The sequence below is a fragment of the Kribbella deserti genome, assembly GCF_042434725.1.
GTDB lineage: Bacteria > Actinomycetota > Actinomycetes > Propionibacteriales > Kribbellaceae > Kribbella > Kribbella deserti.
Genome location: NZ_JBHLTC010000018.1, coordinates 343,929 through 401,599, shown reverse-complemented (window position 1 = coordinate 401,599; position 57,671 = coordinate 343,929). Strand labels below are relative to the sequence as shown.

51 protein-coding genes (2 of these 51 cut by a window edge) are annotated in these 57,671 nt (G+C 68.0%); 22 read left to right on the top strand and 29 right to left on the bottom strand.

Translation table 11 applies throughout. From position 1 onward, the window contains the following. Together ACFFGN_RS15170 and ACFFGN_RS15165 are read left to right on the top strand one after the other, a co-directional pair. Positions 1–89: the final stretch of a 3-hydroxyacyl-CoA dehydrogenase NAD-binding domain-containing protein gene (locus ACFFGN_RS15170; RefSeq protein WP_446685194.1), read on the top strand. Its footprint begins 2,038 nt before the window's first position; only the last 89 of its 2,127 coding nucleotides appear in the window; its start codon lies beyond the left edge, outside the window; it ends in the stop codon at positions 87–89. 289 nt (positions 90–378) lie between these two features. Then, positions 379–798 carry a hypothetical protein gene (locus ACFFGN_RS15165; protein ID WP_380047813.1) on the top strand — a complete coding sequence of 140 codons (420 nt, stop codon included), beginning with the start codon at positions 379–381 and terminating at the stop codon, positions 796–798. Between the two features lie 117 nt (positions 799–915). On the opposite strand, the gene ACFFGN_RS15160 is transcribed toward ACFFGN_RS15165, so the two are convergent. The 4 genes from ACFFGN_RS15160 to dxs all read right to left on the bottom strand — a co-directional run bounded on the left by ACFFGN_RS15160 (position 916) and on the right by dxs (position 7,247). Beyond that, positions 916–2,397, bottom strand: a complete 1,482-nt coding sequence (locus tag ACFFGN_RS15160) for an amino acid permease (protein ID WP_380047811.1) — start codon at positions 2,395–2,397, stop codon at positions 916–918. A 79-nt stretch (positions 2,398–2,476) separates the two neighbouring features. Further along, a complete protein-coding gene (locus ACFFGN_RS15155) occupies positions 2,477–3,841 on the bottom strand; it encodes a hypothetical protein (protein WP_380047809.1) in 1,365 nt (454 codons plus the stop codon). 78 nt (positions 3,842–3,919) lie between these two features. Continuing rightward, positions 3,920–5,173: a hypothetical protein gene (locus ACFFGN_RS15150; RefSeq protein ID WP_380047807.1), complete on the bottom strand. Its 1,254-nt coding sequence runs from the start codon at positions 5,171–5,173 to the stop codon at positions 3,920–3,922. A gap of 145 nt (positions 5,174–5,318) precedes the next feature. Next, positions 5,319–7,247, bottom strand: coding sequence for a 1-deoxy-D-xylulose-5-phosphate synthase (gene dxs, locus ACFFGN_RS15145; RefSeq protein WP_380047805.1), 1,929 nt, complete (start codon positions 7,245–7,247; stop codon positions 5,319–5,321). Positions 7,248–7,749: 502 nt separating this feature from the next. Between dxs and ACFFGN_RS15140 the strand changes: the two genes are divergently transcribed. From ACFFGN_RS15140 to ACFFGN_RS15125, 4 genes are all read left to right on the top strand, one after another. Next, entirely contained in the window at positions 7,750–8,265 is a 516-nt protein-coding gene (locus ACFFGN_RS15140) for a DUF402 domain-containing protein (RefSeq protein WP_380047803.1), read from the top strand. Between the two features lie 9 nt (positions 8,266–8,274). Continuing rightward, positions 8,275–8,892 carry a DUF4291 domain-containing protein gene (locus ACFFGN_RS15135; RefSeq protein ID WP_380047801.1) on the top strand — a complete coding sequence of 206 codons (618 nt, stop codon included), beginning with the start codon at positions 8,275–8,277 and terminating at the stop codon, positions 8,890–8,892. Positions 8,893–9,085: 193 nt separating this feature from the next. Next, complete coding sequence (locus ACFFGN_RS15130; RefSeq protein WP_380047799.1) at positions 9,086–9,595, top strand: DUF402 domain-containing protein; 510 nt, start codon at positions 9,086–9,088, stop codon at positions 9,593–9,595. A gap of 107 nt (positions 9,596–9,702) precedes the next feature. Next, a complete protein-coding gene (locus ACFFGN_RS15125) occupies positions 9,703–11,745 on the top strand; it encodes a S9 family peptidase (protein WP_380047797.1) in 2,043 nt (680 codons plus the stop codon). Here the strand turns inward: ACFFGN_RS15125 and ACFFGN_RS15120 are convergent. After that, positions 11,735–13,285 (bottom strand): alpha/beta fold hydrolase, encoded by a 1,551-nt coding sequence (locus tag ACFFGN_RS15120; protein ID WP_380047795.1) that lies wholly within the window; start codon positions 13,283–13,285, stop codon positions 11,735–11,737. The two genes, ACFFGN_RS15125 and ACFFGN_RS15120, sit on opposite strands and share 11 nt — an antisense overlap. Before the next feature lie 118 nt (positions 13,286–13,403). Here ACFFGN_RS15120 and ACFFGN_RS15115 point away from each other — a divergent pair, with 118 nt between their 5' ends. Together ACFFGN_RS15115 and ACFFGN_RS15110 are read left to right on the top strand one after the other, a co-directional pair. Then, positions 13,404–15,293 (top strand): Na+/H+ antiporter, encoded by a 1,890-nt coding sequence (locus ACFFGN_RS15115; RefSeq protein WP_380047793.1) that lies wholly within the window; start codon positions 13,404–13,406, stop codon positions 15,291–15,293. After that, positions 15,290–15,709, top strand: coding sequence for an HIT family protein (locus ACFFGN_RS15110; RefSeq protein WP_380047791.1), 420 nt, complete (start codon positions 15,290–15,292; stop codon positions 15,707–15,709). The genes ACFFGN_RS15115 and ACFFGN_RS15110 overlap by 4 nt, the downstream gene beginning before the upstream one ends. Positions 15,710–15,791: 82 nt before the next feature. Here ACFFGN_RS15110 and ACFFGN_RS15105 read toward each other — a convergent pair whose 3' ends face one another. From ACFFGN_RS15105 to ACFFGN_RS15085, 5 genes are all read right to left on the bottom strand, one after another. After that, the gene (locus ACFFGN_RS15105) at positions 15,792–17,696 is read right to left on the bottom strand and encodes an RICIN domain-containing protein (RefSeq protein WP_380047788.1); all 1,905 of its coding nucleotides are present in this window, start codon (positions 17,694–17,696) and stop codon (positions 15,792–15,794) included. 1,442 nt (positions 17,697–19,138) lie between these two features. After that, positions 19,139–19,882: an SDR family oxidoreductase gene (locus ACFFGN_RS15100; RefSeq protein ID WP_380047786.1), complete on the bottom strand. Its 744-nt coding sequence runs from the start codon at positions 19,880–19,882 to the stop codon at positions 19,139–19,141. A gap of 131 nt (positions 19,883–20,013) precedes the next feature. After that, complete coding sequence (locus ACFFGN_RS15095) at positions 20,014–20,679, bottom strand: response regulator transcription factor (RefSeq protein ID WP_380047784.1); 666 nt, start codon at positions 20,677–20,679, stop codon at positions 20,014–20,016. Further along, complete coding sequence (locus tag ACFFGN_RS15090) at positions 20,655–21,776, bottom strand: hypothetical protein (RefSeq protein WP_380047782.1); 1,122 nt, start codon at positions 21,774–21,776, stop codon at positions 20,655–20,657. Before ACFFGN_RS15090 ends, ACFFGN_RS15095 begins: the two co-directional genes overlap by 25 nt. After that, the gene (locus ACFFGN_RS15085) at positions 21,773–22,978 is read right to left on the bottom strand and encodes a sensor histidine kinase (protein ID WP_380047780.1); all 1,206 of its coding nucleotides are present in this window, start codon (positions 22,976–22,978) and stop codon (positions 21,773–21,775) included. The genes ACFFGN_RS15090 and ACFFGN_RS15085 overlap by 4 nt, the downstream gene beginning before the upstream one ends. A 260-nt stretch (positions 22,979–23,238) precedes the next feature. On the opposite strand from ACFFGN_RS15085, the gene ACFFGN_RS15080 reads away from it, so the two are divergent. The 4 genes from ACFFGN_RS15080 to ACFFGN_RS15065 all read left to right on the top strand — a co-directional run bounded on the left by ACFFGN_RS15080 (position 23,239) and on the right by ACFFGN_RS15065 (position 26,691). Then, positions 23,239–23,730, top strand: coding sequence for a hypothetical protein (locus ACFFGN_RS15080; protein WP_380047778.1), 492 nt, complete (start codon positions 23,239–23,241; stop codon positions 23,728–23,730). 124 nt (positions 23,731–23,854) lie between these two features. Then, on the top strand, positions 23,855–24,862 hold the full coding sequence (locus tag ACFFGN_RS15075; protein WP_380047776.1) for a hypothetical protein: 1,008 nt from the start codon (positions 23,855–23,857) through the stop codon (positions 24,860–24,862). Further along, the gene (locus ACFFGN_RS15070; protein WP_380047774.1) at positions 24,846–26,006 is read left to right on the top strand and encodes a hypothetical protein; all 1,161 of its coding nucleotides are present in this window, start codon (positions 24,846–24,848) and stop codon (positions 26,004–26,006) included. The genes ACFFGN_RS15075 and ACFFGN_RS15070 overlap by 17 nt, the downstream gene beginning before the upstream one ends. Continuing rightward, a complete protein-coding gene (locus ACFFGN_RS15065; RefSeq protein WP_380047772.1) occupies positions 25,999–26,691 on the top strand; it encodes an ATP-binding cassette domain-containing protein in 693 nt (230 codons plus the stop codon). Before ACFFGN_RS15070 ends, ACFFGN_RS15065 begins: the two co-directional genes overlap by 8 nt. Before the next feature lie 12 nt (positions 26,692–26,703). On the opposite strand, the gene ACFFGN_RS15060 is transcribed toward ACFFGN_RS15065, so the two are convergent. Then, positions 26,704–28,302: an alkaline phosphatase D family protein gene (locus tag ACFFGN_RS15060; protein ID WP_380047770.1), complete on the bottom strand. Its 1,599-nt coding sequence runs from the start codon at positions 28,300–28,302 to the stop codon at positions 26,704–26,706. Between ACFFGN_RS15060 and ACFFGN_RS15055 the strand changes: the two genes are divergently transcribed. Further along, complete coding sequence (locus ACFFGN_RS15055) at positions 28,301–28,543, top strand: hypothetical protein (protein ID WP_380047768.1); 243 nt, start codon at positions 28,301–28,303, stop codon at positions 28,541–28,543. The genes ACFFGN_RS15060 and ACFFGN_RS15055 overlap by 2 nt on opposite strands. Then, a complete protein-coding gene (locus tag ACFFGN_RS15050) occupies positions 28,540–29,346 on the top strand; it encodes a zinc metalloprotease (RefSeq protein ID WP_380047766.1) in 807 nt (268 codons plus the stop codon). Before ACFFGN_RS15055 ends, ACFFGN_RS15050 begins: the two co-directional genes overlap by 4 nt. A gap of 367 nt (positions 29,347–29,713) precedes the next feature. Here the strand turns inward: ACFFGN_RS15050 and ACFFGN_RS15045 are convergent, their stop codons facing one another. From ACFFGN_RS15045 to ACFFGN_RS15015, 7 genes are all read right to left on the bottom strand, one after another. Further along, positions 29,714–30,256 (bottom strand): HEAT repeat domain-containing protein, encoded by a 543-nt coding sequence (locus ACFFGN_RS15045; protein ID WP_380047764.1) that lies wholly within the window; start codon positions 30,254–30,256, stop codon positions 29,714–29,716. Positions 30,257–30,323: 67 nt separating this feature from the next. Next, positions 30,324–31,040, bottom strand: coding sequence for a sulfite exporter TauE/SafE family protein (locus ACFFGN_RS15040; RefSeq protein ID WP_380047762.1), 717 nt, complete (start codon positions 31,038–31,040; stop codon positions 30,324–30,326). 85 nt (positions 31,041–31,125) lie between these two features. Then, the gene (acnA, locus tag ACFFGN_RS15035; RefSeq protein ID WP_380047760.1) at positions 31,126–33,909 is read right to left on the bottom strand and encodes an aconitate hydratase AcnA; all 2,784 of its coding nucleotides are present in this window, start codon (positions 33,907–33,909) and stop codon (positions 31,126–31,128) included. 247 nt (positions 33,910–34,156) lie between these two features. Further along, the gene (locus ACFFGN_RS15030; RefSeq protein WP_380047758.1) at positions 34,157–35,092 is read right to left on the bottom strand and encodes an LLM class F420-dependent oxidoreductase; all 936 of its coding nucleotides are present in this window, start codon (positions 35,090–35,092) and stop codon (positions 34,157–34,159) included. Between the two features lie 52 nt (positions 35,093–35,144). After that, the gene (locus ACFFGN_RS15025) at positions 35,145–37,694 is read right to left on the bottom strand and encodes a hypothetical protein (RefSeq protein ID WP_380047755.1); all 2,550 of its coding nucleotides are present in this window, start codon (positions 37,692–37,694) and stop codon (positions 35,145–35,147) included. A 9-nt stretch (positions 37,695–37,703) separates the two neighbouring features. After that, entirely contained in the window at positions 37,704–38,885 is a 1,182-nt protein-coding gene (locus ACFFGN_RS15020; RefSeq protein WP_380047753.1) for a class I SAM-dependent RNA methyltransferase, read from the bottom strand. Positions 38,886–38,894: 9 nt separating this feature from the next. Continuing rightward, entirely contained in the window at positions 38,895–40,922 is a 2,028-nt protein-coding gene (locus ACFFGN_RS15015) for an APC family permease (RefSeq protein ID WP_380047751.1), read from the bottom strand. Between the two features lie 107 nt (positions 40,923–41,029). Here ACFFGN_RS15015 and ACFFGN_RS15010 point away from each other — a divergent pair, with 107 nt between their 5' ends. Beyond that, on the top strand, positions 41,030–41,692 hold the full coding sequence (locus ACFFGN_RS15010; protein ID WP_380047749.1) for a potassium channel family protein: 663 nt from the start codon (positions 41,030–41,032) through the stop codon (positions 41,690–41,692). After that, positions 41,692–42,372: a potassium channel family protein gene (locus tag ACFFGN_RS15005; protein ID WP_380047747.1), complete on the top strand. Its 681-nt coding sequence runs from the start codon at positions 41,692–41,694 to the stop codon at positions 42,370–42,372. Before ACFFGN_RS15010 ends, ACFFGN_RS15005 begins: the two co-directional genes overlap by 1 nt. Before the next feature lie 412 nt (positions 42,373–42,784). Here the strand turns inward: ACFFGN_RS15005 and ACFFGN_RS15000 are convergent, their stop codons facing one another. The 5 genes from ACFFGN_RS15000 to ACFFGN_RS14980 all read right to left on the bottom strand — a co-directional run bounded on the left by ACFFGN_RS15000 (position 42,785) and on the right by ACFFGN_RS14980 (position 45,824). Further along, entirely contained in the window at positions 42,785–43,591 is an 807-nt protein-coding gene (locus ACFFGN_RS15000; protein ID WP_380047745.1) for a DUF3159 domain-containing protein, read from the bottom strand. Beyond that, positions 43,584–43,976 carry an OB-fold nucleic acid binding domain-containing protein gene (locus ACFFGN_RS14995; protein WP_380047743.1) on the bottom strand — a complete coding sequence of 131 codons (393 nt, stop codon included), beginning with the start codon at positions 43,974–43,976 and terminating at the stop codon, positions 43,584–43,586. Before ACFFGN_RS14995 ends, ACFFGN_RS15000 begins: the two co-directional genes overlap by 8 nt. A 55-nt stretch (positions 43,977–44,031) precedes the next feature. Next, positions 44,032–44,733, bottom strand: coding sequence for a DUF3710 domain-containing protein (locus ACFFGN_RS14990; protein ID WP_380047741.1), 702 nt, complete (start codon positions 44,731–44,733; stop codon positions 44,032–44,034). An 84-nt stretch (positions 44,734–44,817) separates the two neighbouring features. Next, the gene (dut, locus tag ACFFGN_RS14985; RefSeq protein WP_380047739.1) at positions 44,818–45,270 is read right to left on the bottom strand and encodes a dUTP diphosphatase; all 453 of its coding nucleotides are present in this window, start codon (positions 45,268–45,270) and stop codon (positions 44,818–44,820) included. Continuing rightward, positions 45,267–45,824, bottom strand: coding sequence for a PaaI family thioesterase (locus ACFFGN_RS14980; RefSeq protein ID WP_380047737.1), 558 nt, complete (start codon positions 45,822–45,824; stop codon positions 45,267–45,269). Before ACFFGN_RS14980 ends, dut begins: the two co-directional genes overlap by 4 nt. Positions 45,825–45,876: 52 nt before the next feature. On the opposite strand from ACFFGN_RS14980, the gene ACFFGN_RS14975 reads away from it, so the two are divergent. Continuing rightward, positions 45,877–46,344 carry a DUF3093 domain-containing protein gene (locus ACFFGN_RS14975; RefSeq protein WP_380047735.1) on the top strand — a complete coding sequence of 156 codons (468 nt, stop codon included), beginning with the start codon at positions 45,877–45,879 and terminating at the stop codon, positions 46,342–46,344. Positions 46,345–46,487: 143 nt separating this feature from the next. On the opposite strand, the gene ACFFGN_RS14970 is transcribed toward ACFFGN_RS14975, so the two are convergent. The 3 genes from ACFFGN_RS14970 to ACFFGN_RS14960 form a co-directional block, all read right to left on the bottom strand. Continuing rightward, a complete protein-coding gene (locus ACFFGN_RS14970; protein WP_328994547.1) occupies positions 46,488–46,787 on the bottom strand; it encodes a DUF4193 domain-containing protein in 300 nt (99 codons plus the stop codon). Positions 46,788–47,085: 298 nt separating this feature from the next. Then, entirely contained in the window at positions 47,086–47,883 is a 798-nt protein-coding gene (locus tag ACFFGN_RS14965) for an inositol monophosphatase family protein (protein WP_380047732.1), read from the bottom strand. Continuing rightward, positions 47,880–49,001, bottom strand: a complete 1,122-nt coding sequence (locus ACFFGN_RS14960) for a ferrochelatase (protein WP_380047729.1) — start codon at positions 48,999–49,001, stop codon at positions 47,880–47,882. Before ACFFGN_RS14960 ends, ACFFGN_RS14965 begins: the two co-directional genes overlap by 4 nt. 70 nt (positions 49,002–49,071) lie before the next feature. Here ACFFGN_RS14960 and ACFFGN_RS14955 point away from each other — a divergent pair, with 70 nt between their 5' ends. Then, positions 49,072–50,247 carry an MFS transporter gene (locus ACFFGN_RS14955; protein ID WP_380047727.1) on the top strand — a complete coding sequence of 392 codons (1,176 nt, stop codon included), beginning with the start codon at positions 49,072–49,074 and terminating at the stop codon, positions 50,245–50,247. A 385-nt stretch (positions 50,248–50,632) separates the two neighbouring features. Here the strand turns inward: ACFFGN_RS14955 and ACFFGN_RS14950 are convergent, their stop codons facing one another. After that, positions 50,633–51,241, bottom strand: coding sequence for a trimeric intracellular cation channel family protein (locus tag ACFFGN_RS14950; RefSeq protein WP_380047725.1), 609 nt, complete (start codon positions 51,239–51,241; stop codon positions 50,633–50,635). 113 nt (positions 51,242–51,354) lie between these two features. On the opposite strand from ACFFGN_RS14950, the gene ACFFGN_RS14945 reads away from it, so the two are divergent. From ACFFGN_RS14945 to ACFFGN_RS14930, 4 genes are read left to right on the top strand one after another with little or no spacing between them, the layout of a single operon-like run. Further along, positions 51,355–52,341, top strand: coding sequence for a phosphotransferase family protein (locus tag ACFFGN_RS14945; protein WP_380047722.1), 987 nt, complete (start codon positions 51,355–51,357; stop codon positions 52,339–52,341). Between the two features lie 17 nt (positions 52,342–52,358). After that, positions 52,359–53,177, top strand: coding sequence for a formate dehydrogenase accessory sulfurtransferase FdhD (gene fdhD, locus ACFFGN_RS14940; RefSeq protein WP_380047720.1), 819 nt, complete (start codon positions 52,359–52,361; stop codon positions 53,175–53,177). Between the two features lie 40 nt (positions 53,178–53,217). Continuing rightward, entirely contained in the window at positions 53,218–53,850 is a 633-nt protein-coding gene (locus tag ACFFGN_RS14935) for a sigma-70 family RNA polymerase sigma factor (RefSeq protein WP_380047718.1), read from the top strand. 5 nt (positions 53,851–53,855) lie between these two features. Beyond that, a complete protein-coding gene (locus ACFFGN_RS14930) occupies positions 53,856–54,611 on the top strand; it encodes an anti-sigma factor (protein ID WP_380047715.1) in 756 nt (251 codons plus the stop codon). Positions 54,612–54,714: 103 nt separating this feature from the next. On the opposite strand, the gene ACFFGN_RS14925 is transcribed toward ACFFGN_RS14930, so the two are convergent. Beyond that, positions 54,715–57,519: an AAA family ATPase gene (locus ACFFGN_RS14925; RefSeq protein ID WP_380047713.1), complete on the bottom strand. Its 2,805-nt coding sequence runs from the start codon at positions 57,517–57,519 to the stop codon at positions 54,715–54,717. Further along, positions 57,516–57,671: the 3' end of a metallophosphoesterase family protein gene (locus ACFFGN_RS14920; RefSeq protein WP_380047711.1), read on the bottom strand. Its footprint extends 975 nt past the window's final position; only the last 156 of its 1,131 coding nucleotides appear in the window; the start codon falls outside the window, past its right edge; its stop codon occupies positions 57,516–57,518. Before ACFFGN_RS14920 ends, ACFFGN_RS14925 begins: the two co-directional genes overlap by 4 nt.

Sequence of the window (57,671 nt, the reverse complement as noted above, 5' to 3'; positions counted from 1 at the left end):
GCATCACGCCGTACCTGGACCGCTCCGGCATCTCCGAAAAGGTGACCGGCCAACGCTTCCTCCCGAAGGGCGTGGCCAGCCCCGCATAGTTCCACCTACTGCCGGCTCTCTAGCGGGGGCCGGCAGTTCCCTCGAACCGCTGGGGGTCGGTGCGGCGCCGGAAGCCCGCTCCGACCCCCAGCGTCATTCCCCCACAGGGGTGAACACCAAGCCCGATCAGCACTGGCCCCGAAGCTCCACCGGCGCGGACGGTATTCGCGGCGAAGGCAGACCGTATCTCTTGCTGGGGCTGCAAGTTCCTGCAGTTCGCTGGCCAGGCCAGGGCGGGAACCTCAGACTTGGCTGCGACCTTGACGGCCTGTTGGAGGAGATTCGGCGATGGGAAATAGCGTTCGTAGAGCTGTGGCAACCGCTGCCACCGCAGTAGTCGTCGCCGTGACAGGCGGACAGTCGCCTGCCTCGGCCACAGCACAGTGGGACTTCGACTGGTTCAGGGTCTGCGTCGACCAGGCGGCCAGCATGTGCGTGGCCGGACACATCGAATGGGGCAACCGGACCTCCAAGGTGGCCGCTGACATCACCAACAACGTTGCCGGCGGCATCGCGACGGTCCGCTGGGATGCTTTCGCCAATTCGACGAAGATCGACTCCGCGACAAGCACCGTGCCCGCACGTACCGCCGAGGTCAACTTCACCCTCGGTGATCCCGACTTGCCTGGCGGCGTCAACCGAATCCGAATCCAGATCTGCAGCTCCCCCACCCGATGCAGCATCCAGTGGAACGAGATCAGGGATTGATCGCGCCGGTCCTCGACTTCGCGAGCAGCGACAGGACGGACTGCGGCGACTGAACGCCAACGACCCTCCCGCGAGTGGACGCGTCCGCTCGCGGGAGGGTCGTGCACAGGTCGCCCGTTAGGCGGGGATGTTGCGGTGTTCGGATTCTTCGCGGCCTACGCGGCTTCGTTTGTAGCCGTAGATGAAGTAGGCGACGAATCCGAGCAGCATCCAGACGCCGAAGCGGAGCCAGGTCTCGATCGACAGGTTCAGCATCAGGTAGACGCAGATCAGCGCCGAGATGATCGGCAGCACCGGGTTCAGCGGGACCTTGAACGCGCGCTGGATGTCCGGCCGCTTGCGCCGCAGCAGCGGTACCGCGATCGACACCACCGTGAACGCGGCAAGCGTGCCGATGTTGACCATTTCCTCAAGCTTGCCGATCGGGGTCAATCCGGCGACCAGCGCCACCAGAACGCCGATGCCGATCGTCAGGCGGTACGGCGTACCCCAGACCGGGTGGGTCTTGCCAAGTGACGGCGGCACCAGGTGGTCCCGGCTCATCGCGAACACGACCCGGGCGGCACCGATCATCAGCGTCAGCACCACCGTGGTCAGACCCGCCACCGCGCCGGCGGCGATCAGCGTGGCGAAGCCCGGGCGGCCGACGTTCTCGAATGCCGTCGCCAGGGCGGCGTTCGCGGAGATGTCGGTGTAGTTCTGCATACCGGTGATGACGATGCAGACCAGCACGTACAGCACGGTGCAGATCGCGAGCGAACCAAGAATGCCGCGGGGCAGATCGCGCTGCGGGTTCTTCGCCTCCTCGGCCGTCGTCGCGACAACGTCGAATCCGATGAACGCGAAGAACACCAGCGAAGCGCCCGCGATCAGACCGCTGACGCCGAACGTCGACGGAGCCACGCCGAACAACGCCTGGAACAACGGCGTGGTGATCTCGACCTCACCCGACTCGGCCGGTACACCCGGCGGGATGAACGGCGTCAGGTTCGAGCCCTTGACATAGAAGAAGCCCGCGACGATCACGAACAGCACGATGAACAGCTTGATCGCGACCAGCACCAGGTTGACCCGCATCGACTCCTTGATACCGGCCGTCGCGAGCGCCGTCAGCACGAGCACGAGCAACATCGCCAGCACATTGACGCTGCTCTCCGAGCCGATCGACTCCGGCCAGCCGAGACCGATCTGCTGCAGGAACAACTCCGCGTAGGCGGACCAGCCCTGGGCCACAACGCTTGCCCCGAGCATCAATTCCAGCAGCAGGTCCCAGCCGATGATCCACGCGAAGATCTCGCCCAGGGAGAAGTACGAGAACGTGTACGCCGAACCGGACACCGGCACGGTCGAGGAGAACTCGGCATAACAAAGGGCCGCCAGTCCACAGCAAATGGCGGCCAGCACGAACGAGATCGCGATGGACGGGCCGGCGAACTCCTTCGCGGCCCGGCCGGTCAGGGTGAAGATGCCGGCCCCGATGATGACGCCGATTCCGAAGACGGTCAGGTCGAGGGCGGTGAGGCGTTTCTTGAGCTGGTACTCCGGCTCGTCGGTATCCGCGATCGATTGCTCGATCGTCTTGGTTCGCAGCAGACTCATCTACGCCTCCTCGGTCGGACGGAAACCTCCTCCGACTCTGAACCGTGCGACCGAGGAGGTCAAACGGCCGCGCGGATCCTCAACGTTCTGGTTGGTACTTCTTCAGCGCGAGCCAGAGGCTGGCTTCGGTGTACCCCGTCTGCGCCGTGAGGATGCGGTCCCGCGAGATCTGGTTGATGCCGTCGCGGGCGATCTCGGTGTAGAGCTGGGCCACCTTCTCGATACCGACCTCCTTGATCAGGAAGCGGACCGCCAGCCAGCTCACGCCGTACACGTCGCCGGACTTGTCGTAGAAACCGGCGTCGGTCGGCAACGACTGCAGCGCGGGCATCGCGTCGCGGATCACGTCGGCCTCCCACTCGAGCACCTCGTTGGGACCGCTGACCGCCTCGACGCCGCTCCACGAGACGTACTCCGCGGCACCTTCGGCCAGCCAGAGCGGCTCGTATCCGCCGAGGCGGGCCGTCGCGACGTGGGTGAACTCATGCGACAGCAGGATCTCGTCGACCCGGTCGCGTTCGGCCGGGTTCACTACGACGTACGCGCCGCCGATCTTGCCTTCGGCGGTGACCTCACCCGGCATCTCCGCGAAGGTGGAGGTGGCACTCGCGGCCGACTCGATGTCCTCGTCGGCGAACCGCGCGTCGCGGACCTCGGTCTCGTCCAGCGCGACCACCAGCACGGTTCCGGTCCACGGCAGCGGCCAGTACTTGCCGACCTCGGCCAGAGCCTCCTTGGCCTCGGCCACGATCAGGCGGGCGCGTTTCGTATCGCCCTTCTCGACCACGACGCGGACGCGCGGACCGCGGTGCACCTCGATCCTGCCGAGGTCCCACGGCTCGCGATGGGCGGACGGGCCGAGGTCCAGGTCGAGATCGTTGTCGTCCACCAGGTACCAGCGGTTGGCCCGCCGGGCGAAGGTGTACCCCAACTCGGTCGAGACCGGTACGGCGTCCACGTCGGCGATCTGGTAGCGCATCACGATCCGGACCAGGTACGCCGACGGGCCGTGATTCTTGATCACGACCTGGTCGAAACGTTCCTCGGCCTGCAGGTATTCGAGCCGCCGGAAACCGAGCTCGACCAGGTTCGCGAACAGGGTCTGCTGGGCCCGGCGCAGGCCGACCTCGCTCGGGTCGATGTCCTGCAGGAAGGCCTTCTCGTCGCCTCGCTGAACCGCCGCCGCACGACGGGCCAGGATCGCGTCGATGGCGGTACGGCGAGCGGTCTCGGCCAACTGGGCCGCGCTGGGAGCCTGCGTACGACGCTGGGTGGCGGTGGTCGTGGGCGGCGCGTCGCCACGATCGTGCACGGCGTAGACGACGCCACCACCGGCAAGGGCAACCGCGGCCACGAGCCCGATCCAGCGGCGCGGCCCATGGGCTGCCGTGGTGGTCTTCGATGGTCCGCCGGAGGTGTCGGCCATGGGGGGTTTGACGCTCACTTCGGGTCGATGTCCTCCGGTCCGCCCGTCAACTGCCCGGCCACCCTACTGGACAGCCGGGTTCCTGTGGAGCGGGTACTACGTGTTGGGCTGATTCCGAAGTGCCCGGAACAGGCCCACCTCGGTCACGCCGACGTGTTCGAGCATGATCCGGTCGCGCGCGTTCTGGCTGAAACCGAGCGCCGCGAGCTCCTGGTAGAGCGTGGCCACCTCGGTCGGTCCGTGCTTGCTGAACAGGTAATCGGCGGCCAGCCAGCTGAGCGGATACGAGCTACTGGAGCGGGCGAAGAACGTCGAATCCGCCGGAAGCGCCTTGGCCTTCGCGAGGTACTTCGTCCGGACCATCGCGCGATACGCGTCCAGAGCGAGGTCCCGCTCCCCCGCCATCGGCAGGTACTCGACGTACGTCGCGACACCCTCGACCAGCCAGCGCGGCGCGTGGGCGCCGTACCGGGCGGCGGCCACATGGATGAACTCGTGCGCGAGGCTGCGGGTGTCGAGGCGGCCCCGGTTGCGCGGGTTGACCACGACGTACGAGTCGGCGCGTTCGCCCTCGGTGGTGACCTCGCCGGGCAGCGTGCGGTAGACCCAGGTCGCCATCGCTAGCGCGTCCTCGGCGTTGCGCTCCACGCTGTAGTCGGCGCCACGGACTATCGGGTCATCTACGGCGATGACTACGCCCGCCCCGATCCAGCCGCCCGGCCAGCGTTTTGTGACCGTCCTGACCGCACTGGAGGCCTCTGTGAGCAGGTTGGCGGCCAGCTCGGTCTGCCCGCGCTCGACCACGATGAGAACTCGCGGCGCACGCTGGACCAGGACGGGCCCGACGTCCCAGGCCTCGTGGTGGGAGCCGCGCGGCAAGGCGCGGTCGAGATCGTCGTCATCGGTGATCACCCATTTGCCGTCGGGCCGCTGCACGAAGACGTAACCGACCAGGGTCCGCACGGGCAGCCGGTTGATGCCCTTGATCTGGTAGATCATCACCACCTGGACGGCGTACGTCGTGGGGCCGTGCCGCTCGATCAGGGTCTGGTCGAACTGCTCGCGCTTCTGGTGATAGCTCAGCCGGCTGAAGCCGAACTGCACCAGGTTGTCGAAGAGGATCCGCTGCTCGGCCAGCAACTCCTTGTCGGCCGGATCGATATCCGCCACGAAGGCGGTGGAGTCCTTCGCCAGTACGGCCTTGGCCCGGCGGATCAGCACCCGGTCCACCTCGGCGGAGCGCAGCTGCACGTCCGGGCCGGGAGCGGCCGGCTTGTTCTCAGAGGCCTGCGCCGTCGGTTCCTGCAGCTCCCGCCAGACCAGGCCGCCCGCGGCCAGGATCGCCACCACGAGCAGCAGCAGGACCGGCAGGGCCCTCGTACGGCGGCGTGGCGGGCGTGACCGCCGACGGCCCGCGGACGTGTGTCGCCCACGGACCGGAGGCGGTGTCGACGCTGAGGTCGACCGGTCAGGCGTCACCGGCGGGACCTCGAGATCAGGCCCCGGAGGCGCCGCGGGACGGCGTACCCGGTTGGGTGGCTTGCTCGGGACCGTCCTCGCCGTGGCTGGCGATCAGCTCGATGATGTCGCGGGCCAGCGCCTGCCCGGTGAGGCCGATTTCGGCCAGCACGGTCGGGCGTGGCGCGTGATCGAGGAAGCGCTGCGGAATACCGAAGTCGCGGATCGGTGTCGAAACGCCCGCGTCGCGCAACACCTGGGCGATCGCGGCACCGCAACCACCCACGCGGCCGTTGTCCTCGATGGTGACCACGAACCGGTGCTCCGCCGCGAGATCGATCAACGCGGGGTCGACCGGCTTCACCCAGCGCGGATCCACCACGGTCACGCCGAAGCCCTGCGCGCCGAGGCGCTCGGCCACGTCCACCGCGGTGGCGGCCATCGACCCGACGCCGATCAGCAGCACGTCCTTGCCGGTCGCGGCCAGGATGTCGCAGTCCCCGGCCCGGTCGATCGCCTCGATGTCGGCAAAAACCGCGCCCTTGGCGAACCGCAGCACGGTCGGGGCGTCGTCGACGTCGACGGCCTCGTTCAGCAACTCGACCAGGCGCGCGCCGTCGCGAGGCGCGGCGAGCCGCAGGCCGGGCACCAGCTGCAGGATCGACATGTCCCACATGCCGTTGTGGCTCGGGCCGTCGCTACCGGTCACGCCCGAACGGTCGAGCACGAAGGTCACGCCGCACTTGTGCAGGGCGACGTCCATCAGGACCTGGTCGAAGGCCCGGTTCAGGAACGTGGCGTAGAGGCCGACCACCGGATGCAGCCCGCCCATCGCGAGGCCCGCGGCACTGGTGACCGCGTGCTGCTCGGCGATGCCGACGTCGAAGGTCCGGTCGGGAAAGGCGTCCGCGAACTTGTTCAGCCCGGTCGGATAGAGCATCGCGGCGGTGATCGCGACCACGTCCGGCCGGCGATGACCGATCGCGACAAGTTCCTCGGCGAACACGTCGGTCCACTCGCGGCCCTTGACCTTGGTCGGCCGGCCGGTCAGCGGATCGAAGGCGGCCGGCGAGTGGAAGTTGTCCTCGTCGTCCTGCTCGGCGGCGCCGTATCCGAAGCCCTTCTGGGTCACCGCGTGCACGATCACCGGGCCACCGAAGGCCTTCGCGTTCGTGAGCGCCGTCTCCATCGCCTTGCGGTCGTGCCCGTCGATCGGCCCGACGTATTTCAGGCCGAGATCCTCGAACATGCCCTGGGGCGCGACCATGTCCTTCAGGCCCTTCTTCACGCCGTGCAGCACCTCGTACATCGGGGCGCCGACCAGCGGTGTGCGGCCGAGGTTGGTCTTGACGACGTCCAGGATCTTCTCGTAGCGCGGGTTGGTGCGCAGGCCCGCCAGGTGCGTCGCGAGACCGCCGACGGTGGGGCTGTACGACCGGCCGTTGTCGTTCACGATGATGACGAGCTTGAGGTCCTTGGCGTCGGCGATGTTGTTCAGCGCCTCCCAGGCCATGCCACCGGTCAGGCCACCGTCGCCGATCAGCGCGACCACGTGCCGGTCTTCGCCGCGCAGCCGGTACGCCTTGGCGAGGCCGTCGGCGTACGACAAGGCGGTGGAGGCGTGCGAGTTCTCCACGATGTCGTGCTCGGACTCGGCCTGGCTCGGATAGCCCGAGAGCCCACCGGCCTGCTTGAGGTGGTCGAAGCCCTTGGCCCGGCCCGTGACGATCTTGTGCACATATGCCTGGTGACCGGTGTCGTAGATCAACCGGTCCCGCGGCGAGTCGAAGACCCGGTGCATCGCGAGCGTGATCTCGACCATGCCGAGGTTCGGCCCGAGGTGACCGCCGGTCTTGGAGACCTTCTCGACCATGAAGTCGCGGATCTCCAGGGCCAGGTCGTCGAGTTGCCGATCCGTCAGGCCCCGCAGGTCCCGTGGTTCGCCGATCGACTCCAGCACGCCCATCCAGCTCCTCCGCCTCGCTCGCATTCACGACGATCTGGACCCGTCGTGACCCTGCCAGCACCGCCCATCGCGGCAGTGCCCTGAACGGTCGAGTCTATGTCCGTGGCCGTGCCTTTCCCGAACGAATCCCCCGTCGACGGCCTCGCCGGCGGGAGATCTCACACTTTCGGACGATCGATCCTGTCCGTTCGGACGACCCCCACGCAACCCCAAGCGCGCCGCACCACCACCACCTCAACGCCCCACCCCCTGCCCACCCCAGGTTTCCGACGGTCGGACGCAAAATGCGATGCCACCAGCGCGCGAGCGGTCAGACCCACCCGAGGTTTCCGACGGTCGGACGCAAAATGCGATGCCACCAGCGCGCGAGCGGTCAGGCCCGCGGCGGGGTTTCCGACGGTCGGACGTGAAATGCGGTGGCGGCGGCGGGTCGCTCCGGTATCCGGACGAGTCGCCGTGTCCCGGTCGCTTGGTGAGATGCCGGTCACCTAAAGTCATCGGCATGGAGAAGGTCCGGACGCTCTTCTGCAAGTACGACGGCAGGCCACATCGCCAGATGGACGCGGTCGTGCTCGGCCACGACGTACACGGCCTCTGGGTCGGTTCGCTGCCCGGCGACAAGGCCCGTCGCGGCGATGGCCAATGGGTTTCGGTCGACCACACCCGGGTGCGGCTTTTCCCGCGCGACCAGTGGTGGAGCGCCCTGTTCAACGACCATCCGCACGAGACCGAGATCTACTGCGACATCGCCACCCCGGCCACCTTCGCCGACAACACGGTCACCTCGGTGGACCTGGACCTCGACATCCGCCGGATGCGCGACGGCTCGGTGCACGTGCTGGACGAACACGAGTTCGAGGCGCATCAAGTCAAGTACAACTACCCCTCGCACATCGTCGCGACAGCCCGCCAGACCTGTGCCTGGGTGAGCACCAACATCACCACCGCCGAACCTTTCGCCTCGGCCTACAAGCCCTACCTCGCAAAAGCCCGAGCCCTGTCCGCCGCCACCGCATAAGCTCCACCAATGGACACAGCCGTGCCGCCCGCGCGGCAGATCCGGGCGAACTTCGACGACACCACCGTCACCGTCTACCAGGCCTATTCCGCAGCGATCGCCGTACCGGCGGCAGCCAGCGGCACCTTCGCGGCCACGCCGTTCAAACTCGAACGGATGACCTGGATCAAGCCGTCATTCCTCTGGATGATGTATCGGTCCGGATGGGCCAGCAAGCCCGACCAGGAACGCGTGCTGGCCATTCGCATCACCCGGCCCGGATTCGAAGAAGCGCTCTCCCTCGCGTGCCTGAGCCATTTCGATGCCGAGATCTATCCGGACCACGCGACCTGGGCTGCTCGCAAGGAGGTCAGCCCGGTCCGCGTTCAGTGGGATCCGGAACGCGACCTTACGCTCGAGCCGCTTCCGTGGCGTTCGCTGCAGGTGGGTCTCAGTGGGCCGGCGGCTCGTGAGTACACCAGCAGCTGGCTCGTTCACATCGACGACGTGACCGAGCGCGTGCAGGAGATCCACCGGCTGATCGCAGTGGGCCAGCACGATGTCGCGCGGTCAAAGCTGCCGGCGGAGTCGCCGTATCCGCTGCCGGCCGCCATCGCCGCGACAATCGGCGCAAGCCAAGCGCAGTAGCCGCGGTTGCCACCAGTCGCCGCCGTCGTGGTCGCTGCTGTAGTCGCAGTGGCCGCCGTCGTTGCCGCAGTGGCCGCCGCCGCTGTTGCCGTGGTTGCCGTGGTTGCCGTGGTTGCCGCCGCTGTTGCTGCGGTCTCGGCGCGGCCGATCCGTCGCGTCCTGGGTGAGCTGGGGTTGGGGGTAGGTTTCGGGGGTGCGCAGAGTGAGATCGGTTTACCGGAAGTTCGATGGGGCGTTGCACTGGCATGAGTGGATGGCCTGGCTCGGCGAGGACGAGCACGGGCTTTGGCTGGGAGCGCCCGAGGGCAACGAATGCCAGCGCGGTGACGAACCCGCAGTGGTGATGGACCAGGCGCACGTGGTGTTGTTCCCGCGCGATCAGTGGTGGACGGCGAGCTTCAACGCGCGGCCGGCCAAGACCGAGATCTACTGTGACATCACCTCACCGGTGGAGTTCGTCTCCGACGAGCTGGTCACGATGGTCGACCTCGATCTCGACGTACTGCGGCGCAGGAACGGCGACGTGCTGATCGACGACGAGGACGAGTTCGCTGAGCATCAGGTGAAGTACGGCTATCCGCCCGAGGTCATCGCGTCCGCCCAGGCCTCATGCGACTGGCTGGTGGCGAATGTGGTCACCACCGAGCCGTTCCTCTCGGCCTACAAGCCGTACCTCGACACGGCTCGGCTGATCGAGTGGTAAACTAGAAGTGGAGACGTAGGTTCTCCATTTCTCTTTCCCGGCTCCCGTCTCTCAGGTTGAGCCCACTCCCACCGGATCGCGCTGCTACGCCGCCAAGGATCTCGGTTATGAACATGATTCAGGCATTTCCCCGTCAGCTCGCGCGGTCCCGCCGTTTCACCCTCGGCGTTCCGCGCACCTTCACGATCTCCCCCGACGGCCGGCGCGTGTTGTTCCTCCGCACCCATGACGGCGAGAACCCGACCACCTGCCTCTGGCTCCAGGAAGGCGGCACCGAACGGTTGCTCGTGGATCCCTCGGACGCGGGCGACGTACCCGAGGCCGAGAGGGTACGACGCGAGCGGGCGCGCGAACGGGCCACTGGCATCGTCGGTTACAGCTGCGACCAGGACATGCGAGTGGTCGCGTATGCCCTCAATGGCCGTCTCGAAGTCCTTCAAGACGGCGTACGGCGTGAGGTGGTAACGCCCGGGCCGGTAGTCGACCCGCAGGTGGATCCGTCCGGTAGTCGGGTCGCCTACGTCAGCGACGGCGCCTTACGCGTAGTCGAACTAGCCGACGGTAAGGACGCGGCGTACGCCGAACCCGACGGGCCCGAGGTGACCTGGGGTCTGGCGGAACACGTCGCCTCGGAGTCCATGGACCGCCATCGCGGCTACTGGTGGTCTCCCGACGGCACGCGTCTCTTGGCGGCTCGGGTGGACACGAGCCCGGTGCAGCGCTGGTGGATCGCAGACCCGGCCAATCCCGCCAAGCCGCCCCGGGAGATCGCGTACCCGGCGGCGGGAACTCCTAACGCCTTGGTCTCCCTGTACGTACTTGACGCGGGCCAACCGCCAGTAGAGGTCGAATGGGACCACGAGGCCTTCGAGTACCTGGCGACGGCTTCGTGGGATCAGTTCGGGTTGTTGCTCAGTGTGCAGAGCCGGGACCAGAAGACCGTGCGGGTCCTCGAAGGCGATCCCGCTAGCGGTCGGACCCGGTTGCTGCACGAGCAGACCGATCCGGCGTGGGTTGAACTCATCCCGGGCACTCCTGCTCGCACGGACTCCGGGAAGCTCGTGCACACGATTGACCAGCCGGAGACGCGACGGCTGGTCATTGACGGCGAAGTCGTAACGCCCGTGGGTCTGCAGGTGCGGAACGTTCTCGACGTTCAAGGCGAGTCGGTCTTGTTCCAGGCGAGCGACGAGCCGACCGAGACCCACCTCTGGCAGTACGACGGCGGCGAGCTACGCCAGTTGACCGAGGCGCCGGGAATTCATACCGGCGTACGTGCGGGTGGCACGTTGGTCATCACCTCGCGGACCGAGCGCGACGGCAACACCTCCACGGTGGTCCGCGGCAGCGCGCGAACCACGATCGCGTCGTACCGCGAACAACCGGTGGTCCTCCCCCGGATCACCTGGCTTCGCGCGGGCGCAACCGAAATCCGCACGGCCCTCCTGCTGCCCTCGTGGTACCAACCTGGCACGGCTTTACCCGTCTTGATGGCGCCGTACGGCGGGGCCGGGCTGCAACTCGCGACACGGGCGGGCCAGCTGTACGAGGCCCAGTGGTTCGCCGAGAACGGGTACGCGGTCATCGTGGCCGACGGGCGCGGTACGCCGGGACGCGGTCCGGCCTGGGAGAAAACCGTTCACGGCGACGTGGTCAGCGCTCCGCTCGAGGACCAGATCATCGCGCTCGAGGCCGCGGCGAACCACTGCGCGGACCTGGATCTCGGCCGGGTGGCGATCCGCGGCTGGAGCTACGGCGGCACGCTGGCGATGACCGCCGTACTGCGGCGGCCTGACGTCTTTCACGCGGCGATCTCCGGCGCGGGCGTGGCCGACCAGCGGCTGTACGACACGCACTGGAAGGAGCGATACCTAGGCCATCCGGACCAGCAGCCCGGGGCCTACGACCGCACCTCCCCCATCCACGAGGCCGCGAACCTCACTCGCCCGCTGCTGCTGATTCACGGCCTGGCGGACGACAACGTGATCGCGGCCCACGTGTTGCGGATGTCCGCCGCCTTGCTGGCCGCGGGCAAACCGCACGAGGTGCTACCGCTGGCAGGCGCCACCCACATGCCGACGGACCCGGCCACGGTGGAAGGCCTGCTGAACCATCAACTCGAATTCCTCCAGCGGCATCTCACCGCCTGACCTGGTGAATCGCGACGGACAGGTGATCGAGCTTGAGCAGGCTCGGCACCCGTCCGCTCTGGCCGGCGAACATGTCGGCGACGGGTGACACGGTGAGGTAGAGCGTTTTGCCCGCCGGCACGTCGACGGCGATACCGGGCAGATCCATCACCCGGTAGGCCTTCCGGACCGGCGCCTTCTCGCGCAGTGGCAACGTGTTGTTCTGGATCACCTTGGCATCGAGCGGGGTGGTTCCGACGCTCAGCGCGAGGAAGGCGCCGCCGTCCGGAAGGTATGTACTGACCCGGGCCGACAGACGCGGGATGCCCGCCACGGTGATCGGCCCGCGCGCCACCGGCACGTTGAGCGGAACACCCGCAGTCGTGGTCGTAACCACCTTGCGTACGCCGTACCGCTTGTTGGGCGCGAGGCTGGACTGGGTGACGCAGCGGCCGTCAACGGTCGCGAGGTGGTACTTGCCGAAGCCGGTCAGGCCCGTCTGAATCTTCTGCAGGTTCTGCGTCATGAACCGGTGCGCCAGGGTGGCGAAGTTCGGGCTGCCGAGGGCGATCGAACACGGGTCACCGGGGACCGCGTACCCCGGTGGGAGCACGCTCGGCAGGGTGTGGCCTGCGTTGTACCCGACGAAGATGCTCTTCGAGCGGGCTCGTGCGGTGAGGGCCCGATCGAAGTTGGCGACGCCTTCGTTGAGGTTGAAGAGGTTGTCGGACAGGCCTTGCCCGAGCAGCACCGGGATATCGAGCTTGCGGCCTTGCCGGACGTGCCACGCGGGCCCGTTCTTGGCGAAGAACGCGTCGAGGTCGCGACCGGCCTGCCCGGTCGGCCACTTACCGGTGGCGAGCACGGTCACCCAGGCAGCCGATACCGCTGGCGGGAGGTTCTTGCCGCCGCTGGCGAACAGCAGCGTCATCCACGCCACCCGCGCGGTCTCGTCGGGGGCGAGACTTGTCTTGAGGTCGTTCCAGGTGATCTCCGGCGCAAGCGCGTCGAACCTGGTCCGGCCGCGGTCGCGCAGTTCGGTGAAGGCGCCCGCGAACTGGAAACCGCCACCATACGAACCGCCGATCGCGCCCAGCACGGGATCACCTGGTCGTTGCTTCGTCACCCAATCCAGGCCCGCGACGAGATCGATCAGCTTGATCACGTCCTGGCCTTCGAAGTCCGGGTTCATCACGTGGGCGACGCCGGTGCTCTGGCCGAAACTGCGTTGATCGAAGCTCAGCACGCCGAAGCCCGCGTCGAGATACGGCTTGAAGGTGGCCGGGTCCGTGGTCCGGCTGCCACCCCAGCCGTGGCTGTGCAGGATCAGCGGCACGGTTGCGGCGGCGCTCGCCCCCGCGGGTTTGAAGAGCGAATAGCAGATCTTGACCGGCGTGGTCGTGCCGGGCTCGGGAACGCTGTCCACACAGCCGGTCGACGTCTCGACCGCCAACGACGGAGCCGACGCGGCGGGCACCGCGAGTGGCCCCGCGAGCAGTGCCAGCGCCATGGCGGCGCTGATCGTCGTACCGGTGATTGAGCGGCGGAACGGTGCGCGCATGGGCGGTCTCCCAGGGTGAGCGATCGTGCTTGACCGGAGGTTAACCCACCACGCAAATCCGCAACAGACAACGGCAATCCGCAAAAAACCTGTCGGAGCCAACTGTCAGACTGTGCGCGTGCATATCGCCATCGAGATCGTTGCCCTCGTCTCCGTGGTGGTGGCGTGCGCCGCCTTGGCCAGGCGGCTCGGGATCTCCGCGCCACTACTGCTGGTCGTCGTGGGCGTAGGCGCCTCCTACCTGCCGTTCGTGCCGCGCGTTCACCTCGAGCCCGAGGTGGTGCTGGTCGGTTTCCTGCCGCCGCTGCTGTACGCGGCCGCGATCCGGACCAGCCTGATCGATTTCAGCGCGCATCGCCGCTCGATCAGTACGTTGTCGGTGGGCCTGGTCGCGTTCACCACGGTGGGCGTCGGGCTGGTGGCCTGGTGGTTGCTGCCGATCCCGCTATGGGCCGCGCTGGCGATCGGCGCGGTCGTCGCGCCCCCGGACGCCGTCGCGGCAACCTCGATCGCGCGCAAGGTCGGCATGCCCCGGCGGGTGGTCACGATCCTCGAGGGCGAGAGCCTGGTGAACGACGCGACCGCCCTGGTCGCGCTGCGTACCGCGATCGCCGCCGGCGCCGGGACCGCGATGGCCTGGCAGGAGCGCGCGCTGCATATCAGCATCGACTTCCTCTGGGCGGCCGGTGGCGGCGTGCTGATCGGCCTGGTCATCGCGTTCGTGCTGGCCAAGATCCGGCGCATGATCACCGATCCGGTGCTCGACACCACGCTCAGTCTGGCCGCGCCGTTCATCGCCTACATCCCGGCCGAGGAGCTGCACGCCTCCGGAGTGCTGGCCGTGGTGGTGACCGGTCTGTTGCTCGGGCACAAGTCGCCCGTGCTGCAATCGGCCGCGTCGCGAATCTCCGAGCGCACGAACTGGCGTACCTTCCAGTTCCTGCTGGAGAACATGGTCTTCCTGCTGATCGGCCTGCAGACCCGGTGGATCCTCGACGACCTGGCCGAAAGCCCCTTGCCGACCGGGCAGATCGTCGCCGCCACGATCGGGGTCTTCCTGGCGGTGGTGCTGTTGCGTCCGATCTGGACGTTCCCCGTCACCTATCTCAGCCGGGCGCTGCTCGGCCCCTCTCGCTCCGGCCCGGCGAGCTGGCAGGCCATCCTGCTCGTCTCCTGGGCCGGGATGCGCGGTGTGGTCACACTCGCAGCGGTGTTCGTGCTGCCCGCGAGCACGCCACACCGTGAGGTGCTGGTCTTCATCGCACTCGTCGTCACCGCCGGCACGTTGCTGCTGCAGGGCTCGACGCTGCCCTGGCTCGTGCGACGCATGCGCCTGCCGGGGCCGGATCCAGCCGAGGACGCACTGCAGGAGGCCGCCGTACTGCAGGGTGCTCACCGGGATGCCCTGGTCGCGCTCGACGAGGTGGTCACGCCCAACGATCCGCCCGGCGTGGTCGAGCTGCTGAAACAGCGCGGCGAGGCCCGCACACTCGCGGCCTGGGAGCGCCTGGGCCGTCCGGAGACCGAGGCGGAGACTCCTAGCGAGACCTTCCGGCGGTTGCGCATGGCCATGCTGCAAGCCGAACGAAGGCACATCCTGAAAGTCCGGGACAAAGGCCTGGTGGCCGACGAAGTCCTTCAACGCGCGCAGTTCGCGCTCGATATCGAGGAGTCCATGTTGGATCGCGCCGAAGCCGATGACGTGGGCGGCCGCTCGGACGACCTGAGCGCGCCCGTTCACCCCGGCAAGAACCTGTGTGAGGACCTGAACGCGGCTCCGGCCGTCACCACGCCGACGACGCCCGACGGTTGCGAGGAGTGCCTGCGCGACAACACGAGCTGGGTGCACCTGCGGCTGTGTCTCGAATGCGGGCACGTCGGTTGCTGCGACTCGTCGCCCGAGCGGCACGCGAGCCGCCACTTCGCCGAGGACGCGCACCCGGTGATGCGCAGCTTCGAGCCAGGCGAGTCGTGGCGCTGGTGCTTCCGGCACGAGAAACTCGGGTGACCGCCCGCAAGGACGGCTGTCTGTTCTGCGCGATCGTGGCCGGCGAGACCCCTGCCGCGATCGTGCTGGACACGCCGGAGCTGCTCGGGTTCCTCGACATCCGCCCGGTGTTCAAGGGCCATGTGCTGATCGTGCCGAAGGATCACGTAGACACCCTGCTGGATCTGCCCTCGGAACTGATGACGCCGTTGCTCACCGCCGGACAGGACACCGCCACGGCGCTGGCGGCCGCGGTCGAATGCCAGGGCACGTTTGTCGCGATGAACAACGTCGTGTCCCAGTCGGTACCACACCTGCATCTGCACGTCGTACCGCGAACCAAGGGTGACGGCCTGCGCGGCTTCTTCTGGCCGCGAACGAAGTACGCCGAAGGTGAGATCGAGCAGTACGCCGCCCGAATCCGCGCGGCCTACTAGCCATCGGGCGGGCGTCGGCTGAGGCCTTGGGCCGTCTCTCTTCGCCAATGGCGATCTTGGCTAGGAGAGACGCCTCAGAGGGCTACGGCACGAGCCGGAATGTTTGGGCGGCGCTCGGATGACAGGTCCACTGCTGCAGCAGAGCTCCGTCGTTGGTGGATACGTCCGTCACGTCGAGGCATTGCCCACTGTGGCGTGCCTGGAACGTATAGCCGTCACCGGTCGCGACTGGCTTCCACTGCTGGTTGGTGCCGCCGACGTCTGCCCACAGGTGGAGTTTCGTACCGGGCGTAAGCGCTCCCGAGCCGCCCGCGACGTCCCACACGACGGCACCACCCCGGTTGACCACCTTGTAGTAGTCGTCGCTCGTTGGCCGGAACTGCCACTGCTGGTTGGCCTGAGCCGATCCGCAGGTCCACTGCTGGACCGGCGTACCGTTGGTGGTGCCGTGGTTGGCCGCGTCCACGCACTTGCCGCTGTTCGCGTTGACCACCCGGTACCACGTGGTGGTGCTGATCGGATCAGGAGTAACCGTCTCCGGGCGCCACGTGTAGGTGGCCACGGCACCAGCCGGCAACGTGTAGTTGAACGACTGGCCGTTCGACCGGACTGTGAACGTCTTACCGGCCGAACCGGCGTTCAACGCGATCAGCGCGATCGAGCCGTCTGGGTTGCGGAAGGCAACGGTCTCGATGTCACCGTCATAACTGCTTGAGCCGATTCGCTGTGCGCCAGGTAGTACGAACTTGCTCGCGTGGCCGAGCACGTAGTACTCGACGTTGTAGCTGACGTTGCCGTTGTTGCTGTCGATCGTGACCACGCCGCGGCAATCCGCGCAGCCGCCGTTGGTGGGACCACTGTTCTGGTCGAGAGCCATGTTCCACAACGTGACGCCCTTGGCCCAGTTCCGGATCGACCGGATGATCAGGTTCTGCGTGTTCCACTTGAGGTTCGCGCCGAAATCCGTGGCCCAGTTGCCGCCCGAGCATTCGGTGAACCAGATGTCACGATCGGGATGGGCGTTGTGCACCGTGTTCTGCGCGCTGGGATCACCGGCATAACAGTGGAAGGCTGATCCGGCGACGTACCGCTTGGCCGCCGCGTCGTTGAGCACGCTGATCGGGAAGTTCGGCTCATTCCAGTTGTGGTCCCACGCGATGATCTTGGCGGGAATACCGGCTGCGGCGAAGGCCGGTCCCAGGTGGTTCTTGACCACGGCCGCCTGCTCGTCGGGCTCCATGCGCATCGACGGGTACGCCGCCTCGTGGTGCGGCTCGTTCTGCAGCGTCACCGCGTAGATCGGCAGGCCTTCGGCGGCAAAGGCCTGCGCGTATTTCACGAAGTAGTTCGCGAAGTCGGCATGACGATCCGTGCGCAGCTTTCCGCCGTTGAGCGAGTTGTTCGTCTTCATCCACGCTGGTGGCGACCACGGCGTACCGATGATCTTCAGGTCGGGATTGCGGGCCTTGGCGGCTTTGAGCACTGGCAGTGTGTACGGACGGTCGTGCGCGATGGTGAAGTCGTTCAGGTCGCAGCAGGTGTCGTCGTACGTGTAGTCGGCACTGTTGGCCGTGAAGTCGCTCGCGCCCATCGGCTGCCGCAACAGGCTCAGGCCGATCCCGGTGTTCCGGTCGAACAGTTTGTTCATCATGGCGTCGCGTTGACTGGTGTTGAGCTTGTTCCAGGCCAGCCAGGTGGACGAATCGGTGAACGCCGCGCCGAAGCCGTCCATCGTCTGGTGAACGGTGGCGGCGGAAACATCGATCGTCGTGGCGCTGGTCGCGTTGCCGAACTGAACGTCGGCTTGCCGTGCGAGCAGCTTGGACGCGTCCGGGTTCGTGACCCAGACCTGGGCTGCCGTAGCGGTATTGGCGGCGTTCGCGGTGTTGGCGGCGGTGGTTGAGTCCTTGGTCAAGGTGGCGCTCGCGGGAGGTGTGAGACCGGCGGCGAGAACCGCGGTGGCACAGAGCAGGGCGGAACGTCTCATCTGTCAGCCATCTCTTTCGTGGATCGACGGTGCGGGGCAGCCATCACGTCAGGAGAACCACATGCAGGGATGAGGTTGAGGTTCCGCGGTGCGCGCAGGCCGCGGACCGACCAGGCGGGCCGGCCGAACCTCCCGCTGAGAACAGGTCGTGTTCCGCGAGCGGACTCTGGCCGGCGCCTGCTTTTTCTTGGCCGTGAACTAAGTGGGGATTTACAGTGCCGTTGTAACAACGGACTGTCAAGACGTCACTTCCCCGCCCGCTCAGCCAGGCGGATCGCGGTACCGAAAACCCTTACGGGCGGTCGTTTGTTACACCAGCGGCCCAACGCAGCGCCCCACGCGGCGGCACGCGATCCAGCCACGCGCCGCCGTACTGCCCGGCGCAACGAACTGTGGAGCGCCCGGCCCACGTAGATCCCAGCCAGCCCGCACCGCATCGCGAGGCCGATCGTCCAGCCCGGCCCACGCCGTACCAGCTCGTTGCCACGTATACCTCGCTGCCACGTACCGCGCCCGGCGGGCCAACGCCACCTCGCCCGCCTTGGCCCCTCCCCCGTCCAGCGCGAGTGATCGAGCCCGTCTTGCCGCATCGGCTGGAAGGGGACCCATCGCGTGCTGCACGACCGACAGCGCGGACTCCACCTAGTGTCCTGAGTCGGAAGTTCGTGCACATCTCCGGCGCCCAGGCACGCACCTCGCGGCGTTGGAGAAACGGCCACGATGCTAGAGCATCGCGACCGCTTCTCCGCCTTGCGATGCACGCACCTGGACACCGGAGCTGAAGCACGAACTTCCGACTCAGGACACTAGGGCGCGAGTCATGCAATCCGTCCCGGCAATTCGACCGGGCGAATCCCCCGCTGCCGAGTATTCGCACCACTACCCGGCTGCAACCGGGTAGCCGATACAAAACCCGGCATCGGCCGCACCAAAACCCGGCATCCGCGCCGAAAGCCGGTACCCGATCAGCCGCCGGTCGCGTACAGACGCGACCACTCGCGGGCGACCGCCTATAGCTGCTGGCACCACGCCCGACCCGACCGATCGTCCGTGGTTGAGCGCGAGCGCGTTCGCCACCACGGGACACCCCGACCGCCCGCGAGTGGTCGGGTCTGCGCTCACCCATCGGCCGGGGCGCTGCCGCTGCCGGGTATTCGCGCCACCACCTGGCTACAACCGGGTAGTCGAGGTCGACACAAACGCGACAGCGCCCGCACCAGACCTCGGTATCCGTACCGAAACCGGGTAGCCGTGCCGAAACCCGGTATTCGGGTAGCCACCGTCGCGTGCAGACGCGTCCACTCGCGGCCGACCGCCTTGACCAACCGATCGGGCGATCCGCCGGTCGGGCGGCCGGGCGGTCGAGCGACCAGCCGGTCGGGCGGTCGGGCGGTCGGGCGGTCGGGCGGGCGGGCGGGCGGTCGGGCGGGATTACGCCAGGGTCAGTCGGGGATGGCGCCGCAGGTTAGGTTGAGGATGGAGGCGGTCATGGCGCCGGAGTGGTCCGAGGCGGCGAAGGCGACGGTTTGGCCGACCTCCGCGAGCTTTGGCAGGCGGCCGAGCAGGGTGTCCTTGATCAGCATCGACAGGTCGCCGTCCTCCGCGCCGGGAATCGTCTCGGGCGTGAAGTTGGCCCGCACGCAGATGACCCGTACGCCGTACTTGCCGACCTCGCCGGCCAGGCTGCGGGTGAGCGCTTCGACGGAGGCGCAGGCGAGGTTGAAACCACCCATCTCGTGCCGGGTCTCCTCCGACGCCGAGGCGGTCAGCGTGATGATCACGCCCGATCCCTGCGCGGTCATCTGTTTGGCCGCCGCGGTCGCGGTAATGAACTGCCGCCGGGCCGACTGCACCACTGGCAGCAGGAAGTCGTCCACCGACATGTCGACGAGCGGCTGGTTCTGCCGAGCCTCGGTCGTTGTCGCGTTGTACGAGATGTCGAGTGATCCGGCCTCCCTCCTGACTTCCGCGGCCAGCGCGTCCACCGCGGCACGGTCCTCCACGTCGACGAGCCGGATCTCCGCGGAACCACCGGCCGCCTCGATCTCAGCGGCGACGGCCGCCAGCTTGGGTTCGGTACGGCCCGCGAGCCAGACCCGAGCGCCATGCCCAGCCATGGCCCGCGCGGCCGCACCTCCCATCGGTCCACCGGCCCCGTAAACGATCGCGTTCTTACCGTTCAGCATGCTCGTTCTCTCCTTGCACTGGATACCTGTACAAGACGAGCGAAGCAGTCCGGCGTTTTTCGACACCTTCGCGGAGACCACTTGCAGAAGCGGTGCAGTTCGCGTCCTGCACCAAGGTTCCGGATGCCGCCCTATCTGGCCGCCGACTCGTAGCCGGTGATCTCGTCGGGCGCGATCAGGCCATCCTCGATCGCCCGGGCCAGCATGTCCGCCTTCGTGGGCGCTGTCCTTCCGACTTGGGCGTACTTGACTCTGGCTCGCCGGATGTACACGTCAACGGTGTGCACCGACACGCCCATCCGTCGGGCGACCGAAGCCTTGGACATGGATTGGAACCACCACAACAGCGCCGACCGTTCTTGTGCGGACAGCTGTGGCTTGCTCGCGTCGCGATCACCAACGAGGACTCCGGCGGCGGTCGGGGTGACGTACGGCCGGTCGTCGGCGGCCGCCAGTACGGCGTTGACCAGGTGCGCCCGTCCTTCGTTCTTCGCGACGAAACCGCAGGCACCGGCTTCCAGCGATTCGAGCACGATCCGTTGCTCGGTGAACTGCGAGAAGGCGATGACCCGTTGCCCTGCCGCGGCGAGCGTGGTGATGGCGCCGATGACAAGGTGGCCGTGCAGGTTCAGGTCGAGGATGAGGACGTCCGCGATACCGGGCGCCACATCCGCGGATTCGCCGGTGTGTACCACCGAGATCCGTGGCTCCTCCGACAACCAGGTCTGAATGCCTTCGATGACGACGGGGTGGTCGTCGACGATGGCAACGGTCACGCCGCCGGTTGTGCCGGCCATCGGCTCTCCCACCACAACTGGTCTTCCTCTTGGTCATAGATCGCGGACACTGTGAGCGAACCAGGTGATTCAGCGAGGACCTGCGGCGGGGCATCGGCCACCGCGCTGACGACGACGTCCTGGGGCGTCGCCACCACGGTCACCCGCGCGTGGGTACCCGCAGCGGCCAGGAGCAGCAGGGGTCCTTCGATCAGTTCACGACGGACAGGTGTGGGCAGGACGGGCAGTTCGCCGTAGCTCAGCAGCGTGACACTCACACCGCGGCGCTCGGCGACATCGGCGCAGGCTCGCAGTTCGTGCAGCAGTGGGTGCGGGGTGTCGTCCGTCTCCGCGAACAGCCTGCGCAGGCGGGCCGCCTCAACCGCCGCCCGCCGGCGTACGACGCTGTCGCCCGGGTCTAGGCGACGTTCCGCCAGGCCGCGCAACAGTGGCTCCACTCGGACTCGGAGATATTCGTAACGACGCCGGCGCTCGGCGTGCACTGTCTCGTCCGCTGTCGCCCGCGCCAGAAGATCCGCCTGGGCCGCGGCGGTCTCGGTGGCATCTCGCGCGCCGTCGTTGAGCTGCCGGGCCAGATACATGAACGTCAGCTGGATGCCGGAGGTGGTGCACACCATGGCCAGCAGGCGGGAGACGACGACCTGGTCGAGTGCGCCGTCGGCTGCCATGAAGCCCACCACGACCGCTGTGTTGGCGACGAGCAGAGTGATCAGCTCCCACAGCGGACGCTGGATGAGCAGCAGTACGCCGAACCAGCCGACTGTGTTGCTCGCCCAGCTCAGATCCCCGATCACCTCACCTGGCGGATACGAAGCCACCGCGACGGCACCCGTGAGCAGCGCAGCCGCGGCGAGCAGCCGCGCAGTCCATCTGCTCAGCGCCGACCGCAGCAGCAGGGTCGAGCCGGCCACCAGGATGACCGTTAGTGCAAGCCAGGAGCCGGCGGCGGCAGCCTGAGACTCGTACGACGGCCACCCTCTGACCACCAGCATGGTGTCGAGCCCCAGATGCCACACGCCGACGATCACCATCAGACCGACATTGACGGCGTTGGCGAACCGGGTGGCGACCATCCCCTGTGATGCCACGGTCGTCATGGCTGCCACCTCAGTACAATCCGGGTTCCGGCTCCGGGAGACGAGTCAGCCACGGCGCTGCCGCCTACCGCGCGCATCCGGCCGTAGACCGATTCCCGCAGGCCGCGTCGGTAGGAGGCGACCGCGCCGGGATCGAAACCTCGTCCGCCGTCGCAGACCTCGACGACAACACCATCCCCCGCGCTGCGCGCCGTCACCCGGGCAGTACGGATGTCCGCGTGCCGGGCCACGTTGGTCAGCGCTTCGGCGACCCCTTGGGACAGAGCGAGTACGACCTCCTGGGGCAGATCCAGTGGCGGCACCTCGAACTCGGTGTCCAGGGGCTGCAATCCGACGCGAGCCGTCAGGACCACGGTGCGCAGCGCAACGTCCAGCGGCGCCGGGCCGGGCTCCAGGTCGCGCGCCACCGTGGGATGTAGTCGCAGGTCCGCAAGGACGGCCAGATCTCTCGCGGCCCGCTCCGGTAGTGCGGTGGAGTCACGGGTGATGCTGCCGGTCCCGACGATGGTGAGGGTGCCGAGCACGGTGTCGTGCAACAGCCGCTGCTGGTCCAACTCGTCCCTGCGGGCAGCCGAACGGGCTTGGGTGGACGCACGCACCGAGGCTTCCTCGGCCAGCGCGAGATCCGCCCGCTGTGCTCCACGCCGCAGCAGTTCCACGAGAGCGGCAGCCAGCAGCCCTTGAAGCACCAGGATGACCGGGGCCTCCCGCACGCCGGGGGCGCCCACCGTGTAGGCCACGGCGATGGCGATCGCCGCAGCCATCGCCACGGGCTGCCGCAGGACGAACTGGGCGATGAAGACGCCCGTGCTTGCGACCACGTCGACCCACCCGCTGCCCGCGCTCGCTGCCAGGACGGCGGCCGGAACGAGGTTGCCGTGCGCCAGGCAGATCAGCATGACGACGGCGATGTCGCCCGCGGCGAGCCACGAACGAGGTCCAGGCCTGAACATCGCGACGGTGAACACGCCGCTCCAGATCAGCAGGCCGGCAACGGCGACGAGAACCCAAGCGGCCTTTGCGGGCGGCGCGAAGCCGATCACCGCGACCAGAGTCGCTCCGACGGCGCTGGCCGCCCGCAGTAGCGCGGACAGCCGGGCGGACCTGCGCCGGAACTGACGTTCCGCCGGCCGCTGCACCAGTGGGCCCTCTCGCTCCAGAAAGCCGCCGGGATGGCCCGGAAAGGCGACCGCGCTTCTCACGATGCGTTCCTCCGTGCCGACGAGACAGCGTGTGCGAACGGTAGCGCGGCGGAAGGGGCAAGCCGGCAATGTCACTCGTTCGTGTGACATGTCGTACTCGGGTGCGCCACCTAGGCTCCGGTACGCACCGCGTCAACCGGTTCAGCGCTATTGATGCGCCGCATCGGAGAACGCGAAGTCACGCGGACGCGTGTGATGGCTCAACACTGCTCGCCGGCGAGTTCTTTTCCTCCCCAGAACCGCGACAGAACGGAACAAGCATGAAGTTGCGACACGCAGTTGTCGGCGCCATTTCGGCTGCGGCCATTACGGCCGTCGGAATCGGCACCGCCCCCGCTGCTTTCGCCGACGGCACCGACTCCACCGGGACCATTCTTGATGGGCGCACGGCGGCCTCAGAGGACGGCCTGCAGTCCGATCAGGGCGAGCTCTCGGTCGACGAGATGGCTCCCATGGCGCTGACCAAGAAGACGCGCGGGACCACCTACTCGCAGTCGAACCACCCGAACTGGTTCCAGTACTTCGGTGAGGCCCGTGCAATGGCGAACGTCTACAACGGCCGCCGCTGGATCCAGGCCTCGTTCCACTACCGGGTGGCGGGCGTCAGCAAGGGCGTCAAGAAGTCCAACGCCACGGGCTGCTGGGCTCCTGGCTCGACGGTGAAGCAGACCGTGCTCGACAGCCTGGACCCGAACGCGCCGCAGACCACCTGGTCGTATGGCTTCGCCTCCGTCCCGCTCGGGGTCTGCTGATCGACTGGTCCGCGGTGAACGATGCGCCACCCGCTACGGCGCATTCGTGACTCCGCCCCGATGAGCGTGGGCTGGGCGCGGTTTCTGATCGCGCCCTGCCCGCGCTCAGCGATGAAGGGATCTCGTGAGTAAATATCGACGCTTCGTTGTCGGAATCTGCGCCGGCCTCCATGTCTTCGCAGCCGCGCTGTTCGCGCTCGCGAGCGTGGAATTGCCGCGTGCGGCAGAGCGACTCGGGTACGAAGGGCAAACCGTCGACGTGGCGGTGATTCCCATGGATGGATACGTAGGACCTGAGGTCTTGTCCGCCCGGGTGCTCCGGTTCGCGGCCGACAACAATCTGTCCGTCGCCTATATCCGAGCGAGTGATTCCGGCATCGTGACCATCGAAGACCCAGCCGGCAACTTCCATCATGCGGACGGCGCATTAGCGCGTTTCGAGCCGGGCCGGCATGCCCAGGTGCTGCTCGCGCGCGAGTCCGATCTGCGGGAAGTCGACGTGCACCGCGCGTTGGGTGACGGCGTCCACGTCACCGGCCACTTCACCTCCGACCTCATGTACTGGGGACGGTATCCGCTGATCCTGGCGAATCCTGAAGCGGTTCCGTTCGATTTCGGCACGTACACGTTCGCGGGCGAGGCCCCGGACGTCGACGCGATCTCCTCGTTCTTCGGGCAGCTTGGTCTTGAGCTCGTCAACATGAGGCTCAACCAGCAGGTGCCGACATCACTTGCACAGTCGATGACAGGTCTGATCCACCATCCCTACGGGGTCATCGTGCTGGTGTTCAGCTTGATAACAACGCTTGGCCTCTTGTTCGTGCTGCGGATTCATAGTGTTTTCGCGCGCGAGCGCTACCGTGTCGCCGCGGCGCTCGGGGCGACCCAGCGACAGCTCCAGCAAATCGGCTTGGGCGTGACTCTGCCCGTCGTCGGGGCCGGCTTATTCGGAGGCAGCGTTGCGGCGATTCTCGTCATGCTGACAACCCGTGAGCTGTCGATGGCTGACGACACGGGCCGCAGCTACGCCGTGCTTGCCTCGGTCATGGTTGCCGGCCTTGTCTGCGTATCCCTTTCCTGGCTGGTCGCTCTGATCGAAGCCAAAGGAGCGATCCGTGCTTACGCAGTCTGAGCGTTTTCTGCGTGATCTTCGCGCCGCCGGAGGCTGGATTGCGGCACTCGCCCTCACCGCTTTGCTCGTGGCAGGGATCTCGACCTACATGGCCGCCTTCAGCATCAATAACGCCCGCGGTGGAGTCCTGTCGGCCACCTCGCCGCGCGAGTCGCTCAGTTTCCTACGGGTGGTGGACCTCGGGGAATCGATGATTCACGAAGTCGACGGCAATCCAGTGGGCGAAGAACCGGAAGTCAAAGTGCTCATGTCGGAATTGGCGAATGATGACCGGATGTTCATGGTCCTGGATCTGCATCAGGTCGCATATCGTTTCGACAGCGCGGAGAGGATGAATATTCCCGACGCCACCGCAGTAATCGGCACAGCGCCCGATTTCGTACCACAGGCGCCGCAAGAAGGCCTGGCACTGTTATGGGGTGACCTGGCAACTGCCGGTGGAAACCGCATCGGCGATCTTGACGTAAGTCGCGTCGCCTCCCGTCCACTCGAGTCACGATTCGTGTCGTCCGACGGGCGGATAGTTCAGCTCGGGGAAAAGCCGACCGTCGCATTGACGCCCAAGTCGGCGGAGCGCTTCGGGCTGTCGGGAATCTGGTGGGTGTCCGAGGTGGTCAATGGTGTTACCTGCTACTGCACTCCGGATGAGCTTGCCGGCACCGCCGACCTTATGAACGAAGCGGCTGCCGCGGCCGGGAAGGATCGCGTGTACTACGCGGTCGGGTACGAGGACCTGATCGGCACGGTTCAGCGTTCTTACGGCCTGCGGTCGACGTTGAACACCGCGCATCTGATCGCAACCGCCATGGGTATTTGGTGCTTCGCGGCAATGGCCGCCGCAATGATGTGGCGACGCCGTTCGCATACCTATCAGGTCGAGATGATTCTCGGGTCGAGCGAATCGGGGCTACAAGTCCGGCAACAGGCACTCGTCTTTTTGTCCTTTACGCTCCCCATGTTGACCGGCTACGAGCTTGTCGACGTCATTCTGCGGCGAGCTGACGACCCCCCGCCCATCCCGGCGGATTGGCGCCTCGGCGTCTACGGCGTGCTTGCACTATTACATGTGGCGATCAGCACGCCGACCATCTTACGAATCCATCGACTGTACGAACACCCGGCGGAAGCGAGGAATAATGCCTGAATCGGGCATTGTTGTTCAAGCGCGTTCGATCGACATGTCCTACCGTGATGGCAACGAATGGCGGGTAGTGCTTGATTCAGTGGACGTCGACGTCCCCGAGGGACAAGTGATAGGCCTGCAAGGTCCTTCCGGCTGCGGCAAGACCACGTTGCTGAACATCATCGCCGGGCTGGCCAGGCCGCGCGGGGGTTCCGTTGCGATGGCAGGACGGGATTACGAGTTCGCGAAGCCGGTGGCCATGGCCGGCATGAGGCGGCGCCACATCGGTTTGATCTCGCAGAACTACGGCTTGATCGATGACGAATCCGTGTTTCGCAATATCGAGTTGCCGCTGAAGTTCGACCGCCCGCGACTGCGACGCGGTGAGCGCCGGGCCAAAGTCGAACGGGCGATGCGCGACGCGGAGCTGGCCGTGGATCCTTCGGCCCGGGTCGGCAGACTGTCCGGCGGTGAGAAGCAGCGCGTTGCCATTGCGCGCGCGGTCGTCAACAGTCCGCAGCTTCTTGTCGCCGACGAACCGACCGCGGCACTCGACGCCGCGACCGGTGCGAAGGTCATTGCCAGGCTTCGCGATATTGCGGCTCGCGGCGCAGGAATCCTCGTGGCGACCCATGATCCACAGGTAGTGGAGGGTTGTGACGTCGTTTACGGGTTCGACGGACCACGAGTGCTCCTGCGCCGGTGAGCCTTTCGCGCGTCAGCCCGTGACAGGCGGGTGGTCAGCGGTCTGGTGCAGTCCGGGCTCGCGGTCCGCGATCGCGAACGAGGCACGCGTGAAGACCGGCGCGTCCGGGGTCTTCACCTGCGGCACGCACCGGAAGTCCGCGTCCAGCGATTCCCGCGTGATCTTGGTGTTCACGTAACCGCGCAGGTTGTTCTGGAACCGCAGGTGCGGGTTGAACTTCAGCCACGGATGCGAACCCGTCGCCGAGTCACTGCCGTTGCCACCCGAGGTGATCGACGAGCACACCAGTTCCGAACCAACGGTCCGCGAGGTCGGGTCGTCGTAGTCCAGCTTCAGGTCCGACGCCCAGTGCGCGTGTACGTCACCCGTCAGCACGACCGGATTGCGCACGCCCGCGTCGACCCAGCCGCGGGTGATCCGGTCGCGCGAGGCGACGTACCCGTCCCACGAATCCATCGACGTGACCTTGAGCGGACCCGAGTTGTTGTCGCGCTGGGCGAAGAACACCTGCTGGCCGAGTACGTCCCAGCGAGCGGTCGAGTCGCGGAAGCCGTCGAGCAGCCACTTCTCCTGCTCCGCGCCGGTGATCGACCGGGCCGGGTCCACCGCGGCAGGGCAGTCCTTGTAGCCGTCGCCACAACCCTGGTCATCGCGGTACTGCCTGGTGTCGAGCATGTGGAACGTCGCCAGCTCACCCCAGTGCAACCGCCGGTACAGCTGCAGGTCGATGTCCTTCGGTTTCGACGTACGGCGCAACGGCATGTTCTCGTAGTACGCCTGGAACGCGGCGGTCCGTCGCGCCAGGAACCCGTCCTCGGGCTTCTCCGGAATCTCGTCGGCCCAGTTGTTGTCGAGCTCGTGGTCATCCCAGACCACCACCCACGGCGCGACCGCGTGAGCCTCCTGCAGGTCCGGATCGGTCTTGTACTGCGCATGGCGCTGCCGGTACGACGCGAGGTCCGTCGTCTCCGGGCCGTCGTGGTCGCGCACGTTGCCACCCGGGGCGACGTACGTGCCCTTGGTGTATTCGTACTGGTAGTCCCCGAGGTGCAGCACCAGGTCGGGCCGGTCCTCGGCCAGCCGCCGGTACGCCGTGAACCAGCCGTGCTCGAACTGCGAACACGAGACGAACGACATCGCCAGTTCCTTCGGGATGGTGCCGCGGGCCGGTGCGGTCAACGCGCGCGCCGTACGGGACACGTGACCTTCGGTACGGAAGCGATACCAGTACTCGCGGCCGGGCTTGAGGCCTTGCACCGTGACGTGCACGGAGTGCGCGTGCTCGGGCCGGGCCACGGCGAGGCCGGACCGTACGACGTGCCGGAAGCGCGCGTCGGCGGCGACCTGCCACTGCACGAGGTACGGCCGCTTCGGCATACCGCCGAGGCCGTCGTCGGCAAGCGGCTCGAGCGCGAGACGGGTCCAGAGCACGAACCCGTCGGGCCACGGGTCGCCGCTGGCCACACCAAGGGTGAAGGGATCACGCCGGCCGGGAGGCGTCGGCGCGGCAACGGCCGGGTACGCCGGCGTGGCAGTGAGGGCGGTCAGGCCGGTGGCGGCGGTCGCCGTCAGCAGACCGGCCTTCAGAACGGATCTACGGGTGGTCTCCATGCGGATGACGCTTGCCGTCAGCGGCAGCCAGATTCCAACACTTGGGTGGCCGCAAGGTGAAATATTCTGGCGACAGTTGCCGGCGTGTCCGGATAACGGCACGGGCGCCAACGAATTCCCGACTCAGACGGTGATTATCAAACGTTTCATCCCTAGCGAGGCCGCAGCGATCACTGTTGCCCTGGATGTGGCGGTTCGATCACTGAGGGGAACCGCCACCGCCTATGAGAGGAAATCGTGAGGCTAGCGAAAAGACTTGCTGCCATCGTCGCGGCTGGTGGCCTGGCCATCGTTGCCCTGCCGGCCAGCGGTAACGCCCAGCCCATCGACCGCAGCACAGCAGCAGCTCCAGTTGCCGCAACAGAAAGTCCCGCTGAGGACACCGTCTACGTCGTTGGCAAGGCCAAGGACGGCAAGACGACCGTCAGCATCTACGACCCGGCCAAGAGCGTCACGCCGGACCAACTGCGCGACAAGCTTCGCCGCAGTGGGGTCGACGGCGTACTCAGCAAGGGCCAACAGCCGCCGAAGGCTCAGCCGGGCCAGCGGACGGCCCTAGCGTGCCAGTCGTACGGAACCGCCCGCCAGTGGTGTGACCACCAGTGGTCGTACGGCGGCTACAACGACCCGCAGGTGTACTTCCTGGACCACACCAGCTCTGCCTGGCCGGTGTCGGCCTCGGTGACCGAATGGAACAAGGCCGTCGGGATCGACTCGTTCTACCGGTACTACACCCTGGGCTGCCCGAGTGGCGTGCACTGCGTTGACGTCTACAACGGCGCGTACGGCACCACGGGCTGGTACGGCCTGACAACCTGGACACCGGGTACGCAGGGCCCGGTCACGGTGAAGCTCAACGACAGCTACACGCTCACCGCGGCCGAACACCGCACAATCGCCTGCCACGAGCTCGGCCACGCGCTGTCGCTCAACCACAACACGGCCACGTCGAGCTGTCTCTTCTCGGGGACGTACGTGTCCCTCGTACCGAACGCCGACGACTACAAGATCCTGCCGTTGATCTACCCCCTCGCGGGCACCTGACCCACGGAGAACAACGTCGGGCCGGTTCTCCCTCGGGAGGCCGGCCCGACGTACTGCTCAGGTCATAGTTGGGCGGGCCTTTCGACGTAGGAGTAGACCGGGTGGGAGTGGTCCCGGGCGGAGGGAAGCGTGCTCAGGTGGAGCCAGGCCGCAGGGTGATACCGGCGCCGGGTGGTATGCGCGCCTACTCGACGCCACGCGTACTAGTGTCCTGAGTCGGAAGTTCGTGCACATCTCCGGCGCCCAGGCACGAACCTCGCGGCGTTGGAGAAACGGCCACGATGCTAGAGCATCGCGACCGCTTCTCCGCCTTGCGATGCACGCACCTGGACACCGGAGCTGAAGCACGAACTCCCGGCTCAGGACACTAGAGGGGGCGGCCTAGGCGGGTGGCGAGGGTGGTTAGGGCGCGGGTGGCGGTGGTGCGGACGGTGGGGTCGGGATCGTTGCGGAGGGACTTGAGCGGTTCGGCGTGTTCGGATTCGCCGGCGGCGCCTAAGGCCCGGGCTCCGGCGGCGCGGACTCGGGGCAGGTCGTGCTCGAGAAGTGGGACCAGGGCGTCGGCCAGTTGGCCGAGTTGGCGTTGTGCGGTGATGCGGGCGACGTGTTCGCGGACTCGCCAGGCTGGGTCGTTCGCGGCGATGAGTAGCGCCGGGACCACGTCGTCGCGCCAGACGTACAGGAACGCCCGGGCGGCCCAGACGCGGACCCAGTAGAAGTTCACCGGGTCGAGCTTGGACCAGCCGCCGGCCAAGGGGCCGCTGATCCACTGAAGCTTCGGCAGCAGGTCGGGCGAGTACGCCTCTTCGGCCGAGACCTCGCCGGTGAGCAGTGCGATACACCAGTCGACGACCGCGTCCTCGCCGTACTCAGCGCAGGCCGCGCCGATCATCTGCCGCGGATGAGTCATCTCCCCAGTAGAACCGACACCACCGACAAAATTCAGAGCGACGACCCATCAGCGCATCGAGAAGACCTCAGAAGATCGAGCGGAGAATGACCACGATCGAGGAGGCGGCCGCGAGGACCAGCACGGCGGTCCGCAACCGTGGGCCCTTCAGCCGCTTCTGCAGCGGTATGGCGAGCGCGAACCCAAGACCCAACGCCGGAATCCACGATGCGCCGTACAGAAGTTGGTGCGCGGTGAGCCGTCCCCCGATCGCCAACGCCGCCAGCGAGGCGATCGACCCGAGCAGGAAGAACGCGGCCAAGGTGGCCCGCAACCGCGGCCCGTGCTCGTGCTGCAGTACGACCGCGGCGGGCGGACCGCCGATAGACGCGGCCGTTCCGGAAACTCCCGCGACGGCGCCGGCGAGGATCAGGTTGGTCCGGGTCGTACGGACATCCAGCCGCCAGGCCGTGAGAATGACCGCGAGCAGCACCACTCCCCCGACCACCCCGCCGATCGCGTTGGCGGGAACCCAGATCAGCACGAGTACGCCGAGTGGCGTGGTCGCGATCCGGGCGCCGGTGAGCCAACCGGCCTGGCGCCAGACGACGTGCCGCCACTCGTGGACCATCGTCATCGCAGGCATCACCATGCCGAGTACGAGCATGCCGCCCGGCATCAACGTCGGGTCGAGCAACGCGACCACCGGCGCCGCGACCAACGAAAGCCCGAGGCCGATCGTGCCTTGTACCAGTGCCGCGACAACAACAGCGAGGCCGGCCAACAGCAGGATGCTCAGATCCATACTGTTGAGTCGGCCTCTCTGTCGTCATTCACTTCGTTCTACGCACCCACAATGCGCGGTATGCGAATTTCGTTCTGGTCCGCGCTCAGTTCGTGATCAGCGAGCGGAGCACGTACTGCAGGATGCCGCCGTTGCGGTAGTAGTCCGCCTCGCCCGGGGTGTCGATGCGGACAACCGCGTCGAACTCCTTGATCGAGCCGTCCGTACCGGTGACCTTGACCTTCACCGTGCGCGGGATACGGCCCTCGTTCAACTCGGTGACGCCCGAGATGTCGAAGGTCTCCTCGCCGGTGAGACCGAGCGACTCGGCGCTCTCACCTTCGGGGAACTGCAGCGGCAGTACGCCCATGCCGATCAGGTTCGACCGGTGGATACGCTCGAAGGACTCGGTGATGACGGCCTTCGCGCCCAGCAGCGCCGTACCCTTCGCGGCCCAGTCGCGCGACGAGCCGGAGCCGTACTCCTTGCCGGCCAGGATGACCAGCGGCACACCGGCTTCGGCATACGCCTCGGAGGCCTCGTAGATCGAGGTGACCGGCGCGTCCGGCTTGGTGAAGTCGCGGGTGAAACCGCCTTCGGTGCCCGGCGCGATCTGGTTGCGCAGCCGGATGTTGGCGAACGTGCCCCGGATCATCACCTCGTGGTTGCCCCGGCGGGAGCCGTACGAGTTGAAGTCCTTACGGTCCACGCCGTGCTCGGCCAGGTACTTACCGGCAGGGCTGTCGCCCTTGATCGAACCGGCCGGGGAGATGTGGTCGGTCGTGACCGAGTCGCCCAGCTTCGCCAGCACGCGCGCGCCGGAGATGTCGGTGACCGGCGACGGCTCCTTGGCCATGCCGTCGAAGTACGGAGGCTTGCGCACGTACGTCGAGTCGGGCGCCCAGTCGAACGTCTTGCCCTCGGGCGTCGGCAGCGACTGCCAGCGCTCGTCACCGGCGAAGACGTCCGCGTAGTCCTTGGTGAACATCTCGCGGTTGATCGAGGTGGCGATGACCTTCTCGACCTCGTCCGCCGTCGGCCAGATGTCGCGCAGGAACACGTCATTGCCGTCGGTGTCCTTGCCGAGGGCATCGGTCTCGAAGTCGAAGTCCATCGTGCCGGCCAGGGCGTACGCGATCACCAGCGGCGGCGACGCCAGGTAGTTCATCTTCACGTCCGGGTTGATCCGGCCTTCGAAGTTGCGGTTACCCGACAGGACCGACACCACGGCGAGATCGGCGGCCTGGACACCGGCCGAAACCTCCTCGGGCAGCGGGCCCGAGTTGCCGATGCAGGTGGTGCAGCCGTAACCGACCAGGTGGAAGCCGAGCTTCTCCAGGTACGGCGTGACGCCGGCCTTCTCGTAGTAGTCCGTGACGACCTTCGAACCCGGCGCCAGCGAGGTCTTCACCCACGGCTTGGTCGCGAGGCCCTTGTCGACGGCCTTCTTGGCCAGCAGCGCGGCGGCCAGCATCACCGACGGGTTGGACGTGTTGGTGCACGAGGTGATCGAGGCGATCACGACGTGGCCGTGGTCCAGCTCGGTCTCGGCGCCGTTCAGGGTGATCTTGGTCTTCTTCGACGGCCGCTGCGGCGCGTCGTGCGGCACGTGCGGGCTGTCGTCCGCGTGGCCGTGACCGTTCGGCGTGGCCGGGTCGCTGGCCGGGAAGCTGCCGACGACCGCGGGGTCGACGTCCAGGTCCTCGACCTCGGCGTAGTCCGCGAGCGCACCGCGGAACGAGGACTTCGCCTCGGTCAGCGCGATCCGGTCCTGCGGGCGCTTCGGGCCGGCGATCGACGGTACGACGGTCGACAGGTCCAGCTCGAGGTACTCGGAGAAGCGCGGCTCGATCGAGGTGTCGTGCCAGAGGCCCTGCTCCTTGGCGTAGGCCTCGACCAGGGCGACCTCGTCGTCCGAACGGCCGGTGAGGCGCAGGTACTCACAGGTGACGTCGTCGATCGGGAAGATCGCGCAGGTGGAGCCGAACTCCGGGCTCATGTTGCCGATGGTGGCGCGGTTGGCCAGCGGCACGGCGGTGACGCCCTCGCCGTAGAACTCGACGAACTTGCCGACAACACCGTGCTGGCGAAGCATCTGGGTGATGGTCAGCACCACGTCGGTCGCGGTCGCGCCGGCCGGGACGGACCCGGTCAGCTTGAAGCCGACGACCTTCGGGATCAGCATGCTCACCGGCTGGCCGAGCATCGCGGCCTCGGCCTCGATACCGCCGACGCCCCAGCCGAGCACGCCGAGGCCGTTCACCATCGTGGTGTGGCTGTCGGTGCCGACGCAGGTGTCGGGGTAGGCCTGGCCGTTGCGGACCATGACGGTCCGGGCGAGGTGCTCGATGTTGACCTGGTGCACGATGCCGGTGCCGGGCGGAACGACCTTGAAGTCGTCGAAGGCCGTCTGACCCCAGCGCAGGAACTGGTAGCGCTCACCGTTGCGCTCGTACTCCAGCTCGACGTTGCGCTCGAACGCGTCCGGGCGGCCGAAGACATCGATGATGACCGAGTGGTCGATCACCAGCTCGGCCGGGGCCAGCGGGTTGATCTTGGTCGGGTCGCCACCGAGCTCGGCGACGGCCTCGCGCATGGTGGCGAGGTCGACCACACACGGCACACCGGTGAAGTCCTGCATGATCACGCGGGCCGGGGTGAACTGGATCTCGGTATCGGGGGCCGCGGCCGGATCCCAGTTGCCGAGCTTGTTGATGTGGTCGGCGGTGATGTTCGCGCCGTCCTCGGTGCGCAGCAGGTTCTCGAGCAGCACCTTGAGCGAGTACGGAAGTGTCTCCGCCCCCTCGATGCCCGCCAACCTGAAGATCTCAAACGACTGCCCGTTGACTTCGAGTGCGCCCTTGGCACCGAAGCTGTCGACGCTGGCCATCAGCCTGCTCCTCTTCACGTACGCCATGTGTACGGACCCCATCCTGCCGAGCGGCCTGGACAACCGCGAGGTCGGGATCCGGTTTCGTCAAACTCTCTCGACATCAAGATACACGACATCGAGGCAAGACCTGCACACAGTCTTCGCGTTCATTCACCGGAATCCGCCCTCCGGCGTTTGGACCCGCACCTGAATCGCGCGGCAGGAGGGCAGGTTCGGGCGAATGAACGCAAAGACGGCAGCGACGTCAGCTCAGTTGGGGTAGGACCTCGGCGGCGATGAGGTCGAGGTGATCCAGGTCGTGGAAGTCGAGGATCTGCAGGTACGCGCGATCGGCGCCGGCCTCGGCGTACCGGCCGAGCAGGTCGACCACCTGGGCCGGCGTACCGGCGATGGAGTTCGCGAGCAGCTCCTCCGGGTCGCGGCCGATCGCCTCGGCGCGACGGCGGAACTCCGCGTCGTTCCGGCCGACGACCGTGCCGTGCGCGATCGACAGGGCGAGGGTCTTCGGGTCCCGCCCGGCCGCCGTGCACGCCGTACCGACCCGGTCGAAGAGCACCGCGGATTCGTCGGGCGACTTGAAGCCCGCGTTGAACTCGGCGGCGTACTTCGCCGCGAGCGCCGGGGTGCGCTTCTTGCCGGCACCACCGACGATGATCGGCGGGTGCGGATCCTGCTGCGCGGGCTTCGGCAGGGCGGGCGAGTCGGTGATCGAGTAGCGCTTGCCGGCGAACTGGTACATCTCCCCCACCGGCGTGTCCCACAGCCCGGTGATCAGCTCGAGTTGTTCCTCGAGCACGTCGAACCGGCTGGGAGTGTCGGGAAAGTCCAGGCCGTACGCCTGGTGCTCGGCCTCGTACCAGCCGGCGCCGAGGCCGAGCTCGACCCGGCCGCCGCTCATCTGGTCGACCTGCGCGACGCTGATCGCGAGTACGCCGGGATTACGGAAGGTGGCCGAGCTGACGAGTGTGCCGAGCCGGATCCGGCTGGTCTCCCGGGCCAGGCCCGCGAGCGTGATCCAGGCGTCGGTCGGGCCGGGCAGGCCGTCGCGATCCCCCATCACCAGGTAGTGGTCGGAACGGAAGTACGCGTCGAAGCCGCACGCCTCGGTCTTACGGGCGAGCGCGAGCTGGTCGTCGTACGACGCGCCTTGCTGCGGTTCGGTGAAAATCCTGAGCAACATGGCCCTGACGCTATCTCGCGCCCGGGCGCTGCCGCTGCGGGCGTATCACCTGTTACCGGTTGGTGGGCTGGAGCTGCTCCAGGTACGTCGGACGCCAGTCGGGCCGTCGAACGGTCAACCGGCGGCGTAATCCGCGCATGTCGATCCGCGGTACGACCGGGTCGTCCCACCACTCGGGGATCTGGTCGTACCACCGGTCGATCCGCAGGGTCCGGCCGGCCGCGTCGATGCGGGCGAACAACCAGCCGTCCTGGCCGTGCTCCCCGGTCGCCTCGGACGCCCAGAGGTCCACCAGGAGCTGCGCGAGTTTGCCGTCGCCGAACTCGGGATCGTCGACCGGCGGCGGTTCGAGGTCGAACCGGTATGACGGGGCCTTCGGGTCGAGCACTTGCACCTGGATCGTGAAGCCCGAAGGCACGATCCTGGTTCGTGCCTTGCACCAGGCGTGCAGCGCCTCGAACGCATCGGAAGCACCTTCCGACGCGGGACGCGGCCGGGGTCGTTCGGGTTCGGCGCGCATGGCCGCTTCGAGGTGCTCGGGCGGTACGTCGACCGGCGCCTCGTCCTCGAACCCCTCCGCCAGGTAGGCCACCAGCCCACCCGGCACCCCAACCTCAACCACCGACCGCCGTGCTTGCGCTTCAGCCTCAGCTTGGGCTTCCGCCTCAGCTTCGGCCTGCGCCTGGGCATCGGCTTCAGCTTGGGCTTGGGCGCGAGCAGCCGCCTCAGCCTCCGCGGCCTCTCGCTCGGCCGCTTCCCGCTCAAGCGCCTCCCGCTCCGCAGCCGCACGCTCGGCGGCCTGCTGCTCGGCGATCTCGCGCTCGACGGCTTCCCGTTCGGCGGCTTCCCGTTCGGCGGCCTCGGCTTCGGCGGCTTCGGCGGCCTCGGCTTCGGCGGCCTCGGCGGCCTCGGCTTCGGCGCGGGCGGTGGCTTCGGCGGCGGCGCGCTCGGCTGCTGCGGCTTCGGCTCGCTCTGCTTCCGCCCGCTCGACCGCCTCGGCTTCAGCAGCGCGCTCGGCCGCAGCCTGAACCTCAGCTTGAGCTTCAGCCTCGGCCTGCGCGGCGGCGATCTGCGCGGCCTCTGCCTCTGCCGCCTCCCTATCAGCGGCGGTTTCGGCAGCGGCGAATTCGGCTACCTGGCGACCGAAGGTCTCCTCGAAATCAGGCGCGAGCCCGTTCTCTCGCTCGAACCGGGTGTACACGCGATCGGCCGCACCGGGAGGCGGCAAATTCGCCAGACTCTCCAGGTCGAACTCGTCATCATCATCGTCATCCGGAGGCGGCGGCCGGTCGATCGGCACCATGTCCCCGAAGGCCGGCGGCGGCGCGAAGTCGAAGACGCCCTCTTCGTCCTCGTCATCCTCGTCGGCCTCTTCGCTGTCCTCGCCGTCCGATGCGTCGTCATCCGAGTCGTCGTACGCCGCCTCGTCGTCCAGCACGGCGTCGACAACGTACGCGCCGGCATGAGCGTCGATGGCGCCGTCTGTGTCGTCGTCGTCCGGCCCGTGCCAGCGAAAGCCGAGCGGATCGCCCGGGAACTCCGACTCAACGGAAGCGCCGCCACCAATGACCAGATCCTCGTCGTACTCCGCCCGATCGAACGAAGGCAGCCGCAGGTACGGCGACGCGGCACTAAGCGCATCCCCCGGCGCCGACCGCAACTCCGTCGACTCCCACGCGGACGACTGCAACGACTCCAACGGCGCGGACGGCGCGGACGGCGCAGACGGCGCAGACGATTCCGGCGGGGAGAACGGGAAGAACTCCCGCGTCGCCTCATCCAGCGTCCACTCGTCGTCAGCCACCGGCGTCGGGCCGGCCGGTGCCGGACCCGCAGGCGCATCCGCGAACAGGCTCGAATAGAAGTCGTCGTCGCCCTCTTCGCCCGTCACCACCTCCGGCACAACAACAGCCGGCGCTTCACCTGACGCATCCCGATCGGCCGGTGACACCCGATCTGCCGGCGCCATCGTGAATTGGGCCGCCGCGGCAACAGCACCCGCGAGATCCGGCTGATGACCCGAATCCCGCCCAAGGTCGAGCCGGTCGAACAACGCCGCCAGGTCGGCCGCCTCGATGCCGCTCTCGGCCGCCTTCCGGATCAGCGCCAGCCCGACCGCCCGCAGCTCGTCGAGACTGCCCAGGTAGTCGGCCCACTCGGCCGCCCATTCGACCAGCTCCGCGGCAGCCTCTTCGTCCGAGGTGAGCCAGCTGCCAACTGCGAGAAAGCCGTCATCGATCGGCTGCCATGGGTCGCCCGGATACTCGGACCGCGCCCACGTACCGGAGAAGTTCGCGAAGACAAACCCCAGCCGACCCTCAGCGATCCGCTCGCGTACGGCGGGTTGGCCCAGCCAATCGGGCGCGCCTTCGAGCAGATCGGTCTCTTTGGTGAGGCTGTACTCGCGGTGCAGCCCGTAGAGAACCGTGCGTTCGTGCTCCAGCTCGATCAGTCGCAGATCGTTGCCGCCGCCATCCTCGTGATGCCAGCCCGCGGCGTCGGCCCACCAGCGCCGGTCGTAGCCGGTGGCATGGGCGATCGCAGCCAGCGCACTCCAGCGAGCGCGGAGCTCGACTGGATCGTCGAGATCGACGAGCGGCATTCAGTTCTCCTACGAAGGACCAGCACTCGGTAGCGGTTCGAGTACAGCCACGCACTCTATGTGATGCGTCATCGGGAACAAATCAAATGCCCGCAATGACGCGATCCCATAGCCCAACGCCCCGAAGGTCTTCAGGTCACGCGCGAGCGCCGCCGGGTCACACGCAACATACGCGATCCGACGCGGTTTGAGACCCGCCACGCGTCCTACGACGTCCTTGCCGGCTCCGGTCCGCGGCGGGTCGAGCACCACCAGGTCGACCGATGACAGGCCTTGCCGGGCCGCACCGGCCAGCACCTTGTCCACGCTGCCCTGCTCGATGGTGACGGCCCGCTGATCGTGCAGATTGCGCCGCGCGTTGCGAACGGCGTCCCGGTCACCCTCAACCGCGAGTACGGCACACCCGGCGTCCGCGAGGAACCCGGCGAACAGGCCGACGCCGCAGTACAGGTCGAGCGCGGTTTCGCCCGCGGCCGGTTCGAGGCCCGCCATGACGGCATCAACCAGGATGGTGGCCGCCTCGGGATGGACCTGCCAGAAGCCGCCGGCCTCGACCCGGTAGCGCCGTTCGTGAACTTGTTCGACCAACCGCCCGGCCGCTACGCCCGAGGTCAGCACCGCCGTACGGCCCTCGGATGAGACGACAGCCTGTACCGACGACACGCCCGGCCATTCCTGCGCGAGTACGTCGGGGCTGCCGGGATGGGCGATCCGGCACCGGTCGATCTGGACCAGCTCGTGCGAGCGATGCGCGTACATCCCGGGACGGCCGTCCACGACGGCGTACCGCATCCGTGTGCGCCAACCGAGCCCGTCGCCGCCGGGTGCCTCCATCACCACGTCTCGCTCGATGCCGCCGATACGGCGCAGACTGTCCCGAACCACCTCGGCCTTCAGCACACGCTGGTAGTCGAGGTCGACGTGCTGGAAGTCGCAGCCGCCGCATACGCCCGCATAGGGACATGGCGGCGCCACACGATGTTCGGACGGCTTGAGGATCTCTACGGCGTCCGCGCGCAGGTACTTCGACGTCTGCTCGGTCACCCGGGCTCGAACCGTCTCACCCGGTATGGCGTGCCGCACGAAGACCACTTGGCCGTCGTACCTGGCGACGCAGTGACCGCCGTGGGCGACGGGACCCACCTCCAGCTCTAGTAGCGAGCCAACGAGGGTTTCGGTCTGTCTGGCCACCTCCACAGGCTACTTGCCGCCTGACGGAGGATTACGCGATCCGCGGCGCACCTGGCCCGCGACGCGCTCTTGCCGCTCCTGACGCTCTTCGGCGACTTGAGACGACACAAGCTGGTACGGCACCGAGGTGACCATGACCCCCGGGGTGAACAGCAGACGCCCCTTGAGCCGTAGAGCGCTCTGGTTGTGCAGGATGTGCTCCCACCAGTGGCCGACGACGTACTCGGGGATGTAGACCATGACGACGTCTCGCGGCGACTGACGACGGATGTCCCGCACGTACTGCAGGATCGGCCGGGTGATCTCCCGGTACGGCGACGCGAGGCGCTTGAGCGGCACCGGGATATTGCGGCGGTCCCACTCGAGCTGAAGCGCCTCGGCCTCGTCGCGGTCCACGTCGACAGTGACGGCCTCCAGCATGTACGGCCGGGCGGCCTTGGCGAACGCGAGGGCCCGCAGCGTCGGCTTGTGCAGCTTGGAGACCAGAACGATCGCGTGCACCCGGGACGGCAGCGTGAGCGACTCGTCCTCGTCGACGGCCATTTCCTGCCCGACCGTCTCGTAGTGCTTGCGAATGCCCTTCATCATCAGGAACAGCACGCCCATCGCGATGATGGCGATGTACGCGCCGTGAGTGAACTTGGTCAGCAGCACGATCACCAGCACCACGCCGGTGAAGGTCAGGCCGATCGCGTTGATCACCCGTGAGCGCTGCATCTGCGAACGCCGGGCACCGTCGCGCTCGGTCGCGAGCAGCCGGGTCCAGTGCCGCAACATGCCGAGCTGGCTGATCGTGAAGCTGACGAACACGCCGACGATGTAGAGCTGGATCAGCCGGGTCACCTCGGCGTCGAACGACACGATCAGCACGATCGCGAAACCGGCCAGAATGACGATTCCGTTGCTGAACGCGAGCCGGTCACCACGGGTGTGCAGCTGGCGCGGCAGGTAACCGTCGCGAGCCAGGATCGAGCCCAGAACCGGGAACCCGTTGAAGGCGGTGTTGGCGGCCAGCACCAGGATCACGCCGGTCGTCGCGGCCACCAGGTAGAAGCCCGGGCTGAAGTGATCGAAGATGCCCTTGGCCAGCTGCCCGATCACCGGGTCCTGGTGATAGTCCGTGCCGAGCGGCTGCCCGTCCGGGCCGATCAGCTGCGACTCCGGGTGCTCCGCGTACCGCAGGTGCATCAGGTTGGCCAGCGTGATCACGCCCATCAGCATGGTGACGGCGATGCCGCCGAGCAGGGCCAACGTGGTGGCGGCGTTCCGGCTCTTCGGTTTCCGGAACGCCGGTACGCCGTTGCTGATCGCCTCGACACCCGTCAGCGCCGCGCACCCTGACGAGAACGCCCGGAGCACGAGGAAGCCCATCGCCAGCGCACCCGCGCCGGCCATCGTCTCGCTGGCCGCGAACTCGAACTGCGCGCTCTCGGCCTGCGGCAGATCCCCGAACAGGTACCGCCCGAACCCGACCACGATCATCGTGATGATCGTGGTCATGAACAGGTACGTCGGAATCGCGAAGGCCGTACCGGACTCGCGCACGCCGCGCAGGTTCATCGTCATCAAGAAGATGACCGCGATCGACGCCACCCAGACCTGGTCGCCCTCGAGCGCGGGAATCGCCGAGGCGGCGTATTGGGCGGCCGACGAGATCGACACCGCCACCGTCAGCACGTAGTCCACCAGCAGCGCGCTGGCCACGGTCAGCCCCGCGGTCGGCCCGAGGTTCGTATTCGCGACCTCGTAGTCGCCACCGCCGGACGGATAGGCGTGCACGTTCTGGCGGTACGACATCACCACCACCAACATGATCACCGCGACGGCGATGCCGACCTTCCAGGAGATCGCGACCGCGGTCAGGCCCGCGACCGCCAGGGTCAGGAAGATCTCATCCGGAGCGTAGGCAACCGATGACAGCGCGTCACTGGCGAACACTGGCAGGGCGATCCGCTTCGGCAACAGCGTCTCTCCCAGCTGGGCGCTGCGCAGTTTGCGTCCGATCAGGATGCGTTTTCCGATATCACCGAGGCTCACGTGAGTGATGCTAGAGGGGATACAAGGTTGACACGTGGTCCGGTGTAGCGTTTCCGCTGCCGAATCGACGCGATTGGCCCCCACTGCGGGCAAGGAGTGAATGCGGAGTGCACGTCGTCATCATGGGCTGCGGACGCGTCGGGTCGACGCTGGCCCGCACGCTCGAGAAGCGTGGCCATACGGTCGCGATCATCGATCAGTCCGCGGACTCGTTCCGCCGGCTCAGCCCGAACTTCTCCGGCCGCACCATCACCGGAATGGGCTTCGACCGGGAGGTGCTGGTCGAAAGCGGTATCGAGACCGCGAGCGCCTTCGCCGCCGTCTCCAACGGCGACAACTCCAACATTCTCGCCGCCCGGGTGGCGAGGGAGAACTTCGGTATCGAGAACGTGGTCGCGCGGATCTACGACCCGGGCCGGGCCGAGGTCTACCAGCGCCTCGGCATTCCCACCGTCGGCACGGTGCGCTGGACCGTCGATCAGATGATCCGGCGGTTGCTGCCGAGCGGTTCGGAGCCCGAGTGGCGCGATCCGTCCGGCACGGTCCGGCTGGCCGAGGTGCACGTGCACACCGGCTGGGTCGGCCGGCGCGCGTACGACATCGAAGCGGCCACCGGTGCCCGGGTGGCATTCCTGACCCGGCTCGGCGAGGGCCTGCTGCCCGGGCCGGACACGGTCATCCAGGAGGGCGACCTGGTGCACGTGGTGATGCTGGAGACCGACGCCGCCGCGGTGGAGGCCCAGCTCGGTACCAAGCCTGAGGAGCTGTGATGCGGGTAGCCATCGCCGGTGCCGGGAACGTCGGTCGCTCGATCGCGGCCGAGTTGCTGGAGAACGGCCACGAGGTACTGCTGATCGACAAGGACCCGCGCGCGATCAAGGCCGAGTCCGTACCGCGGGCCGAGTGGCTGCTCGCGGACGCGTGCGAGCTGTCCTCACTGGAGGAGGCCGCGCTGCAGCGTTGCCAGGTGGCGATCGCCTCCACCGGCGATGACAAGGCCAACCTGGTCGTCTCGCTGCTGGCCAAGACCGAGTTCGGTGTACCGCGCACGGTGGCGCGGGTGAACCATCCGCGCAACGAGTGGATGTTCAACGAGGCCTGGGGCGTGGACGTGTCCGTGTCCACGCCGCGGATCATGTCAGCCCTGGTCGAGGAGGCCGTGTCGGTCGGTGACCTGGTCCGGCTGTTCACGTTCCGCCAGGGCGACGCGAACCTGGTCGAGCTGACCCTGCCCGAGGACAGCCCGATGATCGGTATGCGCGTCGGTGACGTCGACTGGCCCGTCGACACCGCGCTGGTGACGGTCCTGCGCGCAGGCCGGGTACTACGCCCGGACCCGGACGGCACCCTCGAACTCAACGACGAGCTGCTCTTCGTGGCCGCCGACGAGACCGAGGCCCAGCTGGAGGACCTGCTCTCCCCCAACCACCACCCCCGCCGCCCGCACTAACCCACCGCGAGTAGCCGGGTTTGCACGCGACCACTAGTCCGATAATGGATGGGCTGGCTTCGGCGGCTCGGCTTCGGCCGCCGAAGCCGGGTGCACGAACTCGGGATCCGAACGGTCAGGGCCACACTATGCCGGGTGCTGGTGATCGTGCTGGCCACTGCGGACACATTGTGGGAGCCGAGCACCGGGGATCGATGGGCTGCCGTCGGTGGGACGTGCTCCCTTGGCTACGAAGTATCGCGCCGCGCGCCTTCCCCTGCCCTGGCTACCGGGTTTCAACCCTGCTACCGGCTTTCAGCAAGCCCGCTACCGGGTCTTGTACCGGCTACCCGGCTGCAACCAGGTAGCCGCACCACAACCCGGCAGCCCCACTGAGCGCCGACGACCACTCGCAGTGATGCGGGAGGTCGGGTTACTTCTTGTTGCCGCGGAGCAGGTGGATGGCGGTGTCGCGGATCTCGTCCCACTTCTCGGGGGGCAGGCTGGCACGCAGCACCGTGTACGACAGCCAGAGGGCCAGCGCGTAGACGGGCGGGCCGAGGGCCACCTTGGCGATACCGAGGGCGTTCAGGGCGCCGGCGAAGTACAGCGGGACCTGGACCGCGAGGCGCAGGCCGAACAAGCCGACGAAGACCAGCGTGGCCCGGGTGAAGCCCCGGAGCATGGCCGGGTCCTTGCGCCACGCCGTACCGGTCTGGGTGATCATGCCGTAGAGCACGCCGAAGATCGGCCAGCGGATCAGCACCGTGATCAGGTAGACCAGCCCGTATCCGAGGTTGGTCAGCAGGCCGGGAACGTAGACGTCCTCGGCGCGACCGCTCTTGTTGGCGATGTACGCCGAGATGAGCACGCCGATGAATCCGCCGACGATGTTGCGCAGCGGCTGCTTGCGGAAGAACCGCAGTACGCCGACGGCGGCGGCCAGACCGATCGCGACGATCAGCGCGAGCTGCAGATTGTGGCCGGACAGCTGGTAGACCGCCAGGAACGACAACCAGGGCACGGCGACGTCGAACAGCGCGCCCCAGCCGCCGGCCGCGTGGAAGAAGTCCTTGTCCGTCGTGGCGGACCGCTTCTTCTCCCCCGGCCCGTCAGCGGATGCCGTCGAGGCGTCAGGGTCGTTGTCGAGCGCCTCCGCGGCCTCGATCTCGGGGCGGAAGACCTCAGCGAGTTCTTCGTCGACCGAGTGATTCCGGCCGTCGCGATGCTGCTCAGCCATGAGCGACCGACGGGCGCAGCTCGTACCGCGGGTTGAACATCACGCGGTTGCCGTCGACCACGCCGATCCGGCCGGAGACGATCAGATCGGTTCCCGGATGAATCCCGGCGATCCGGCGGCGGCCGAGCCAGATCAGGGTCACGGTGCCAGTGCCGTCGAACAACTCACCCTCCAAGGCGGGAACGCCGCCACGTGGACTGAACGTGATCGTGCGCAAGGTACCGAACAGGGTCACCATCTCACGGTCGTGACAACCCGTGATGGACCGGGCACCACAGTCGGCGACGCCGTCCTGCAGCACCTCCGCGTCGCGTTCGTCCCGGTCTCCCGCGAACCCCCGCAGCGCGCGACGGAACTTCTCTGCCGCTTTCACACCGCTACCCATGGCGTCAGTCTAGTCCGCTCAGGCGGCGATCAAGCCGCCTGAGCGAGGACCAGACTTACGCCTCTTCCTCGCCGGGCTGCATACCGCCCGGCAGTTGCAGGGCGAGCGATTCGCGCGGCGCCATCGGCTCCGAACCGCGAACCACCACAACCTTGCGGAACGACTCCTCCATCGGCTTCGCGGCCTCGGGCTCGACCCCGGCGCGGCCGAGGATCGTGCCACGCAGCAGCCAGCGCGGGCCGTCGACACCGATCACCCGGCTGGTCTGGCTGAAGACCTGACCGCTGTCGGGATCGGTGACCGGAACCACCAGCACCAGCTCGGTACCGAACGGGCCGTCGGCCTCGGTCGCCGTACCGCCCATGCGGGTGGCCTCGGCGGCGATCTCACGCCGTACGTCGTCCCAGATGCCGGCGGTCTTCGGCGCGGCGAAGGCGCGCAGCTCGAGGGCGGAGTCCTCCAGTACCAGCAGGACGGCCTGCACCTCGTTGGTCTGCTCGTCGACCTGGAGCCGCAGCTCCATCCCGGGCAGGCCGGTGATCACCAGGCCGCCCAGGTCGATCCGGTCCTCGGCGTGCAGTTCCTCGTGCGGCACCTCGGTGGAGTCGAACGGGCCGTCGGTACGCGTGCCGCGGGCGTCGGTCTCCGCCTGCGCGGCGTCGGCCTGTTCCTTCTCGATGTCCTCGAAGAAGGCGTCACCGCGAACCGGCTCGGCGGCCTCGGTTTCCTCGTTCTTGGCCTTGCGGCGGAAGATCACTGCGCTTTCCTACTTTCCTGAAATCGTTGGTGAGGTGCGGCCGCCGTAGTCTCCCGCACACCCCAGGTCACAGACCGCACCTGCTCAGCGTGTCACACCCGCAAAACCACCGGTCGAGCCGTGTCCACCGTTACCCCGGGCCGATCCCGGCAAGGACTCGACCTCGACGAAGCGGGCCTTCTCGACCTGCTGGATCACCAACTGCGCGATCCGGTCTCCCCGGTGCAGCGTGACCTCGGCGGCGGGGTCGAGATTGATCAGGCAGACCTTGATCTCGCCACGGTAACCCGCGTCGATGGTGCCTGGCGCGTTGACCAGGGTGACACCGTGCTTGGCGGCCAGACCCGAGCGGGGATGCACGAACGCGGCGTAGCCGTCCTGCAACGCGATGGCCACCCCGGTACCGACCAGGGCACGCTCGCCTGGTTTGAGGGTGACCTCGGTGGTGGCGACCAGATCGGCGCCCGCGTCACCGGGATGTGCGTACGCCGGCAGGGGCAGGTCGGGATCGAGCCGCTGGATCAGTACCTCGGTCAAGGATTCACCTCGTAGTCATGGACTTGTTCGGCCGTCATGTCGGCCCCGTGCTCGGTGAAGTGTTCCACCCCGACGACCACGAACACCGCCGCCGCTCTGATCGCGATCGGCCCGTCGGGCGTGTCGAGACGGCCCTGACCCTTGGCATACATCCGGCGGCCGGAGAAGCCGACGCAGCGGGCCGCCAGCGCGAGCGTCGTACCCACCGGAACCGGGCGGATGTAGTCGGTCTCCAGCCGGCCGGTCACCATCGGCTTGCGCAACAACCAGGACAGGCCGCCGAGCACCTCGTCCAGCGCGGTGGCCAGTACGCCGCCGTGGGCCAGACCGGGCGCGCCCTGATGAGCCGCCGTGACGGTGAACGTACCGGTGACGGTGACGTCCGGACCCGCGGTGGTGACCATGCGCAGGCCGGTCGGATGGTTCGGCCCACAGCCCACGCAGTCGGCGTAGTGCGACGGCAGCACGGTTCCCGGCGCGGGGGCCTCCGGGTGCCGCTCGGGCGGATCCAGGTCGGCGCGGTGCGCGGCGGAACGGACTGGTGGTTCGATCACGGAACGGGACCCTACCCACGCCCGCCGACAACCTTCGTGCCAGGCTGGTGCGGTGGCCGTACCTGTGTCTTATCGCGAGCGTCTGTCCGTCCCGGCGAGCTGGTGGATCGTCGCCCTCGCCGCTCTTGCGACCACCTGGATGAGCGTGACCGTGCCGGCCGGGCCGATCGCCGGCTCCATCGTCAGCGCGCTGGTGCTGATCGCCTTTCTCGCGGGCTATCAGCGGTACGGCGGTACGGCGATCGTGGTGGACGCCGAACGCCTGCGCGCGGGTCGCGCGTCGATCGAGCGGACCTATCTCGGCGAGGTCGAGGCCCTTACCGGCGAGGCCGCGCGGAACGCCACCGGGCGCGACTGCGACGCCCGGGCCTACCTGCTGCTGCGGCCGTACCTGCGCGACGTGGTGCGGGTGCACCTGAACGACCCGCGGGACCCCGCGCCGTACTGGCTGATCGCGACCCGGCACCCCGAGCGGCTGGCAGCGGCCCTTCAACCGGAGGGCGCACCCAGCTCCCAGTAACGGGGTCGCGCAGCAGGAGGGCGCCGCGGTGCGAAATGCGGATCCTGCTCAGTGCGGGGGCAGCGCCTGAGCAGGTGTCCGGACGTGAGTCGCGGGACTGATCCGTCGATGGATCAGCCCCGCTCTTGCTGGTGCCGAACTGATCAGGCCGCGCAGTCGCGGCAGATCAGCTGGCCGTTCTTCTCGCTGGCGAGCTGGCTCCGGTGATGAACCAGGAAGCAGCTCGAGCAGGTGAACTCGTCGGCCTGGCGCGGCAGTACCCGGACCGCCAGTTCCTCGTGGCTGAGGTCGGCACCGGGCAGCTCGAAGCTCTCGGCGGCCTCGGCCTCGTCCTCGTCGACCTTGCCGGAGTTCTTGTCGTGCCGGCGAGTCTTGAGCTCCTCGATGCTTTCTTCGCTCGAGTCCTCGTCGGTCTTGCGTGGGGCGTCGTAATCGGTCGCCATGGTGTTTCCCTGCCCTCGTTCGTACCCGTGGTGATGCCTGCTGGACCTGAAACGGGTATGGCGGCCGATAAATTCCTCAACCACGTGATCCCGCCACAAGGGCCGGTCGCAGACGTCGGGGCGCGGCGTCGCTACCGCTCCCTGAGGCGGTGATTGTGCCTTATCCCGGGGCCTTCGCGCGCGCCGGGGTAGCAGTTGTCACCGGCGTGTCGCACCTGACGTCATGAGTGAACATCGGAATGCTCATTACTGTTCGATTCGAGCAGTAATGAGCAGTTACGCAGCGAACCCGCGCTGTCTATTTCCGTAGCGGGTCTGCGGAAACCAGCAGGTCGTGCAGGTCTTCGAACACTCCCGGCGCCGCCGCGATCGACATCTCCGGCGAGACCGGAGCACCGTTCAATCCACCGACTCGCGCGCCCGCCTCAGCGGCGATCAACGCGCCCGCGCCGTAGTCCCACGGGTTCAGTCCGCGCTCGTAAACCGCGTCCAGCCGGCCACACGCGACGTAACACAGGTCGATCGCGCCCACGCCGATACGGCGGATGTCCCGCACCTTCGCGATCAGCGTGCGAACCACGTCGGCCTGCACTTCGCGCCGCTCCGCGTCGTACCCGAAGCCGGTCCCGACCAGCGCCTTGCCGAGTTCGGTACAGCCCGAGACCTGGATCGGCTGGTCGTCGAGGAAGGCCCCGCCGCCCAGCGTGGCGGTGAAGATCTCCCCGCGCGGAGCGTCCACGACCACGCCGGCAACCGTCGTACCGTCGACCTCCACCGCGATCGAGACGGCGTACGTCGGGATGTCGTACAGGTAGTTGACCGTGCCGTCGATCGGGTCCACCACCCAGCGAACCCCGCTGGTGCCGTGGATGTCGTCGCCCTCTTCACCGAGGAACGAGTCCTCCGGCCGGGCCGCCAGCACCCGGGCGCGAATGAGTTCCTCGGACTCGCGGTCCACCGCGGTGACGATGTCGGTGGTGGTGCTCTTGGTATCGGCGACGGTGATCACGCCGCGGCGCCGTTCGACGATCAGCGTGGCGGCCTCGGTGGCCACCGCCACGGCGAGCTTCAGCAGGTCCTGAGGGCTTTCGGTCATGCCGGCTCCTCGTTCATCGATGCGGTGGTCGGGGTGGTGCTGGGGGTGGACGGCCGGCGCGGCGCCGGGCAGCAATCCGGGCGGCAGTTGTCCCAGCCCGGGCCGATCAGACCGCCGCACGGACGATCCGGCTGCTCACCGCGTTCGGCCGCGGCGCGTTCGATCACCAGGTCGCGCAACATCGCCACGAAGTCGGGGTGCACTCCCGGCGTCGCCGCCCGCGCCATCGGCAGACCCAGCTTGGCCGCGGTGGCCGCGGCCTCGGTGTCGAGGTCGTAGATGACCTCCATGTGGTCGCTGACGAACCCGATCGGTACCACCGCGGCACCGCTGGCGCCATCCGCCGTGAGAGCCTCCAGGTGGTCGTTCACGTCGGGTTCGAGCCACGGGACCTGCGGTGGGCCTGAGCGCGAGCAGTAGACCAGATCGGTCCGGCGGGCCCGGCCGGTACGGCGTTCCACCTCGGCCGAGATCTGCGCGGCGACGTCCTCGTGCCACGCGACGTACCCGCCGCCGGTGGGACCGCTGGTCGCGTTCATCGTGGTCGGGATGGAGTGCGTCACATAAGCGATCGCCGCGTCCTCCGGAAGGCCTTCGAGCGCCTTGAGGGTGGCCTCGACGAACGGGCCGACGAAGCCCGGGTGGTTCGCGTAGTGCCGGAGCTTGTCGAAGTGCGGCGCACCCGGAACGGCCTCGGTGACGTCGGCCAGGTTCTCCCGGTACTGACGGCAACCCGAGTACGACGGATAGGCGCTGGTCACGACGACCACGGCCCGTCGTACCCCGTCGGCCACCATCTCGCGCACGGTGTCGGTCAGGTACGGCGTCCAGTTGCGGTTGCCCCAGTAGATCGGCAGGTCCAGCCCCGCCTCGGCGAACGACGCCCGCAGCGCCGCCAGCAGTTCCCGGTTCTGGTCGTTGATCGGGCTCCGGCCGCCGAACTGGTAGTAGTGCTCACCGACTTCCTTCAGCCGCTCGTCGGGGATTCCCCGGCCGCGCGTGACGTTCTGCAGGAACGGCAGCACGTCCTCGGCCTTCTCGGGTCCACCGAACGAGAGCAGCAGTACGGCGTCGTACGGGGTGGGATCGGATCTTGTCGGCGCTTGCGGGTCGGCCATGTTCCGATGCTCTCAGGCCCGCCCTATACGGTGTGCATGGTCCCCCATGCTGAAGCCATACGTTCACCTCATGCAGAGACCCGGTGCGGGCGCGTTTTTCGCCGCCGGGATCCTCGGCCGTATGCCGATCTCGATGATCGGCCTCGGCACCGTCATCCTGATCGCCCAGGAGAGCGGCTCGTACGGATTGGCCGGCGCCGTCTCCGGTGTCGCCGTCGTCGCGGGCGCGCTCACCGGGCCGATCCAGGGCCGCCTGGTCGACCGGTTCGGCCAGCGCCTGTTGCTGCTGGTCGGCAGCGTCGTCTGCACGGTGGCGTTGTTCGCCCTGCTGCTCGCGGTCCGGGCCGACGCGCCGGTCTGGCTGCTGTACCTCGTCTCGTTTGTTGCCGGAGGCACCCGTCCGCAGGTCGGCTCGTTCGTCCGCGCCCGCTGGACGCATCTGCTCGGCCGCGGCCGAGCGCTGCAGACCGCGTTCGCGCTGGAGGCCGTCGGCGACGAGGTCGTGTTCATCATCGGCCCGGTTCTCGTCACCGCCCTGGCCACTCAGGTCAGCCCGTACGTCGCGTTGATCGTGGCGGGCGTACTCGGTCTGGTCGGCACGCTCTGGCTGGCGGCGCTGCGCGCCTCCGATCCGCCCGGCCGCGGTGCTGCCAACGGCGAAGAACGCGCGCCCCTCCCCTGGCTCTCGCTGCTCCTGCTCAGCATCATCGGCCTCGGCCTCGGTGCCACCCTTGGCAGCGCGGAGGTCGTCACCGTCGCCTTCACCGACGAACTCGGCAAGCCCGGCATGTCGGGCGTCGTACTGGCCGTCTGGGCCCTCGGCAGCATGCTGGCGGGTCTCTGGTACGGCTCGGTGCACTGGCGCGCCCCGGTCGAACGCCGCCTGTTGCTCGGCACGATCGCCCTGGCCATCACGCTCGCGCCGCTGCCCTGGGTCGACTCGATCCTGCTGGTCGGCGTGGTGCTGTTCGGCGCGGGTTTGACCATCGCGCCGACGATGGTCGCGGTCACCGCCTGCGTGGAGGAATGGGTACCGCCGGAAAGGTTGACCGAGGCAATCACCTGGACGGTCACCGGCCTGCTGCTCGGCGTTGCCCCCGGCAACGCCGTGGCCGGACACGCGGTCGACCGCTACGGCTCCTCCGACGCCTACTGGGTTCCCGTCATCGTCGGCATCACCTGCGCCCTGGTAGCCAGCGCCGCCGTGGCGTTCGCCCGGCCGAAGGTGCGCTTCGCGCACAACTAGTGTCCTGGCTCCGCTCCGGTGGGCGTGAGGTTCCCGCTGCCGGATTTTCGCGCGGCTGCCGGGTTGTGGTGTGTCCGCTGCCGACTTGTTGGGCCGTTACCCGGTTGCAGCCGGGTAGTCGTACGAGAACCCGGCAGCCGCACCAAAAGCCGCTACCGCCCGGCCTCAACCACCGCATTCCGAGTCCGACCGTGGGAAAAGATCCACCCGCACCACCCATCAACGGCGCCAACGACCAACGAACCCGGCCAACCCGCCAGCCCGGCGCGGCAGCACGACGGTAAATCGGATATGACGCGACGCGCGGACCATCCGGCACTGCAGGATGGGGAAACCACGAGGGCCAGCGCCTTCAACGGATTGACGCCAAGACGGGCAAGCCGGGTCAGGCGGGGCGGGGGATGGGGGCGTTCCAGCCGCGGCGGATGGCCAGCAGGCGGATCAGCGTGCAGATGGCGGCGGCGGTTACGGCTACCCAGGGGGCGTGCAGGCCGAGGGTGTAGGCGACCACCACCAGGCCGGCGCCGAGGAAGGCCGGGGTGGCGTAGATCTCGCGGCGCAGCACCACCGGTACGCGGCCGGACAGGACGTCGCGGATCACCCCACCACCGATCCCGGAGATCGTGCCGACCAGGGCCGCGGACAACGGCGGCAGGCCGAACGCGAGGGCCTTCAGCGCGCCTGTCACGCAGAACAGCCCGAGCCCGGCCGCGTCGAAGATGTTGACGAGCCGCTCGACCCGCCCGATACCCGGATGCAGGAAGAACGTGATCAACCCGGCCGCCACCGGAACGGACAGGTAGCGCCAGTCGGCCAGCGCCGCGGGCGGGGTCGCGCCGATCAGGACATCGCGAATGAAGCCGCCACCGAGCCCGGTCACCAATGCGAGCACCTGGATGCCGAACACGTCGAGCTGCTTGCGTACGCCCACCAGCGCGCCGGTGATGGCGAACACGAAGATGCCGATCAGATCCAGACCCACCTGCAGACTCACACCCCGAACGCTAACGGCTCGACCGCGACCAGCCGCCGCAGCCCGCCTCAACTCGCTGCAGCGTGCGAAATCCCCGCGCGGCGACCGGCAACGAGCCACTAAGGTCCGGAGGCATGAACCAGCCGCCGGCCGTCGACTACGCCGCCACCTCCGCCCGGCCCGGGTGGAACGAGCTTCCGGCCGAACTTCAGCAAGCTCTGGTGGTTGCCCTCGGCACCGAGATCGCCGAGGCGGGTCCGTCGGTCGGGTCCGGGTTCACCGGCGGCTTCGCGGCGCCGCTGCGGCTGGCCGACGGCCGCGAGGTGTTCGTCAAGGCGGCTGCCGACGACATGCACGCGTACGGCGCCTATCAGCGCGAGGCCGAACTCGTGCCGGCACTCCCCCGCGCCATCGCCATCCCGCCGATCGTCGCGACGGCGCACGCGACCAGCGACGGCAAGGCCTGGTTCGCGGTCGCCGCCAAGCGGATCCACGGGCGCCTGCCGGGTACGCCGTGGACCGAGACCGACTTCGCCCGGGTGACGGCGAGCTGCGAGGTCATGGCGACGTCCCTGACCCCTTCGCCGGTGCCAGGCCTCGAGTCACTCGTGCAGGACATCGAGTCGGGTGGTCTTCCCGTCGCCGAATTCGCCCGGCTCCGCGACACGGGCGAGGACGTGCCCGACGGATTCCAGCCGTGGCTCCCCCATCGGCTGGACGAGTTGGTGAAGCTGATCGAGCTCTATCCCGAGGCGCTGGCCGGCACTTCGGCAATGCACGGCGACCTGCGTCCGGACAACCTGCTCGTGGACGAATCCGGAACCTGCTGGACCGTCGACTGGAACTGGCTCGGTCTCGGTCCGGCCTGGGCCGACTGGGTGGGCCTGCTGCCGGTCGCGCACCACCACGGCATCGACACCGCGTCGACCGTCGCGAACAGCCCGCTCACCGCCGACGTACCGCCTGAGCATCTCGACTGCTGGGTCGCCGCGGTCGCGTCGTACATGCTGACCGCCCTGCACGAGCCACCGCCTCCGGGTTGTACGCCGGAGCTGCGGCGGCATCAACGGTTGATGGGCTGGACGTTCCTCGAGTGGCTGGCGATACGACGCGGCTGGTGACCGCCTACCGTGGGGTCATGAGCAAAGGTCCGACCACCCGGGTGAAGGTCGAAATCCTGGACGGCGACAAGGTGTCCCGCCGCGAGGACGCGGTTGTCACCGAGGAACCGCTGGAGCTTCGGCTCGAATGGCCGGGCCGTGCCGCCGAACCGCTGGTGGTGACGATGCGCACCCCCGGGTCGGACTTCGAACTGGCCGCCGGGTTCTGCCTGAACGAAGGGTTCAGTGCGTCCCCGCGGACCGTGGCCTACTGCACCGATATCCGGCTCAGTCGCGAACAGCAGTTCAACACCGTCACGATCTCCCTCGACGCGCCGCCCGATCGCGAGCCCGTCAGCCGGTACGGCGTGACCTCCGCCGCGTGCGGGGTTTGCGGCCAGCAGAGCCTGGAGGAACTCGCCGAGCGCGACTACGCCCCGGTGGACGACGTACAGGTCGAGGCCGACGTGGTTCGGCGGCTGCCCGAGTTGCTGCGCGAGGCCCAGCCGACGTTCGGCCGGACGGGTGGTTTGCACGCGGCCGGGTTGTTCACCGGTACGGGCGAGCGGGTGCTGGTTCGGGAGGACGTCGGCCGGCACAACGCCGTCGACAAGGTGGTCGGCTGGACCGTACTGAACCAGCACGACCGGACCGGCCAGGTCCTCGCGGTCAGCGGCCGGGCTGGTTACGAGATCGTGCAGAAGGCCGTCGCCGCGGGGATCGGCATGGTGGTCGCCGTCGGTGCCCCTTCCAGCCTGGCCGTGGACCTGGCCAAGCGGTTCGACGTCACCTTGGCGGGGTTCGCTCGCGGCGAGCGTTGCGTCGTCTACAGCCGGCCGGACCGCATCACGCACTGAACCATCCGTTCGGCTCACTGCTCCGAACAACCTTCGACAGATGACCTGGAACGAAGGATCAACAGTGAGCGACGAGTCGACGGCGCTGCCCTGGCCCCTGCTGGTCACGGCAGGAAGTACGCCCGCGGACGCACCGGCAGAGCTGATGGCACGAGTGGCACGAGGTGATACCGCCGCCTTCGCCAGCCTGTACGACGCCTTCGCGCCGCGGGTCTACGGCCTGATCAAACGGGTGCTGCGCAACCCGGCTCAGTCCGAGGAGGTCACCCAGGAGGTGATGGTCGAGGTCTGGCGCACCGCCGCCCGGTTCGATGCCGAGCGTGGCTCGGTCGCGTCCTGGCTGCTGACGATGGCCCATCGGCGAGCGATCGACCGGGTCCGATCCGAACAGTCGGCCACCGACCGGGACCAGGCCGTGGCGGCGGCCTCCGGGAGCACGGCGTACGACGAGGTGTCCGAGGCGGTTACGACAAGCCTGGAGGCCGAACAGGTCCGGCACTGTCTGGGCTCGCTGACCGATCTGCAACGCGAGTCGGTGACGTTGGCCTACTACGGCGGATATTCGTACCGGGAAGTCGCGGAGCTACTTGATGCCAAGCTCGCGACGATCAAAGCGCGGATGCGCGACGGCCTGATCCGGCTGCGCGACTGCCTGGGTGTGGAGGCGAGGTGAGCACCATGACTACCCCAGACGTGCATACGCTGACCGGACCATACGTCCTGAACGCGCTGCCGGAGGACGAACGAATCGGGTTCGAGCGGCACCTGGCCGATTGCCAGTCCTGCTCGGCCGAAGTGACCGGGCTGCGGGAGGCCGCCGTCCGGCTCGGACAGCCGGTCGCGGAGGTTCCGCCGGCCGAACTGAAGGCCCGGGTGATGGCCCAGATCGCCGCGACACGGCAACTACCGCCACAGATCCGGCCGGAAGCCCCAGTGTCCGCAGGGCCGGATCCAGTGGCGCACGCCGAACCGCGGCGGTGGACCCGGCGCTCGTTCTTCTCGCTCGCCGCCAGCGCCGCCGCGGTGGTGGGGGTCGGTGGCGTGGCCCTCGACCAGTACCGCGACAACCAGAACACGCAGCGGGAGAACCAGCGCCTCGCGGCTTTGCTGGCCCAGCCGGACGCAAAAACCGTACGCGGCAACGTGTCCGGCGGTGGCCAGGCGACGGTGGTGATGTCGGCCCGCCAGGACACCGCGATCGTGCTGCTGCACGGCCTGCGCAAACTGCCGGACGACCGGACCTACCAGCTGTGGCTGATGGACAAGGCGCAGGACGCGTACCCGGTCGGCCTGGCGAGTCCCGCGGTGGCGGACCAGACCCACGTGATCGAAGGCGGTCTGGCCGGCAAGGTCATGTTCGGCCTGACCGTCGAGGCCAAGGGCGGCGCGACCAAACCGCACCTGCCCGCCGCCGCGCTCATCCCGATGGCCTGACGGCTGCCGGCCCGGCCGCCCTCACCCGGCGGCCGGGCCGGTTCCACGCCGCGAGGCTCAGGCAGCGAGCGGTACAGGGCTCAGGCCAGGATCGGGGTAGAGCTCAGGCTTCGAGGCGGATGAAGGTGGCGCGGGGTACGTATTCGTAGCGCTCGGGCATGCAGGTCAAGATGATGACCTGGCCGTGGTCGCCGGCCCGGCCGAGCAGTGCGCCCATGTCGCGCAGGCGGCCCTTGTCGGACCAGCCGAGCGCGTCGTCGAAGATGACCGGCACGCTGCCCTCGCCCGTACTGACCAGGTGGCTGATGGCCAGCCGGGTGATGATCGCCAACTGCTCGCGCGCGCCGGTCGACAACGCGTCCACGCTCAACCGAACGCCGTCCAGCTCGCGCTCGGAAACGGCGAGATCCTCGTCCAGGGTGACCTTGAAGCTCGGGCCGTAGACCCCACGCCCGAGCGCCTCGATCCGGCTCTGCAGCGGATCCGAGTACCGGCTTTGCGCCTCGGCGCGGTGCCGCCCAAGTGTCTCGTGCACCCGGAACGCCGCTTCGGCCCGCCGGTTCAGGGCCTCCCAGACATCGCGCACGGAGGCCAGTTCCAGCTCGGCCGTGTCCAGCCGGGTCGCCAGGCCGTCGCGTCCGGACTGTTCGAGCCGGCCTTCGGTCGTTCGCAGGCTGTCGCGCAAGGTGTCGCGCTCGGTCTGCAGCCGGGCGGCCACGGCCAGCGCATCGTCCAATAGGCCGGCCACCTCGTCGGCACCGACCGCATCGGCTTGTTCCTGAACGGCGGTGAGTTCCTCCAGCAGGGCCTCGACCTCGGTCAGCGCCTCGGCCTCAGTGGCCTCCGCCGCCTCGTCCGACATCTCGGCGCGCGCGGCCTCCAGGGCGTCGGTCGCCGCGGCCAGACGCTCGGCCGCCAGTTCGCTGCGCGCGCGGATCTGCGCCGCCTCGGCACGATCCGCGTCCGCCGCTTTGCGGGCCTGCGTCGCGGTGAACGACGCGTCGGCGACCAACCGCTCCGCCAGGGCCAACTCCGCCCGCGCGTCCTCCAGGGCCTGCTGCGCCGCCTCGACCCGGGCGCCATCGCCCGCGACGGCCGCGAGCAGCTCGGCCGGATCCACCTCGGGCTCGTCGATGGCCTCGTCCAGGTCATCGAAAAGCCCCTCGAACAAGGACATCTGGCCTGGTACGCCTTCGACCGGCTTGGCCGCGGGCGCCGCTTCCTCGGGCTCGGGCTCTTCCTCCGGCGCACCGGGCACGATGCCCAACCGCGCCGACAGCAAGGCGATTCGCTCGCCCGGATCGCCACCGGCGGTCAACGACTTCTCGGTACGACGCGCCTCCTGCAGCTCCGCCGAAGCGGTATCACTGCGGCGCAGCATCTCCCGGGCATCCGCCAGGTCGCGCACTCCGGCCCGGCCGAGCAGATCCCGCTCGCGGCGAACCGCTTCTTCCAGCGCGGCCCGCAGCGTGGCCGCTTCACCACCCGCGCGAACGGTCAATTCCAGCTGGCCCGGAACCGTGACAGTCAGTTCGCCAGATACCAGCAGCTGCGCGCTACCACCTTCGCCGAGCTGTTCGGGAAGGGCTGGCACGCCCGCGTCGATACCCGACCCGGACAACTCGACCGCCGCCGCGCCCAATCGCCGTACGTCGATCTCAGGTACGCCGGCCGCGAGGGCGGCCCGGGCCTCGACCACCCGGGCGCGCGCGTCCTCCAGCGCCACGACGGTGTCGTCGTCCAGCCGGATCCCGTCGAGCACGCTCGTGGCCGTGGCGATCCGGGCCCGCACGTCGGCCAGTTCGGTCTGCTGGCCGAGCAGTCGCTCCAGCTCGGACCGGTCCGTCAGTTCTGAGAGCAGTTGCTCGGCTTCGTGCACTGACTCGCGGCGCTGGTCCTTCAGCTCGACGGCGTCCGCGAGCACGGCTTCGGCCTCGCGTACCGCGTCGGCGGCCTTGCGCGCGACCGTCTCGGTTTCGGCCCGCAGCGTGGCCAGTTCCGCCTCGGCCTCGGTCAAGCGCTCGACCTCGGCCGTCAGCCGCTCGCGCTCGCGGCGGGTGCGCGTGTGGTTGTCGAGCTTCGCGCGGGCCAGCTCGGCCCGGTCACGAGCCGAATCGCGGCGCAGCAGGATCTCGTCCGTGGTGCGCTTCCGCTCGCGCAGCACCTCGACCTCGCGCAGGTGGTCGGCGAGCCGGACGCTCAGGTCATCCAGCTCGTCGGCCAGCCGTTCGGCCTTTCGCACGTCGGCGGCGACCTCTTCCATCGCTTTCGCGGCGCGGGTCGCGAGTTCCTGCGCGGCCGCGACGGCCTGCGCGGAGCGTGCATACTCCCCCGTGGGCTTGCCGCCCTTGGTCCAGTAGCGCAGGTATTCCTGCTCGACCGCGAGCACCAGCGGCATCGAGGCGCCGTCCACCGGCGTACCGGATTCGGCGTTGACGGCGGCGATCAGCGGCTCGGCGTCGGCCGGTGCGGGCTGCACCAAGGACTGGCCCTGGTTCACCATCAGGGTCTGCCACAAGACCGGATCGACGTGCTCGGCGAAGAGGCGCTCGGCCTCGTTGTGCGCCTCGCGGCCGGTCCAGTCCTTCTTGCGGCCGTTCGGCCCGGTGACGGACAGCTCGGTGGTCCGGTTCTTCAGCCAGCGCTTGAGATAGCGCAACCGGGTCTCGCCGAACGACACCTCCGCGATCACCTCGGGACCAACATCCTGACCGACCGGCTGGATGTCCCTGATCCGGGTGGACTTGGAGTCGTCGGGCAGTTCGAAGACCAGCGCGAACGCCTCGACCAGGCTCGACTTGCCGATCTCGTTGTCGCCGATGACAACCGTCGTACCGTCCGCCGGCAGGGCCACCGTGCGGTCCTTGACGCCACGGAAGTTGCGCAGGGTCAGTTCATGCAGCCTCATCCGGCATCCCGGGCCAGCCGGTGCATCAGGGTGAGCGCGGCGCCCGCCGATTCGTCGCCGCCCGCGAGGGCCTGGCGCAGTTCCTCCATCGCGGCGCGGGCCGGTCCACTCAGCTGCAACATGTCCAGATCGCCCGCGTCCGGCGCCGGCTG

Bases quoted from the DNA above. Each gene is read 5' to 3' on its own strand.
- ACFFGN_RS14930 (WP_380047715.1), top strand. From the start codon at position 53,856: ATGACTACCCCAGACGTGCATACGCTGACCGGACCATACGTCCTGAAC.
- ACFFGN_RS15005 (WP_380047747.1), top strand. From the start codon at position 41,692: ATGCGGGTAGCCATCGCCGGTGCCGGGAACGTCGGTCGCTCGATCGCG.
- ACFFGN_RS15120 (WP_380047795.1), bottom strand. From the start codon at position 13,285: ATGCGCGCACCGTTCCGCCGCTCAATCACCGGTACGACGATCAGCGCC.
- dxs (WP_380047805.1), bottom strand. From the start codon at position 7,247: ATGGGCGTGCTGGAGTCGATCGGCGAACCACGGGACCTGCGGGGCCTG.
- acnA (WP_380047760.1), bottom strand. From the start codon at position 33,909: ATGGCCAGCGTCGACAGCTTCGGTGCCAAGGGCGCACTCGAAGTCAAC.
- ACFFGN_RS14945 (WP_380047722.1), top strand. From the start codon at position 51,355: ATGAACCAGCCGCCGGCCGTCGACTACGCCGCCACCTCCGCCCGGCCC.
- ACFFGN_RS14960 (WP_380047729.1), bottom strand. From the start codon at position 49,001: ATGGCCGACCCGCAAGCGCCGACAAGATCCGATCCCACCCCGTACGAC.
- ACFFGN_RS15135 (WP_380047801.1), top strand. From the start codon at position 8,275: ATGGACACAGCCGTGCCGCCCGCGCGGCAGATCCGGGCGAACTTCGAC.
- ACFFGN_RS15060 (WP_380047770.1), bottom strand. From the start codon at position 28,302: ATGGAGACCACCCGTAGATCCGTTCTGAAGGCCGGTCTGCTGACGGCG.
- ACFFGN_RS14925 (WP_380047713.1), bottom strand. From the start codon at position 57,519: ATGAGGCTGCATGAACTGACCCTGCGCAACTTCCGTGGCGTCAAGGAC.
- ACFFGN_RS14970 (WP_328994547.1), bottom strand. From the start codon at position 46,787: ATGGCGACCGATTACGACGCCCCACGCAAGACCGACGAGGACTCGAGC.
- ACFFGN_RS15160 (WP_380047811.1), bottom strand. From the start codon at position 2,397: ATGAGTCTGCTGCGAACCAAGACGATCGAGCAATCGATCGCGGATACC.
- ACFFGN_RS14995 (WP_380047743.1), bottom strand. From the start codon at position 43,976: ATGGGTAGCGGTGTGAAAGCGGCAGAGAAGTTCCGTCGCGCGCTGCGG.
- ACFFGN_RS15030 (WP_380047758.1), bottom strand. From the start codon at position 35,092: ATGTTGCTCAGGATTTTCACCGAACCGCAGCAAGGCGCGTCGTACGAC.
- ACFFGN_RS15055 (WP_380047768.1), top strand. From the start codon at position 28,301: ATGCGGATGACGCTTGCCGTCAGCGGCAGCCAGATTCCAACACTTGGG.
- ACFFGN_RS15105 (WP_380047788.1), bottom strand. From the start codon at position 17,696: ATGAGACGTTCCGCCCTGCTCTGTGCCACCGCGGTTCTCGCCGCCGGT.
- ACFFGN_RS15140 (WP_380047803.1), top strand. From the start codon at position 7,750: ATGGAGAAGGTCCGGACGCTCTTCTGCAAGTACGACGGCAGGCCACAT.
- ACFFGN_RS14965 (WP_380047732.1), bottom strand. From the start codon at position 47,883: ATGACCGAAAGCCCTCAGGACCTGCTGAAGCTCGCCGTGGCGGTGGCC.
- ACFFGN_RS15000 (WP_380047745.1), bottom strand. From the start codon at position 43,591: ATGGCTGAGCAGCATCGCGACGGCCGGAATCACTCGGTCGACGAAGAA.
- ACFFGN_RS14955 (WP_380047727.1), top strand. From the start codon at position 49,072: ATGCAGAGACCCGGTGCGGGCGCGTTTTTCGCCGCCGGGATCCTCGGC.
- ACFFGN_RS15125 (WP_380047797.1), top strand. From the start codon at position 9,703: ATGAACATGATTCAGGCATTTCCCCGTCAGCTCGCGCGGTCCCGCCGT.
- ACFFGN_RS15100 (WP_380047786.1), bottom strand. From the start codon at position 19,882: ATGCTGAACGGTAAGAACGCGATCGTTTACGGGGCCGGTGGACCGATG.
- ACFFGN_RS14935 (WP_380047718.1), top strand. From the start codon at position 53,218: ATGACCTGGAACGAAGGATCAACAGTGAGCGACGAGTCGACGGCGCTG.
- ACFFGN_RS15065 (WP_380047772.1), top strand. From the start codon at position 25,999: ATGCCTGAATCGGGCATTGTTGTTCAAGCGCGTTCGATCGACATGTCC.
- ACFFGN_RS15165 (WP_380047813.1), top strand. From the start codon at position 379: ATGGGAAATAGCGTTCGTAGAGCTGTGGCAACCGCTGCCACCGCAGTA.
- ACFFGN_RS15090 (WP_380047782.1), bottom strand. From the start codon at position 21,776: ATGACGACCGTGGCATCACAGGGGATGGTCGCCACCCGGTTCGCCAAC.
- ACFFGN_RS15095 (WP_380047784.1), bottom strand. From the start codon at position 20,679: ATGGCCGGCACAACCGGCGGCGTGACCGTTGCCATCGTCGACGACCAC.
- fdhD (WP_380047720.1), top strand. From the start codon at position 52,359: ATGAGCAAAGGTCCGACCACCCGGGTGAAGGTCGAAATCCTGGACGGC.
- ACFFGN_RS15025 (WP_380047755.1), bottom strand. From the start codon at position 37,694: ATGCCGCTCGTCGATCTCGACGATCCAGTCGAGCTCCGCGCTCGCTGG.
- ACFFGN_RS15045 (WP_380047764.1), bottom strand. From the start codon at position 30,256: ATGACTCATCCGCGGCAGATGATCGGCGCGGCCTGCGCTGAGTACGGC.
- ACFFGN_RS15080 (WP_380047778.1), top strand. From the start codon at position 23,239: ATGAAGTTGCGACACGCAGTTGTCGGCGCCATTTCGGCTGCGGCCATT.
- ACFFGN_RS15040 (WP_380047762.1), bottom strand. From the start codon at position 31,040: ATGGATCTGAGCATCCTGCTGTTGGCCGGCCTCGCTGTTGTTGTCGCG.